The sequence below is a fragment of the Bradyrhizobium sp. MOS003 genome, from assembly GCF_003020125.1.
Lineage (GTDB): Bacteria > Pseudomonadota > Alphaproteobacteria > Rhizobiales > Xanthobacteraceae > Bradyrhizobium.
Genome location: NZ_PYFW01000012.1, coordinates 57,672 through 110,304 on the forward strand (window position 1 = coordinate 57,672; position 52,633 = coordinate 110,304).

The window sequence follows — 52,633 nt, forward strand, 5'->3', positions numbered from 1 at the left end:
TGCGCTCCGGAGTGATCGCACAAAAGGTCGGGATGACGCGGGTCTTTACAGAGGCCGGCGAACATATCCCCGTGACCGTGCTGAAGCTCGGCAATTGCCAGGTCGTAGGCCACCGCACTGAAGAGAAGAACGGTTACGTTGCGCTCCAGCTTGGTTCTGGTGCCCGCAAGACCGTTTACATGCCCAAGGCTGAGCGCGGCCAGTTCGCGGTCGCCAAGGTCGAGCCGAAGCGCCGGGTCGAGGAGTTCCGCGTCACTGCGGACGCCATGATCCCGGTCGGCGCCGAGATCCTTGCCGACCACTTCGTCGTCGGCCAGTTCGTCGACGTCACCGGCACCTCGGTCGGTAAGGGCTTCGCCGGCGGCATGAAGCGCTGGAACTTCGGCGGTCTGCGCGCCACCCACGGCGTGTCGGTCTCGCACCGCTCGATCGGTTCGACCGGTGGCCGTCAGGACCCCGGCAAGACCTGGAAGAACAAGAAGATGCCCGGCCACATGGGTGTCGACCGCATCACCACGCTCAACCTTCGCGTCGTTCAGCTCGATGTCGAGCGCGGCCTGATCCTCGTCGAAGGCGCCGTTCCCGGCTCCAAGGGCGGATGGATTCGCGTGCGCGACGCCGTCAAGAAGCCGTTGCCGAAGGAAGCTCCGAAGCCCGGCAAGTTCAAGGTTGCGGGCGGCGAAGCCGAGGCTGCGGCCCAGCAAGAGGGTGCGTGAGATGGAATTGAAGGTCACCACGCTCGAAGGTAAGGAAGCCGGCTCGGTCCAGCTCTCCGACACCATTTTCGGTCTCGAGCCGCGCCAGGACATCATTGCACGTTGCGTGCAGTGGCAGCTCAACAAGCGCCAGGCCGGTACCCACAAGGCCAAGGGTCGCGCCGAGATCTGGCGCACCGGCAAGAAGATGTACAAGCAGAAGGGCACCGGCGGTGCTCGTCACGGCTCGGCCCGCGTGCCGCAGTTCCGCGGCGGCGGCCGTGCCTTCGGTCCGGTGGTGCGTTCGCACGCCACCGACCTGCCGAAGAAGGTCCGCGCGCTGGCGCTGAAGCATGCGCTCTCGGCCAAGGCCAAGGACGGCGATCTCGTCGTGATCGACAAGGCCGCGCTTGAAGCCGCCAAGACCAAGGCGCTGCTCGGTCACTTCTCGGGCCTGGGTCTGACCAACGCGCTGATCATCGACGGCGCCGAGCTCAACAACGGCTTTGCCGCTGCGGCCCGCAACATCCCGAACATGGACGTGCTGCCGATCCAGGGCATCAACGTCTACGACATCCTGCGCCGTCAGAAGCTCGTTCTGACCAAGGCCGCCATCGATGCGCTGGAGGCGCGCTTCAAATGACGAAGAACATCGAGGCCCGCCACTACGACGTGATCCTGTCGCCGGTCGTGACCGAAAAGGCGACGATTGCCTCGGAGCACAACAAGGTGCTGTTCAAGGTGGCCGCCAAGGCAACCAAGCCGCAGATCAAGGAAGCGATCGAGAAGCTGTTCGACGTCAAGGTCAAGAGCGTCAACACGCTGGTCCGCAAGGGCAAGACCAAGATATTCCGCGGCAATCTCGGCTCGCAGTCGAACTCCAAGCGCGCGATCGTGACTCTCGAAGAGGGTCACCGGATCGACGTGACCACCGGTCTGTAAGGTCGCACGACGATGGCACTGAAGACATTCAATCCCACGACGCCGGGCCAGCGCCAGCTGGTCATGGTCGATCGTTCGGCCCTCTACAAGGGCAAGCCGGTCAAGGCGCTCACCGAAGGCAAGCATTCCTCGGGCGGCCGCAACAGCACCGGTCGCATCACCGTGCGCTTCCGCGGCGGTGGTCACAAGCGGACGCTGCGCACCGTCGATTTCAAGCGTGAGAAGATCGACGTTCCCGCGACCGTCGAGCGGCTGGAATACGATCCGAACCGCAGCGGTTTCATCGCGCTGATCAAGTATCAGGACGGCGAGCAGGCCTACATCCTGGCGCCGCAGCGCCTGGCCGTGGGTGATAACATCGTCGCCGGCAACTACGTCGACGTGAAGCCGGGCAACGTCATGCCGCTCGGCAACATGCCGGTCGGCACGATCATCCACAACATCGAGCTCAAGATCGGGAAGGGCGGCCAGCTCGCCCGTTCCGCGGGCACCTATGCCCAGCTCGTCGGTCGCGACCAGGACTACGTGATCATCCGCCTGAATTCGGGCGAGCAGCGCCTGGTGCACGGCCGTTGCCGCGGCACGATCGGCGCGGTGTCGAACCCGGATCACATGAACACCTCGATCGGCAAGGCCGGCCGCAACCGCTGGCTGGGCCGCAAGCCGCATAACCGCGGTGTTTCGATGAACCCGATCGACCATCCGCACGGCGGTGGTGAAGGTCGTACCTCGGGCGGACGCCACCCGGTCACCCCGTGGGGCAAGCCGACCAAGGGCAAGAAGACCCGCACCAACAAGTCGACCAACAAATTCATTCTCCTAAGCCGCCACAAGCGGAAGAAGTAAGGAACGCCGGACATGGTTCGTTCAGTCTGGAAAGGCCCGTTCGTCGAGGGTTCTCTGCTCAAGAAGGCAGATGCCGCCCGTGCGTCCGGCCGTCACGACGTCATCAAGATCTGGAGCCGTCGCTCGACGATTCTGCCACAGTTCGTCGGCCTGACCTTCGGCGTCTACAACGGTCAGAAGCACGTTCCGGTGGCGGTCAACGAGGAAATGGTCGGGCACAAATTCGGCGAGTTCTCGCCGACCCGGACCTTCCATGGCCACTCCGGCGACAAGAAAGCCAAGAAGGCTTGAGGATTAAACGATGAGCAAACCTAAGCGCGAACGGAGCCTCGCCGAGAACGAGGCCAAGGCGGTCGCCCGGATGCTGCGGGTGAGCCCGCAGAAGCTCAACCTGGTCGCCCAGCTCATTCGCGGCCGGAAGGCAGCTGCTGCGCTCGCCGACCTGCAGTTTTCGCGCAAGCGGATCGCAGTCGACGTGAAGAAGTGCCTGGAATCGGCTATCGCCAATGCCGAGAACAACCACGATCTCGACGTGGACGATCTCGTCGTTGCGCAGGCCTTCGTCGGCAACGGCCTCGTCATGAAGCGCTTCGCCGCCCGCGGCCGCGGCCGCTCGGGCCGTGTCTACAAACCATTTTCGCAGCTGACGATCATCGTTCGTCAGGTCGAAGCCGAAGCAGCCGCTTAAGGGCGCAGGAGAACACGATGGGTCAAAAGATCAATCCGATCGGTCTGCGTCTCGGCATCAACCGCACCTGGGATTCACGCTGGTTCGCCGGCAAGCAGGAATACGGCAAGCTGCTGCACGAGGACGTCAAGATCCGTGAGATCCTGCACAAGGAGCTCAAGCAGGCGGCCGTCGCCCGCATCGTGATCGAGCGTCCGCACAAGAAGTGCCGCGTCACCATCCACTCGGCTCGTCCGGGCGTGGTGATCGGCAAGAAGGGCGCCGACATCGACAAGCTGCGCAAGAGGGTCGCGGACATCACCTCGTCCGACGTCGTCATCAACATCGTCGAAATCCGCAAGCCGGAGCTCGACGCGACGCTGGTGGCCGAGTCGATCGCGCAGCAGCTCGAGCGCCGCGTCGCGTTCCGCCGTGCCATGAAGCGCGCCGTTCAGTCGGCGATGCGTCTCGGCGCTGAAGGCATCCGCATCAACTGCTCGGGTCGTCTGGGCGGTGCGGAAATCGCGCGCATGGAGTGGTACCGCGAAGGTCGCGTGCCGCTGCACACGCTGCGCGCCGACATCGACTACGGCGTTGCGACCGCGTTCACGACCTTCGGCACCTGCGGCGTCAAGGTCTGGATCTTCAAGGGCGAGATCCTCGAGCACGATCCGATGGCCCAGGACAAGAGAATGGCCGAAGGCGAGAGCAGCGGCGGTGGTGATCGCGGTGGCCGTGGGCGCCGCGACAACGCTGCGGCCTGATGCCAGCACAGAGAATTTGAGGGCTCAAAGCCATGATGCAACCTAAAAAGACGAAGTTCCGGAAAGCGCATAAGGGCCGTATCCACGGCGTTGCGTCTTCGGGTGCGACGTTGGCCTTCGGCCAGTTCGGCCTGAAGGCGACCGAGCCTGAGCGCGTCACTGCGCGTCAGATCGAAGCCGCCCGCCGCGCGCTCACCCGTCACATGAAGCGTGCCGGCCGCGTCTGGATCCGCGTATTCCCGGACGTTCCGGTGTCGAAGAAGCCGGCCGAAGTCCGCATGGGCTCCGGCAAGGGTTCGCCGGAATTGTGGGTGGCGCGCGTCAAGCCGGGCCGGGTGCTGTTCGAGATCGACGGCGTCAACACCCAGACGGCGCGCGAAGCGCTGACCCTGGCGGCCGCCAAGCTGCCGATCAAGACGCGCTTCGTCGAGCGCATTGCGGAGTAATGGCCATGGCCCAGATGAAGATCGAAGACATCCGTGCGATGAGCCCCGACCAGCAGGATGACGCCGTCCTGAACCTGAAGAAGGAGCGCTTCAACCTGCGCTTCCAGCGCGCCACCGGGCAGCTCGAGAACACCTCGCGCCTGCGCGAGGCACGTCGTGACATCGCCCGCATCAAGACCGTCGCCGCGCAGAAGCGCGCGAAGAAGAAGTAAGAGGCTTACGAAGATGCCGAAACGTACTTTGCAGGGCGTGGTCGTCAGCGACAAGCAAGCCAAGACCATCGTGGTGCGCGTTGATCGCCGCTTCACGCACCCGATCTACAAGAAGACGATCCGCCGTTCGAAGAACTACCACGCGCACGACGAGAGCAACGAGTTCAAGCCGGGCGACATGGTGTGGATCGAGGAATCGAAGCCGATTTCGAAGTTGAAGCGCTGGGTCGTGATCCGGGGCGAGCACAAGAAAAGCGCCTGATCTGTTGGCTTTGGCCGACTGACTTCAGGTAAATGTTGAGCGCCGGCTGGGCTGGCGCAAATAGAAGAGGACGAGGTGCATCAATGATTCAGATGCAGACCAACCTCGACGTGGCCGACAATTCTGGCGCACGCCGTGTCATGTGTATCAAGGTGCTCGGGGGCTCCAAGCGCCGCTACGCCACGATTGGCGACATCATCGTCGTTTCGATCAAGGAAGCAATTCCGCGTGGCAAGGTGAAGAAGGGCGACGTGATGAAGGCCGTCGTGGTGCGCGTCCGCAAGGACATTCGCCGTGCCGACGGTTCGGTCATCCGCTTCGACCGCAACGCCGCCGTCCTGATCAACAACCAGTCCGAGCCGGTCGGCACCCGTATCTTCGGGCCCGTGCCGCGCGAGCTGCGCGCGAAGAACCACATGAAGATCATCTCGCTCGCGCCGGAGGTGCTGTGATGGCTGCGAAGATCCGCAAGGGCGACAAGGTCGTCGTGCTGACCGGTCGCGACAAGGGTCGCACCGGCGAAGTGTTCGAAGTGCGTCCCGACGCCGGCACGGCGCTGGTGCGCGGCATCAACATGGTCAAGCGTCACCAGAAGCAGACGCAGGCCCAGGAGGGCGGCATCATCTCGAAGGAGTCGCCGATCCAACTGTCCAACATCGCGTATGTCGGCAAGGACGGGAAGCCGACCCGCGTCGGATTCAAGATTCTGGCGGACGGCAAGAAGGTCCGCATCGCCAAGAGCTCGGGAGCTGAGATCGATGGCTGAGGCCGCTTACACCCCGCGCCTGCGCGCGGAATACGATGCGAAGATCCGCACGGCCATGACCGAGAAGTTCGGTTATGAGAACGTGATGCAGGTTCCTCGCCTGGATAAGGTCGTGCTGAACATGGGCGTTGGCGATTCCGTCAACGATCGCAAGAAGGCCGAGACCGCCGCTGCCGAGCTGACCCAGATCGCCGGCCAGAAGGCGATCGTGACCTATTCGCGTATCGCGATCGCGACCTTCAAGCTGCGTGAAAACCAGCCCATCGGCTGCAAGGTCACGCTGCGCAAGGCCCACATGTACGAGTTCATCGATCGCCTGGTGACGGTCGCGCTGCCGCGCGTCCGCGACTTCCGCGGCCTGAACCCGAAGAGCTTCGACGGCCGCGGCAACTATTCGCTCGGCATCAAGGAGCACATCATTTTCCCCGAGATCGACTTCGACAAGGTCACGGAAGCCCGCGGCATGGACATCACCGTCTGCACCACGGCCAAGACCGACGAAGAGGCGAGGGCCTTGTTGACCGCTTTCAATTTCCCGTTCCGGCAGTGAGACGCTGACCTAAAGCCTCTCAAACGCGGATACCCAGGAGCCAAGCATGGCAAAGAAGAGTTCAATCGAGAAGAACAACCGGCGCAAGCGGATGGCGAAGAACGCCGCTCCCAAGCGCGCCCGGTTGAAGGCGATCATCGCCGACAAGACGCTGCCGATGGAGGAGCGGTTCGCCGCGACCCTGAAGCTTGCGGAAATGCCGCGCAATTCGTCGGCGACCCGCATCCGTCTGCGTTGCGAGCTGTCGGGCCGTCCGCGCTCGAACTACCGCAAGAACAAGCTGTCCCGTATCGCGCTGCGCGAACTTGGCTCCAAGGGCATGGTCCCGGGCCTCGTGAAGTCCAGCTGGTAAGGAGGGGCGTTTAGATGTCTACGCACGATCCAATCAGCGATCTGATCACCCGTATCCGCAACGCGCAGATGCGCTCCAAGTCCAAGGTCTCGACGCCTGGCTCGAGGATGCGCGAGAATGTGCTCGAGGTCCTCAAGAGCGAGGGCTACATCCGCGGTTACGCCACGCTCGAGCATTCCTCGGGCCGCAGCGAGATCGAGATCGAGCTGAAGTATTTCGACGGCGAGCCCGTCATCCGCGAGATCGAACGTGTTTCCAAGCCCGGGCGTCGAGTTTACGCCTCGGTGAAGAACCTGCCGCGGGTCAACAATGGGCTCGGCATTTCGGTGTTGTCGACGCCGAAGGGGATCATGGCCGACCACAGCGCGCGCGAAGCGAATGTGGGCGGTGAAGTCCTCTTCACGGTGTTCTGAGAAGGATTTTTGATCCATGTCACGTGTTGGCAAAAGGCCTGTGCCGGTTCCGTCGGGTGTTACCGCGACCGTCGATGGGCAGACCGTCAAGATGAAGGGCCCGAAGGGCCAGCTTCAGTTCGTCGTTCATGATGACGTCGAGGTGAAGCTCGAGAACGGCCAGGTCAAGGTGAACCCGCGGGTCGAGACCAATCGTGCGCGGGCACTGTACGGTACCGCTCGCGCCCAGGTCGCGAATCTGGTCGAAGGCGTCACCAAGGGCTTCGAGAAGAAGCTCGAGATCACCGGCGTCGGCTATCGCGCCGCGATGCAGGGCAAGAACCTGCAGCTCGCGCTCGGTTACAGCCACGACGTGGTCTATGCGATCCCGGAAGGGATCACGATCACGGTGCCGAAGCCGACCGAGATCACGGTGACCGGCAGCGACATCCAGCGCGTCGGCCAGGTCGCCGCCGAGATTCGCTCCTATCGTCCGCCGGAGCCCTACAAGGGCAAGGGCGTGAAGTATGTTGGCGAATTCATCTTCCGCAAGGAAGGCAAGAAGAAGTAACGGAGCCGGTCATGTCGAAAGCCAAGATTACGAATGCCCGGCGCAAGCGCAGTGTACGGCTGAAGCTGCGCCGCTCCGGTGGCGGCCGTCCGCGCCTGTCGGTGTTCCGCTCGTCCAAGCACATCTACGCCCAGGTCATCGACGACCTGAAAGGCGAGACGCTGGCCTCTGCCTCGTCGCTCGAGAAGTCGATGCGCGACGGCGGCAAGACCGGCGCCGACATCGATGCGGCGAAGGCGGTCGGCAAGCTGCTGGCCGAGCGCGCCGCCGAGAAGGGCGTCAAGGAAGTCGTGTTCGATCGCGGCAGCTACCTCTATCACGGGCGCGTCAAGGCTCTGGCCGATGCAGCGCGTGAGAGCGGGCTGAGCTTCTAACAGAATTTGAGGATTGAGGCGCAAGCCTCTGAAGGATTGGAAAAATGGCAGAACGCGAACAACGTGGTGGACGCGATCAACGCGGCGGCGGCGGACGTGAACGCAGGGAGCGCGAGGAGCGCGACAGCGAGTTCGTCGACAAGCTCGTCCACATCAACCGCGTTGCCAAGGTCGTCAAGGGCGGCAAGCGCTTCGGTTTCGCAGCGCTGGTCGTGATCGGTGACCAGAAGGGCCGCGCCGGCTTCGGTCACGGCAAGGCGCGCGAAGTGCCGGAAGCGATCCGCAAGGCCACCGAGTCCGCCAAGCGCAACCTGACCCGCGTGTCGCTGCGCGAGGGCCGTACGCTGCATCACGACATCGCCGGCCGTCATGGCGCTGGCCGTGTCTATCTGCGCGCGGCTCCCGCCGGTACCGGCATCATCGCCGGCGGCCCGATGCGCGCCGTGTTCGAGACGCTGGGCGTCCAGGACGTGGTCGCCAAGTCGATCGGCTCGTCGAACCCCTACAACATGGTTCGCGCGACCTTCGACGCGCTGAAGCATCAGGATTCGCCGCGTTCGGTCGCAGCCCGCCGCAACATCAAGGTGTCCACTCTGCAGTCGCGCCGTATCGGTGGCGATGCCGAGGCGGCTGCCGACTAACGGAAAGCTCTGGAGTAGATTCTCATGGCCAAGGACGCCGCTAAGTCCAGCAAGACGATCAAGCTCGAGCAGACCGGCAGCGCGATCCGCCGCCATCACTCGCAGCGTTCGACGCTGATCGGGCTCAAGCTCAACAAGATCGGTCGCACCAGCGAACTGCAGGACACTCCGGCAGTCCGTGGCATGATCGAGAAAGTTCATCATCTCGTTCGCATCGTCGACGAGAAGTAACAAGGAGAAGGGCGATGAAGCTCAGCGATATCGCCGACAACGCCGGCTCGCGCAAGAAGCGTATGCGCGTCGGCCGTGGCATTGGTTCGGGCAAGGGTAAGCAGTCCGGCCGCGGCGGCAAGGGCCAGACCGCACGCTCGGGCGTGCGCATCAAGGGTTTCGAAGGCGGCCAGATGCCGTTGCATCGCCGTTTGCCCAAGCGCGGCTTCAACAACATCTTCCGCGTGGAGTTCGCCGAGATCAATCTCGACCGGCTCCAGGAAGCGGTCGATGCCAAGAAGATCGACGCCGGCAGCGTCGTGACCATCGAGACCCTGGTGAAGGGCGGCGTGTTGCGCCGGCCCAAGGGTGGCCTGCGGCTGCTCGGCCGCGGCGAGCTCAAGTCCAAGCTCAACATCGAGGTTCACGGCGCCACCAAGACCGCGATCGCCGCGGTCGAGAAGGCCGGCGGCTCGGTGAAGATCCTCGCCCCTGCCAAGGAAGAAGGCGAGGCGGCGTAACAACTGCGTCATTGGCCCGCGGCTCGCGGGCCTTTACGCATGAGGGACGTGGACTTATCGAAGCCGAGCCCCAGATAATGTCCGGTGTCCGGTATAATGTAGCCCGGCCGCGGGCATGACGGCGCAATAGGCGGCGGGAGAAAGTCCAAGATGGCCTCTGCAGCGGAACAACTGGCAGCCAATCTCAATTTCGGTGCGTTCGCCAAGGCTGACGAACTGAAGAAGCGCATCTGGTTCACCCTGGGTGCGTTGCTCGTTTATCGGCTCGGGACCTACATCCCGCTTCCCGGCATCGATCCCAATATCTGGGAGCAGGTGTTCCGCTCCCAGGCGGGCGGCATCCTCGGCATGTTCAACATGTTCGCCGGCGGCGGCATCCACCGCATGGCGATCTTCGCGCTGAACATCATGCCGTATATCTCGGCCTCGATCATCATCCAGCTCCTCACCACCGTCTCGCCGCAACTCGAGGCGCTGAAGAAGGAAGGCGAGTCCGGCCGCAAGCTGCTGAACCAGTACACCCGCTATCTCACCGTGATCCTGGCCGCGTTCCAGTCCTACGGTATCGCGGTGGGCCTCGAGGGCGCCGGCAACGTCGTCAGCGACCCCGGCCTGTTCTTCCGCCTGTCGACTGCGATCACGCTGACCGGCGGCACCATGTTCCTGATGTGGCTGGGCGAGCAGATTACCTCGCGCGGCATCGGCAACGGCATCTCGCTGATCATTCTCGCCGGCATCGTCGCCGAACTGCCCGCCGCGCTCGCCAACATGCTCGAGCTAGGTCGTCAGGGCGCGATGTCGACCGGCCTGATCCTGGTCGTCATCATCATGGCGGTCGCCGTGATCGCCTTCATCGTGTTCATGGAGCGCGCCCAGCGGCGCCTGCTGATCCAATATCCGAAGCGCCAGGTCGGCAATAAGATGTTCGAGGGCCAGTCCTCGCATCTGCCGCTCAAGCTCAACACCTCCGGCGTGATCCCGCCGATCTTCGCGTCCTCGCTGCTCTTGCTGCCGACCACGGTGGCGAACTTCAACGCGGGCAGCGGGCCGGAATGGTTCCAGTGGATCACCACCCAGCTCGGCCACGGCCGCCCGTTGTTCCTGATCATGTATCTCGCGCTGATCGTGTTCTTCGCCTTCTTCTACACCGCGATCGTGTTCAACCCGACCGAGACCGCCGATAATCTGAAGAAGCACGGCGGCTTCATTCCGGGCATCCGCCCGGGCGAACGCACTGCGGAGTACATCGACTACGTGCTCTCGCGCATCACCGTGCTCGGTGCGGTCTATCTGGCGATCGTCTGCTTGATCCCGGAAATCCTGATCTCCTACGCCTCGGTGCCGTTCTACTTCGGCGGCACCTCGCTGCTGATCGTGGTCAGTGTCACCATGGACACGGTCGCTCAGGTGCAGGGCTATCTGCTGGCGCATCAGTATGAAGGCTTGATCCGCAAGTCGAAACTGCGCGGCCGCCGCCGCTAGAGGCCTCTCAAGGCGGCGCGTCTGCGCCGCCGATTCGCCTCGCACGAACTGCGCGCGGCGTGCGCCAAGCGCAGCACAGACCTCTCGATCGCATTGGCAGAGCACTCCGCACTGCGACGCAATCACTGATTTCAAAGCCCTTCTTGGCGTCCGCCCGTCTGCTCCCCTATGATATGGGTAGCGGTGCAGCGCCGATTATGGTTTGCACTGTTCTTGGACTTCAAACACAGGTGCGCGACGTATCGCTCACCAATCCGGGGGGCATACGCCGATGAGAATTATACTTCTTGGACCGCCGGGGTCGGGCAAGGGGACCCAGGCGCAGCTGCTGGTGGAGCGCTATGGCATCGTCCAGCTCTCGACAGGCGAGATGCTGCGTGCGGCCGTAGCGGCCGGGACGCCGGTCGGGCTGAAAGCCAAGGAGATCATGGCCAGCGGCGCTCTCGTGCCCGACGAGGTCGTGGTCGGAATCATCTCCGATCGGATCGACCAGCCGGACGCCCGCAACGGCTTCATCCTCGACGGTTTCCCGCGCACCGTGCCGCAGGCCGAGGCGCTGGACGACCTGCTCAAGCGCAAGCACCTCAAGCTGGACGCCGTGATCGAGCTCCGCGTCAACGAGAGCGCGCTGCTGCACCGTGTCGAAACCCGCGTCGCCCAGATGCGTGAGCGCGGGGAGGAGGTCCGACTCGACGACACTCCGGAGGTGCTGACCAAACGGCTAGCCAACTACCGCAACCAGACGGAACCGCTGATTCACTACTATTCCGAGCGGCGCAAGCTCTCGACCATCGACGGTATGATGGCCATCGACGAGGTCACTCGCGCCATCCATCGCCAGCTCCTGGCGTTGGGGGCAGTCGAAGCCAAGACCAACGCCAAAAGCGCTGCCAAGGCTGGCCCGGCCAAGAAGGCCAAGGCAAGCAAGAAGGCAAGCAAGAAAGCTGGGAAAGCAGCCAAAACGGGCAAAAAGCCCGCCAAATCGGCAAAAAAGGCCGCCAAGGCGACGGTGAGGGGCCCCAACAAGACGGCCAAGAAGGCCGGCAAGAAGGCCGCCGGGAAGACCGTCAAGAAAGCCGCGAAAAAGGCGTCCCCAAAGACCGCCAAAAAGGCTGTCAAAAAGGGTGCCAAAAAGGCTGCAAAAAAGGTCACGAAAAGGCGAGCCAAACGCTAGCAGCGGTTGACGAAAGCCCCTGGAATCCCCTAATAAGCCCCGCATCCAAGTCGGATAGTTTCAAACGATGCCGGGCCCCAGGAAGACCGGGGGTGGGCGTCGTGTTCGCGTTTGTGAACACCTGCCCGAGAAACCAAGCACTTAAAGACCGGTTCCTGACGAGGGATCGGTAACAGGAGAGAAGGCCGTGGCCCGTATTGCCGGCGTGAACATCCCGACCAACAAGCGCGTGCTGATCGCGCTCCAGTATATCCATGGCATCGGCCAGAAGATCGCTGGCGAGATTCTCGAAAAGGTGAAGATCCCCGAGGATCGTCGCGTCAATCAGCTGAGCGATGCCGAAGTGCTCCAGATCCGCGAAGTGATCGACCGCGACTATCTCGTCGAGGGCGACCTGCGTCGTGAGGTCGGCATCAACATCAAGCGTCTGATGGACCTCGGCTGCTATCGCGGCCTGCGTCATCGTCGCGGCCTGCCGGTGCGCGGTCAGCGCACCCACACCAATGCGCGCACGCGCAAGGGTCCGGCCAAGGCCATCGCCGGCAAGAAGAAGTAAGTTTTCGAATCCAAATCGCGGCGTGTGGCGAGCAGGGATAACCCGTTCGCCACACGCATTTCGTTCCACAGGTGTAGCCGCTGGCACTACGGCGGCGTTTGAGATCTTCAGGAAAGGTACTCTATGGGCAAGGAAGCCACCCGCGTTCGTCGTCGTGAGCGCAAGAACATCGCCTCCGGCGTCGCGCACGTGAACTCGTCGTTCAACAACACGACCATCACCATCACCGACGCGCAGGGCAACACGATTGCCTGGTCTTCCGCCGGCACGATGGGCTTCAAGGGCTCGCGCAAGTCGACCCCGTACGCCGCGCAGGTTGCTGCCGAAGACGTGTCCAAGAAGGCGCAGGAACACGGCATGCGCACGCTGGAAGTCGAAGTCGCGGGTCCCGGTTCGGGCCGCGAATCGGCGCTCCGCGCGCTTCAGGCCGCAGGCTTCACCGTCACCTCGATCCGTGACGTGACCACGATCCCGCACAACGGTTGCCGTCCCCGCAAGCGTCGGCGCGTTTGATACGAAATTGCGGGCGCATCGGCGCCCGCGATTGTTTTTTGCAAAGCCGCGGGAATGATCTGCGGCCTTTCTCCAACGCCAGTATCTGCAATCGCAGTATGACTGGCCTGTATGGGTGAAACAGTGACGATCCAGAAAAATTGGCAAGAACTGATTCGACCGAACAAGCTTCAGGTGCAGCCCGGCAGCGATCCCTCGCGTTTCGCGACCATCGTCGCCGAGCCGCTCGAGCGCGGCTTCGGCCAGACGCTCGGCAACGCGCTGCGCCGCATCCTGCTCTCGTCGCTCCAGGGCGCAGCGGTGCAGTCGGTGCACATCGACGGCGTGCTGCACGAGTTCTCCTCGATCGCGGGCGTTCGTGAGGACGTCACCGACATCGTGCTCAACATCAAGGACATCTCGATCAAGATGCAGGGCGAAGGCCCCAAGCGCATGGTCGTGAAGAAGTCCGGCCCGGGCGTCGTCACCGCCGGCGACATCCAGACCGTGGGCGACGTCGTGGTGCTCAACCCGGACCTGCAGATCTGCACCCTCGACGAGGGCGCCGAGATCCGCATGGAGTTCACGGTCGCCACCGGCAAGGGCTACGTGCCCGCCGAGCGCAACCGTCCCGAGGATGCGCCTATCGGCCTGATCCCGGTCGACAGCCTGTACTCGCCGGTCCGCAAGGTCTCCTACAAGGTCGAGAACACCCGTGAGGGCCAGATCCTCGACTACGACAAGCTGACCATGACGATCGAGACCAACGGCGCGCTGACGCCGGATGATTCGGTGGCCTATGCCGCTCGTATCCTCCAGGATCAGCTCAACGTGTTCGTCAACTTCGAAGAGCCGCGCAAGGAAGTCGCCCAGGAGATCATCCCGGACCTCGCCTTCAACCCGGCCTTCCTCAAGAAGGTGGACGAGCTCGAGCTGTCGGTGCGTTCGGCCAACTGCTTGAAGAACGACAACATCGTCTACATCGGCGACCTCGTGCAGAAGAGCGAAGCGGAAATGCTCCGCACCCCGAACTTCGGCCGCAAGTCGCTGAACGAGATCAAGGAAGTGCTGGCCCAGATGGGTCTGCATCTTGGCATGGAAGTGCCGGGCTGGCCGCCGGAGAACATCGACGAGCTCGCCAAGCGCTTCGAGGATCACTACTGATCCGAGCTACGACAGGCTAAAGCGCGAGTTCATCGCGCTTTAGCGGGCGAACGCAGGCAGCCCACCTGAGCAACATGTCCGACGAACCGTCGCGGCAGTTTTTACGTAAGGAATAGTCACATGCGTCACGGCAAGGTTCATCGGAAGCTCAATCGCACGGCCGAGCATCGCCGCGCGATGTTCGCCAACATGTGCGCTGCGCTGATCAAGCACGAGCAGATCGTCACCACGCTGCCGAAGGCGAAGGAATTGCGTCCGATCGTCGAAAAGCTCGTCACCCTCGGCAAGAAGGGTGGGCTGGCGATGCGCCGCCAGGCGATCTCCGAGATGCGCGACAAGGACCAGGTCAGGAAGCTGTTCGACGTGCTGGCGGCTCGCTACAAGGACCGTCAGGGCGGCTACACCCGCATCATCAAGGCCGGCTTCCGCTACGGCGACAACGCCCCGATGGCCGTGATCGAGTTCGTCGATCGCGACGTCGACGCCAAGGGCCAGGATTCCGGTCCGGTGCAGGAAAAGGAAGCCGAGGCGGCGTAAGCCGACCGGTATTTGAGTTTCAGAAGGCGGCGCCCCTTGGGCGCCGCCTTTTTTTATGGCGCGGCCGTTGTCCCCTGACCGCTGCCCGTTGCCTGCAAAGCGGGGGGACTTCGTGGTCGGCCTTGGCGCCAAGGGCAATCGCCAAACCGAACGTGCGATTGTGCAAGGCATCATGGGCTGCGGGGCAAGCTAAACTCGCCGTTGGTGTATGCTGCCATTCGAGCGCATCCCGCGTCGACAGGGTGGGGCGCTGCGCTTTGCCCGGCTTGCGGCGTGCTGTCATCGCGGCCGATCCTCACGCGTCAGTGAGGAACGATTGAAGCTGCTTGCGCAGCGCACGATATTCCCACCAACCCTCATGGAGCCACGCATGAACATCGACCTTTCCGGAAAGACCGCCCTCGTGACCGGCTCGACTGCCGGCATCGGCCACGCCATCGCCAAAGGCCTCGCGGCCTCCGGCGCCAGCGTCGTGATCAACGGCCGGGGCCAGGACAAGGTCGATGCCGCCGTGCGCAAGCTGGAAGGCACGGGCGCCAAGGTCCGCGGCATCGCTGCCGACGTCTCGACCGCCGCTGGCTGCAAGGCGCTGCTTGCAGCGCTGCCGGAGGTCGACATCCTCATCAACAACGCCGGCATCTTCGAGCCCAAGGATTTCTTCGAGATCCCGGACGAGGACTGGACGCGCTTCTTCGAGGTCAACGTGATGAGCGGCGTGCGACTGTCGCGCGCCTACATGCAAGGCATGCTCGAGCGCAATTGGGGGCGCATCGTCTTCATCTCTTCGGAGTCCGGGCTCAACATTCCCGTCGAGATGATCCACTATGGCATGAGCAAGACGGCCCAGCTCTCGGTCGCGCGCGGCCTGGCGCAGCTCACGCGCGGCACGGGTGTTACCGTCAATTCCGTGCTGCCCGGACCGACGATGTCGGAGGGCGTCGAGACCTTCGTGAAGGATCTCGCCAAGCAGAACGGGCAGTCGGTCGATGAGGCCGCCGCCAATTTCGTCAAGCAGCATCGCCCGAGTTCGCTGCTGCAACGCTTCGCCAGCGTCGACGAGATCGCCAACATGGTGGTCTATGTCACCTCGAAGCAGGCGTCCGCGACCAACGGTGCGGCGCTGCGCGCGGAAGGCGGCATCGTCAATACGATCGCCTGAGGAGGCGCTACAGCGGTGGCTGCTGTTTGTTGAGGGCGTTGTTCCAGTCTGGCTGGTTTGCCGGTCCGTGGGTTCAGTTCGGCGCGTAGTCGGCTAAGATCAGCTGTCATGCTATGGCCCCTGTCGACCCGCCATAAACGCCTCTTCAAGCTAACGTCCGCGCGGTGGCGGCGGCAGGCAATCTTCCTGCTCGGCGGTATCGCGGTTGGCGCGGCGGCGGTGGCGCTGGCTCAACTCGCCGATCTGGCGCAGCATGCCTTCGCGCTGCTGCTTGCGAAGTCGCGCTATGCCGTGCTGGCGCTGACGCCGCTCGGATTCATGCTGTCGGCCTATCTGACCATCCGGATGTTTCCGAATGCGCAGGGGAGCGGAATTCCGCAAGCCATCGCCGCGCGGCATCTGACCGATCAGAGCGCGCGTGAGAGCTTGGTCTCGATGCGGATCGCGATCGGAAAGGTGATCCTCACTCTGTTCGGTCTGTTGTGTGGCGGCTCTGTTGGCCGGGAAGGCCCGACAGTGCAGGTTGGTGCGTCCATCATGTTCGCGCTCGGCCGCGTCTCGCCGCGCCGCCAGCCCGGCTTGATTCTGGCCGGTGCCGCCGCAGGAGTTGCTGCAGCCTTCAATACGCCGCTGGCCGGAATCGTCTTCGGCATCGAGGAGATGAGCCGCGCCTTCGAGACCCGCACGTCCAGCCTCATCATTGCGGCCGTGATCGCGGCTGGCCTGACCTCGCTGGCGCTCGCGGGCAATTACGCCTATTTCGGCAGCAGCGCGACGTCGCTGGCGCATGGCACGGACTGGCTGGCGGTTCCGCTCTGTGGTGTGGCCGGCGGACTCGCGGGCGGCCTGTTCAGCCGCATCGTCATCACGATGGCGCGCGGGTTCAGGAATCCGCTCGGACGCGCGATCAAGGAGCATCCGCTCTGGTTTGCGTTCGCGTGCGGACTGGCCGTCGCGCTCTGCGGCCTCGTATCCGGCGACACGATCTACGGCACCGGCTATGACCAGGTGAAGACGGCGCTGGAGCACGGCGCGCCGCTGCCGCAGGATTTCGGCGTGCTCAAGCTCATGGCAACGACCTTTGCCGCGATCAGCGGCATACCCGGCGGCATTTTCTCGCCGTCACTCGCCGTCGGTGCCGGCATCGGCAGCAACATCGCCTCGTTCTTCCACGATGCGCCGCTCGGCGCGATCATGCTGCTCGGCATGGTCTCGTATTTCGCCGGCGTGGTTCAGGCGCCGATCACGGCTTTCGTGATCGTCACCGAGATGACCGACAATCACGGCATGGTCGTGCCGTTGATGGCGGCCGCGCTGATCGCGCACGTGACCTCGCGAATGATCTGCGAGGAGGGCATCTATCACGCCCTGGCGAAAGGCTTCGTCGAGCGGGCGACGCGTTCGCAGGATGCGAAAGCGCCGCCCGCTTCGAACTGACGCCTACCACCCCTCCAGCACGATCTTGCCGCGCGACTTGCCGCTTTCGAGCAGCGCATGCGCGCGCTTGAGGTTGGCGGCGTTGATCGTGCCGAAAGTCTGGTCGAGCGTGGTACGCAGCACGCCTTTGTCGATGAGGTCGGCTACGTCGTTCAGCAGATGATGCTGCGCGATCATGTCTGCCGTCTGGAACGAGGAGCGCGTGAACATCGATTCCCAGTGGACCGAGATCGCCTTGCCCTTGAACGTGCTCATGTTGAATTCCGGGGGATCGTCGATCAGGCCGAACCGGCCCTGCGGCGCCATCAACTCGGCGATCGCCTTGTAGTGCTGGTCGGTGAAGGTGAGGCTCGCCACCAGCGCGACCGGCGGCAGCTTCAATTTTTCGATCTGCTCCTTCATCGGCTTACCATGATCGATCACCGCATGCGCGCCGAGATCGAGACACCATTTCTGCGATTCCGGCCGCGTCGCGGTCGCGACCACCGTCAGACCGGTGAGGCGGCGGGCGAGTTGGATCAGGATCGACCCGACGCCGCCAGCGCCGCCCGTGATCAGCAGCGTGCGCGGATCGACGCTCTTGCCGGGCACCGCGCCGAGCCGATCGAACAGCAATTCCCAAGAGGTGATGGAGGTGAGGGGAAGGGCGGCCGCTTGCGCGAACGACAGGCTCTTCGGCTTATTGCCGACAATGCGCTCGTCGACCAGATGAAATTCGGAATTGGTGCCCTGGCGCAGGATCGAGCCTGCGTAGAACACTTCATCGCCCGGCTTGAACAGCGTGACCTCGGGCCCGACGGCATCGACCACGCCGGCCGCATCATAACCCAGGATCTTGGTCTCGCCCTCGGGCGGCGCTGCGCGCTTGCGCACCTTGTAGTCGACCGGATTGGCCGAAATCGCCTTCACGGCGACGCGGATGTCGCGTCCCTTGGGCTCGGGCTTGGCGGTCTCGAAATCGATCAGCGAATCCTGATCCTCGATCGGAAGCGATTTCTTGTAACCGACGGCTTTCATGACTTGTCTCCATCAGATGGCGCCAAGCTTTGGCATGGGCGCCTGACCTGCTAACTGTCGCGCTAGCTCCGATTTGGCAAGTACTGTAAATTCGGGGATATAGTCCCTGTTTGGATACTATTGGGAAAACACGCATGAAACGGCGCGATTTTGCCCGGCGCCCGGGCTGCTCGGTCGAGGCGACCTTGGATCTGATCGACGGCAAGTGGAAGGGCGTGATCCTCTATCACCTGCAGAGCGGCACCCAGCGCTTTGGCGAACTGCGCCGCCGGATGCCCGGCATCACCCAGCGCATGCTGACCAAGCAGCTTCGCGCGCTGGAGGAGGACAAGCTTGTCATCCGCAAGGTCTATGCCGAGGTGCCGCCGCGCGTGGAGTATTGTCTCTCCGAGTTGGGCGAGAGCCTCAAGCCGGTGATCGACATCCTGAAGGCCTGGGGCGAGAGCCACCAGCAGCGGCTCTCCTGCGCGCCGCCGCCGGTGGTGGTGAGAAAGCCGAAGCGCGCGGCGTAATTCCAGCATGGTCCCGGGCTCGCGCTTGCGCGCGCCCGGGGAATGACGGGAGATGTTAGAACGCGAACTGCGTGCGCATCGCGACCGCGTCGAACTTCGAGCCGACATCGGCGGTCGAGACCGGCGAAGACTGCCGCGACACCGTGCCGTGCAGATAGTCGAGCATGAAGCGGACGTTGCCGTTGACGTACCAGTTCAACGCTGCGGTGTAGACGGTCTGCCGCCCGCCGGCGATTCCGGTCGCTGTGCCCAGTTGATTGTTGAGGTCGACCGTCGAGAACCGTCCCGCGATTTCCCAGGCGCCCCAGCCGCCGCCGTCGAGCGAGAACGGATGCGCCGGCTTGACGCCGTTGTAGGCCGCGTTCGCCGCGTTGTAAGTCCGGCCTTCGCCGGTCAGCACGTAGCCGGCCTGCGCATAGCCGCCCTGGAATTTCAGGCTGGGTGCGCCAACTAGCGGGACGCCGGTGTTGGCGGTTCGATCGATATTGTACCAGAAGTACTCACCCTGGAGGATCAGCGGTCCGTAGGTGGCGGCGGCTTCGACGCTGTAGACCTGTGCGCCCGAGGCATTGGCAATCGCGCCGGTCGAGATCAGCGTGGTCGGGTCGAGACGCAATTCCGGCCGGTCGCTGAGCGTGACCGTCTGCGTGTTGGCGATGAGATTGCGCGGCGGTTGGATCAGCCATTGCGCATCGGCGCCGATATGCACCGAATAGTCCTTTCCGCTGATCGGGTTGCCGGCAACGCGCGCGACTGCGCCATATTGCTCGCTGGTGCCCGCCGGCGTTGCGCTCGAAGCCGAGTGGATCGCGCCGGTCGACGGCCCCGTGACATAGCCGCCGATCCAGAGTTGGTCGTTGTACCAGCGCGTACCGGCCGCGGAGCGGAAGTCGCCGGCGGCGATATTGGTCGCGATGATGCCGGCCGAGGCCCGCTCCATGAACATGATGTCGTTGGAGCTGGTGGCTTCATCCAGCGTGTAGGGCAGGTCCATGATGCCGGCTTCGACCGCCATCTTGCCGCCGAACGGCTTCAGGCCGGTGTAGCTGATGTAGGCGTTCTCGACGCCCGAGACACCGCCGCCCGGCAATGAGCCCGGCGCCGCGCCGCCAAAGCCGTCGGACGTGCCGCCGAAATCGTAGACCAGCGCGAAATTCCAGTCGTTGAAAAACTTGCCGGCAACGCCTATGCGCGCGCGGCGGACGTTCTGTCCGCTGTCGAGCTTTTGGGGCACGGTGGCCGCCGTGTTGGGACGATAATCATAGCCGCCGACGTCGTAGTGCAGGCGGCCGGTGATCGCGACGCAGTTTGCCTGATCGGCGGTGCAGATGGTCGGCCGGTTGTTCGGCATGGTCACGACGACGCCGGATGCGGGTGCCGGTCCCTTGAGCGGGATGGCCGCGTTGGCGTTGGCGACGACCGCCTTCGCCTCTGAGCGCGCTTCGGCCTTTGCTTCGGCCTTTGCCGCCACTCTGGCCTTTGCCGTGGCGGCCGTGTTCGCCGCGGTCTGGCTCTGGAGCTTGTCGAGCTTCTGCTCCAGCATCCTCAACTGTTGCTTGAGCAGCGCGATCTCCTGCTCGCTGCTGTTTGCCGATTGAGCCTGGGCCTGCGAGGCCGCCAGTGCGCCCGCGAGACCAATCGCCGTGGCTGCAATTATTATCTTGCTCACGTCACGCCTCCATCGTTTGACGAACTTCCCCAAGTCGCAACGGGAGAGCCTAGGTGCGATCGATGACTGCCCCGCGACGCTGCGCTCCGGTTGTTTGGTTCCCACTGGTGCAAATTCGCCGCAACCGAATCCACCTTCAAGTAGAATGCTGGATGATGCGCTTCATGCCAATCTGTCGCGACAGGAGGATTGCGATTTCGCACGGAGGCTTGCAGGCCGGACACACCGGGTATGGGCCGAATATTGCCGCCCGGCGCCCTTCTATTGGGGGGCGAACGCGCCTATATTCCGGCGTCTTTTCCAAGAGGTAGGAATGTTTCGATCGATCCGGACTGCCGTCGTGACGGCATTGTGCATAGGCTTTTCGGCCCACTTCAACCCGGCTGCGGCGCAGGACCGTCGGGTCCCGTCGTCGCCTGCCGAACTGCGGTTGTCCTATGCGCCGATCGTGCAGCGGGTGCAGCCGGCCGTGGTCAACGTCTATGCCGCCAAGGTGGTGCAGAACCGCAACCCGCTGCTGGACGATCCGATCTTCCGCCGCTTCTTCGGCGTGCCGGGCCAGCAGCCTGAGCAGATGCAGCGCTCGCTCGGCTCCGGCGTCATCGTCGATGCCTCCGGCCTCGTCGTCACCAACGTCCACGTCATCGAGGGCGCGGACCAGGTCAAGGTGTCGCTGTCGGACAAGCGAGAGTTCGAGGCGGAGATCCTGCTGAAGGATACGCGCACCGATCTTGCCGTTCTGCGCCTGAAGGACACCAAGGAGAAATTTCCGACCCTAGATTTCACCAATTCCGACGAGTTGCTGGTCGGCGACGTCGTGCTCGCGATCGGCAATCCCTTCGGCGTCGGCCAGACCGTGACTCACGGCATCATCTCGGCGCTGGCGCGCACGCAGGTCGGCATCACCGACTATCAGTTCTTCATCCAGACCGATGCGGCGATCAATCCCGGCAATTCCGGCGGTGCGCTGGTCGACATGAGCGGCAAGCTCGCCGGCATCAACACCGCGATCTATTCGCGCTCCGGCGGCTCGCAAGGCATCGGCTTTGCGATTCCATCCAACATGGTGCGTGTCGTCGTCGCCTCCGCCAAGAGCGGCGGCAAGGCGGTGAAGCGTCCCTGGCTCGGGGCGAAATTGCAGGCGGTGACGCCCGAGATCGCCGAGAGTCTCGGCCTGCGCTCGCCGACCGGCGCGCTGGTCGCGAGCGTGGTGTCGAACGGCCCCGCGGCGAAAGCCGGCCTGAAATCCTCCGATCTCATCATCGGGATCGACGGCCAGACCGTGGATGATCCCAACGCCTTCGACTATCGCTTCGCCACCCGTCCGCTGGGCGGCTCCGCGCAGATCGACGTGCAGCGCAGCGGCAAACCGCTCAAGCTGACGATCGCGCTGGAGACCGCGCCCGATGTGGGCCGCAACGAACTGGTCGTCACAGCACGCTCGCCGTTCCAGGGCGCCAAGGTCTCGACCATCACGCCCGCGGTCGCCGACGAGCTGCATCTGGACGCCGACACCGAAGGCGTCGTGATCACCGATCTCGGCGGCGACAGCGCAGCCGCGAATGTCGGCTTCCAGAAGGGCGACATTATCCTGGCCGTCAACAACCAGAAGATCAGCAAGACCGGCGACCTCGAAAAGGCCGCCGGCGAGCGCCCGCGGATCTGGCGTATCACGCTGGTGCGCGGCGGCCAGCAGATCAACGTCACGCTGGGCGGATGAGTCCGAAGCGACCACAAGCGCCAACTCTCTTTGCCGCGGCGGGGCTCGACCACGAGGCTCCGCATCCGCTGCCGGACCGGCTGCGCCCGCGCACGCTGTCGGAGGTCGTCGGCCAGGACCACATCCTCGGTCCCGACGGCGCGCTGACGCGCATGCTGGAGACGCGCACGCTGGGGTCGCTGGTGTTCTGGGGGCCGCCCGGCACCGGCAAGACCACGGTGGCGCGGCTGCTGGCGGATGCGACCGACCTGCATTTCGAGCAGATCTCCGCGGTGTTCTCCGGCGTCGCCGATCTCAAGAAGGCGTTCGACGCCGCGCGCGCCCGCCGCGAGATGGGCAAGGGTACGCTGCTGTTCGTCGACGAGGTGCACAGATTCAATCGCGCCCAGCAGGATTCGTTTCTGCCCGTGATGGAAGACGGCACCGTGGTGATGGTCGGCGCCACCACCGAGAACCCGTCCTTCGAGCTGAACGCGGCGCTTCTGTCGCGCGCGCGTGTCCTGGTGTTTCGCTCGCTCGGCGCCGCCGCGATCGAAAAACTGTTCGCGCATGCCGAGGCGGTCGAGGGTCGCAAACTGCCGCTCGACGAGGAAGCGCGCGCGGTGCTGGTGCGCATGGCCGATGGCGACGGAAGGGCGTCGCTGACGCTTGCCGAAGAGGTCTGGCGCTCGGCGCGGGCGGACGAGATTTTCAATGCCGCGCAGTTGCAGGAGATTTTGCAGCGCCGCGCGCCGATCTACGACAAATCGGCCGATGGCCATTACAATCTGATCTCGGCGCTGCATAAGTCGGTGCGCGGCTCCGATCCCGATGCCGCGCTGTATTATCTCTGCCGGATGCTGGATGCCGGCGAGGATCCGCTGTTCCTGGCCCGCCGTGTCGTGCGCATGGCGGTGGAGGATATAGGCCTTGCCGACCCGCAAGGACTCGTCATCGCCAATGCGGCCAAGGACGCCTTCGATTTCCTCGGCCATCCCGAGGGCGAACTCGCGATCGCGCAAGCGGTCGTCTATCTCGCCACCGCGCCGAAATCGAACGCGGTCTACACCGCCTTCAAGGCTGCGATGCAGACGGCCAAGCACGCCGGCTCGCTGCTGCCGCCCAAGCACATCCTCAATTCCCCGACCAAACTGATGAAGTCCGAAGGCTACGGCGCCGCGTACGAATACGACCACGACACGCCCGACGCCTTCTCCGGCCAGGACTATTTTCCGGAAGCCCTGGGCCGCCAGACCTTCTACGATCCGCCCGAGCGCGGTTTCGAGCGCGAGATCAGGAAGCGACTGGACTATTGGGCCAAGCTGCGCAAGGAGCGGGGCGGCTGAGGGTCCAAATCGCCATTTCGCAGTGACGCGAGGCCTCTTTTGGGCTAGGCAGGCAGCCATGAGCCGCCGCATCAAGAGAATGAACCCAAAGCCCCGTTCGCGGGACGAGCGCGATGATTCGCGTCCGTTCAAGGCGCGCACCGCGAAGGCTGCCGGACCACGGCCAGGCAGCAAGCCCGGGGCGAAGCCGCCGCGGTTTGCTGCAGAGCGCCCCGAGCGGCGCGTGGCCAAGGCTGCTCCACAAGAGCGGCCCGCCCCCGAGAAGCCCGTCGAGGCGCTGCTGCCGACCAAGGTGCAGACCGTCAAGGTGACCGCCGACGAGAACAACATGCGCGTGGATCGTTTCCTCGAGGCGCGCTTTCCCGGCTTGTCGTTCTCTCACATCCAGCGCGTCGTGCGCAAAGGCGAGTTGCGTGTCGACGGCAAGCGCGTCGATAGCAAGGACCGCCTGGAGGAGGGCCAGAGCGTCCGCATTCCGCCACTGAAGCTGGACACGCCGAAGGCTGCGAGCCCGCTCTCGGAAGCCGCGCAGAAGACGCTCGCCGCGCTCAAGGAGATGACGCTGTACGAGGACGACGACGTCCTCGTACTCAACAAGCCGTTCGGGCTTGCGGTGCAAGGCGGCTCCGGCACGACGCGGCACATCGACCAGATGCTGGAGGTGATGCGCGACTCCAAGGGGCAGAAGCCGCGGCTTGTGCACCGGATCGACAAAGACACCTCCGGCTGCCTTCTGATCGCGAAGACCCGTTTCGCTGCCTCGCATCTGACCGGCGCGTTCCGCTCGCGGTCGGCGCGAAAAACCTACTGGGCGCTGGTGCCGGGCCTGCCGAAACCGAAGCAGGGTCGCATCTCGACCTTCCTTGCCAAGGAAGAGAGCGAGGACGACACCATCATGCGCATCGCCCAGCATGGCGAAGAAGGCGCAAGCCACGCGGTGACCTATTACGCAGTGGTCGAGACCGCCGGCAACAAGCTGACCTGGGTTTCGCTGAAGCCGGTGACAGGGCGCACGCACCAACTGCGCGCCCACATGGAGCATATCGGCCATCCCATCGTCGGCGATCCCAAATATTTCAACATCGAGAATTGGAAACTGCCGGGCGGCCTGCAAAACCGGCTGCATCTCTTGGCGCGCCGCATCGTCATTCCGCATCCGCGCGGCGGCGTGATCGACGCCACCGCGCCGTTGCCGCAGCACATGCAGCAGTCGTGGAATCTGCTGGGGCTGGATGCGGCCCGGTTCGACCCGATCGAGAACGCGCCGGAGGAGTAGGGGCTGAGCTCCGCTGCTAATCCCGTCATTGCGAGGAGCCCTTGCGACAAAGCAAGCCAGACTGCCTCCGCCGAATGATTCTGGCTTGCTTCGCCACGCTCGCAATGACGCTGTGGAAGCAGTGATGTTCGCCGCCTCACTTCCGGAACTGCTCCAGAAACATCCGCAAGGAGTCATGCGGGCTCTCGATGTCCGTGATCAGCCAGCCCTCTGGGCCGTTGACCAGGACGAAGTTCAGCGCGACCTTGCGGCCGCGATTTTCGAAATTCGCCGCGACATAGGTCTTGTCGTATTGTTTGCGCACGACCGCGATCGTCACGGGGCCGAGCTGCCAGCTCGGGCTCTGCACCAGGAAATCGTAGGGCTCGACCCTCGGCGCGCTCCAGGCCTTGCGCAGGGGCGCATCGAAGAATTGCCGAGCGGTCGCCGCATCCCGCGGCAGGCCTTTGGACAGCTCCGGCGCGCCGTCGCCGTAATAGGCATAGACGTTGCGGACCAGCGATTCCGGGGTACGAAAGCCTGCCTCCGCCGCGGCCAGCCCTAGCCCGGCGAGCAGGGCCGCAATGCCCGCAAGTTCCCTCATGCCACCGCTCGCTTTATCCGCCGCAACTCTTGGCTTAAAACCGTCATGGCTTAAATGCCCAGTATTCAGCGGCGGAGACCGAAAACTCAAGATGCGCGAATTGTTCGATGAAGGTGCGGTGCAAGCCGCCCGCGATCCCAGGGAGTCGGCGCGCCAGTCCGCGCGCCCGCCGCAGCGCAAGCGCTTCTATAAAGAGGCCGGCGTCACCGAGGCTGAAGGTGGCTTCGCCATTACGCTTGACGGCAAGCCGATCCGCACGCCTTCCCGCCGCCAGGTGGTGATCCCCTCGCGCGAACTCGCCGATGCCGTGGCCGCGGAATGGGCGGCCCAAGGCGAAACGATTGACCCCATGACCATGCCGCTGACGCGGGTGGCCAACAGCGTGGTCGAGGGCGTGCTCGATCGCGTCGATCTGGTCAGCGACGACCTCGCGAAATATTTCGAGTCCGATTTGCTGTTCTATCGGGCCGGCCATCCTGAAGGGCTGGTCGCCCGCGAGGCCGCGCATTGGGATCCCGTGCTGTTCTGGGCCGCGGAGGCGCTGGGCGCGCATTTCATCCTGTCCGAGGGGGTCATGCACGTGAAGCAGCCCGACGAGGCGCTTCAGGCCGCGCGCGCCGCGCTGCCTGGCGACGCCTGGTCCGTCGCCGCACTCCACGTGGTGACGACCCTGACCGGCTCTGCGCTGCTGGCGCTGGCGCTTGCGCATGGCGCCCGCGACACCGGCCAGGTCTGGGCCGCCGCCCACGTCGATGAGGACTGGAACATCGAGCAGTGGGGCTTGGACGAGGAAGCGGCCAGCCGCCGGGCCACGCGCCTCCGGGATTTCGAGGCCGCCGTGGCGGTTCTGGCGGCGGTAAAGGCGTCCGGAGCCGAAGGTCCTTAACGAGAGGTTTACGACGGCGGCCTTAGGGTGGAGGCAGCGTTCCATGGGCCCCTGAGAATGCCGACGCCGGTCACTTCCATCCTTCCCGTCAGTGCCGCCAGCCCCGTGGCTGATGCGACGACGCCCGACCTGGTGCTGCAGGCCGGCAGCGTCGTCGATGCCAGGGTCGTCAGCGTGATGGCCGACAATCTGGTGCGGATCGCGATCGCCAACCTCTCGATGGACGTGATGTCAGAGGTGGCGCTGACGCCTGGCCAGAATCTCCAGCTGGCGGTGTCGCAGAACGACGGCACCATCCGGCTCGCCGTCATGAGCGGGGCAGGCGAGGCGACGCCCGATCAGGTCACGCTGACGCCGCGTGCGGCTTCGCTGGTGGAAAGCCCGCCGCTGGCGCCGTCCGCGACCCGCAACACGCTGACGCCGTTGGAGCAGGTCGCCGTCACCGCGGCCTCGACCGAGGCCGCCACGAAGCAGGGCAGCCAGGCGCCGCTGTTCGCCAATCTGGCATCCGTGGTCACCGGTAGCGATCTGCCTGCGGGCTTGAAGCAGGCGGTGCTGGACGTGCTGGCGCAGCAGACGCCGCTCAATCCCGGGCTCGACGGCGCCGATGTCGAATCCGCGTTCCAGAAATCCGGCTTGTTCTTCGAGGCTTCGCTGGCCGCGGGCGCGAGGCCGCCCGCCGGCACGACGCCCGACCTGAAGGCGGCGCTGCTGGTGCTGCGCCAGACGCTGACCACGCTGGAGACTGCCGCGCCACAGGCCGCCGCAATTCCGGCCGCGACCCCGGGGACACCGCAGGTCGCCACCGCGCCTGCCCAGGCCACAGGCGAGGCCGCCCAGTCGGCGTCCCCTTCCGGCCCCGAGATCGCGCAGACGCCGCGCAACGCCAATCTCGCGGCCGCGGTGCTCGCGGACGTTGCCGGCAACGCTCAGCAGGCCGCGATGCCGCGCACCATGTCCGTCGGCCTTGCCGCGAGCCTGCTGCAGGAGGCCATGCAAAACCTGCCGCGCCTGACCGGCAATGTTCCCGGCTCCAACAAGGCGGTGCCCGACGGCCATATCTTCGAAGCAGCCGCACGCGCAACGCCGCCGCCGTTCCGCGGTGCATTGCCCTCGCCGCAGGCGATCGCCGCGCCCTCGCTTGCGCCGGATACACCGCTCTCCGCAACCGTGCATCGCCTGCTCGACGACACCGATGCCGCGATCGCGCGGCAGACGTTGTTGCAGGTCGCTTCACTCCCCGATCGCACCGACGTCAGCGGCCATCGCATCGACCCGGCCGCGCCGCAGTGGAATTTCGAGATTCCCTTTGCAACGCCGCAGGGCACTGCGATGGCGCAGTTCGAAATCTCGCGCGATGGCAATGGCGAATCCGCCGATCCCGCCAAGCGGGCCTGGCGCGCGCGCTTCACCCTCAATGTCGAGCCGGCCGGCCCTGTGCACGCGCTGATCACGCTGAACGGCGACAAGACTTTCGTGCGGATGTGGGCGGAGCGGCCGGCGACGGTGCAGCAGCTCCGCGCCGGCATCGGTGAGCTCAACCAGGCCTTGACGCGGGCAGAGCTCAAGCCCGGCGACATCCTGGTCCGCGAGGGCACGCCACCGCAACCGGCGCCGGCCCGCGCCGGCCACTTTCTGGATCGGGCCACATGAGCGACCCATCCAAGCTCGCGATCGCGCTGCATTACGAAAAGGGTACGAACGCGCCCGTCGTCGTCGCCAAGGGTAAGGGCTCAATCGGCGAAAAGATCGTCGAGATCGCCAAGGCCCACGACATCCCGATCGAGGAGAACGAGGTTTTGGCCGGCGCGCTGTCCAAAGTCGAGCTCGGCGAAGAGATCCCGCCCGATCTCTACAAGGCGGTCGCCGAAGTGCTGGTGTTCGTGCTGCGGCTGTCGGGTCGGGGGCGTTGACGCCCCAGGGGGCGATGACGCCCGTCATCGTTTCACCACGATAACGGTCGCATGGTCGCGGCGAAGTTCATCCGACAACGGACATTTCGTTTGATCACCCGCCGCTCCACTCTCGGTCTTTTCGCCGCTGCCGCCACGTTTCCTTGGCGCGCGTTCGCCCATGTCGCACCGCCGCGCACCGAGATCCGTGACAGTCTCGCCAAGCGCTTCACCGACCTCGGCACGTCAGGCACGTTCGTCGGCTACAAGGTCGAGGACTACCTGATCGTCGCCAGCGACAAGGAGCGCTCCGGCGAGAGCAAGCTGCCGGCCTCGACCTTCAAGATCCCCAACTCGCTGATCGCGCTGGAGACCGGCGTCGTCACCGACCCCGACAAGGATGTGTTCCCGTGGGACGGCGTGAAGCGGCCGATTGAGGCCTGGAACAAGGATCACACGCTGCGCAGTGCGATCGCGGTCAGCGCGGTGCCAGTCTATCAGGAGATCGCGCGCCGGATCGGGCAGGAGCGCATGCAGAAATACGTCGACGAATTCGACTACGGCAATCGCGACATCGGCGGCGGCATCGACCAGTTCTGGCTCACGGGGGCCCTGCGCATCGATCCAGTCGAGCAGGTCGATTTCGTCGATCGGCTGCGCCGCCGATCATTGCCGGTTTCGAAGCGCAGCCAGGACCTCGTCGCTGACATCCTGCCGGTGACCAAGGTCGGCGACAGCGTCATTCGCACCAAGTCCGGCCTGCTGGGGGCCGAGCGCGGCGAGCCGTCACTCGGCTGGATGGTGGGCTGGGCCGAAAAGGGCGGGGCGCACACCGTGTTCGCGCTCAACATGGATTGCAAGGAGCCGCGCCTCGTCGGCGAGCGCATGCCGCTGACGCAAGCCTGCCTTGCCGAGATCGGCGCGATCTAGCGCTGTCGCCTTGGCGCTGCTCGACTAGCATCCTTCCGGCCAAGAATGAAAACCGGGAGGAACACAATGAACTCAACGCCACTGTGGCTGTCGTCGCTCACCTTTGCCGCAGCCGGCGGCTGGCTCGCCGCCACCATGTTCGCGGCCCCCGCCACCAGCAAGGAGCCGCGCTTTCCGCAGCTCACGATGGACCAGCTCGACGCCAAGCAGAAACCGCTCGGCGAGCAGATCATGAAGGTGTCGAGCGTCGGCATCGGCGGACCCTACAATCCGATGATCCGCAGCCCCGTGCTTGGCCAGCGCCTGTTCGATCTGTTCTACTATCTGCGTTGGGAGACCTCGGTCCCCACCAAGCTCAACGAGTTCGCGATCCTGATCATCGGGCGGCAGTGGCGCTCGCAGGTCGAGTGGTTCGCGCATGCGCCGCTCGCGGCCAAGGCCGGCCTGTCGGCGGATATCATCTCGGAGCTGAAGGCCAACAAGCGGCCGTCGAAAATGGCCGAGGACGAGGCGGTGGTCTACGATTTCGTCACCGAACTCACCACGACCAAAAAGGTTTCCGATGAGACTTACGCTCGGGCAAAGAAGGTCTTCAATGACCAGCAGATCGTCGATCTCACGGCGGTCGCCGGCAATTACGTGATGGTCGCGATGCTGTTGGCGATGGCCGAGGAGACGGTGCCGCCGGACAAGCAGGAGCCGTTCAAGCCCGGCGAGCCGTAGGGCGGACGAAACGGCCTCGTGCCCCGGACGCGGCGCAGCACGAAGTGGTGCGCTGCAGAGCCGGGGCCCACGCGGCAGAGAACTGCATGGAGAGGTGGGTGCCGGCTCTGCGCAGCAGCGCAAGCGTGCTGCAGCGTGTCCGGGACACGGAAGAGTACGCTTCAGGCGCTGTCGGTCTTCTTCGCCGTCAGCGCCTGGTCGATGGCGAAGCCGCCGATCTCGCTCATCGCCTGCGAGACCACGTCACCCTTGCGGGCAAAGCCGGCCGAGAGAACATCGAACTGCGTCCGCGCCAGCCGCAGCACCTCGATCGGCACCGAAACCGCGGTCGCGTTGAAGCTGTCGACGGAGGCGCGCAAGCCGTCCAGCTCGGTTGTGAGGTTGCCGATATGGCTCTCGGCACTCTGCATCAGGCCGATCAGCTTGTCGCGCTCGGCGTCGAATGCGGCGCGCTCGGCTGCGGCTGTCGCGGTGACCTCGTCAAGCTGCGTCCTCAACGCCTCGATCTGGCTGACCATGGCATCGGAGGCGAGCTCGGCGGCCTCCCGCAGCTCGGTGCTGCGCGCGTGCTCTTCCTGTTGCTGGTGAAACAGCCGCTCGGCCGTCATCGCCCGCTGCGCCAGCGACTCGATCAAAGCGGCGGCACGCAGCAGCATCTCGCCGTTCCGCCCCGACACCATGCTGGCCATGCGGCGCAGGAAGTCGGTGGTTTCAGACGATGAGTTCGGCGGCAGTGGGACGACCGTCGCGGACATGGGGATGATGCTGGAGCCAGGGCAGAATGGCAGCCGCCGTACCGACTGAGCTCACGCAACACTCGGCGCCTGATCGCACGCCCTGAGCAAGCCTGAATCGACCGGCCGGGTCAACCAAGCAGCACGCATAAAATCGACTTTCCGCCGCAAAGCGAGTGTCATGCGTCCTTCTGCCGCCCGATCCGCCCCAGATGGGTGAATCCGAACCCGGCAGAATATTTCAGGCCATAGCCCAGCGCCCGGTCGATCCCGATATGGGCGAGCCAGATCAAGGCGATGGACAGAGTGAGGGGCGAGGCGAGGCCGAAGCCCAGCGTCAGCAGCGTCACCGGTGCCATGTAGCTGTGGGCGGCGTTGTAGACCATCGCGCCGAATTTGGCGTCGGAGAGGTATGCCAGGAAGCTCAGATCGGGCGCGAAGAAGAGCAGGGCGAACACGAGCCAGGAGCCGTCCCAGGCCGCATAGAGCATCACCATGCCCGCGAACAGGGTGAGGCCCTCCAGCCGCAGCAGGATGTTGACGCCGCCGGTCGCAGCGCCGGTCTCAGCGCCGGTCTTGGCCGTTCCTTGGTCCATCGTCGCCTCCAGGCAAAACTTTGTAATTCCTTGCGCTTTGGCGCTGGCTCAACGCAGCCCTGCGGCGCCGAAAGCCGCTTCCCGGGCCGCAAAATGCCGTGTTAGAACCCCGCATCACTTAAGAACTGGCGGGAGCAAATGAAACACATCCTGGACGCCCTTGAAGATCGTCGCGCCGGCGCAAAGCTCGGCGGCGGGGAGAAGCGCATCGAGGCTCAGCACGCCCGCGGCAAGCTGACCGCGCGCGAGCGCATCGAGCTGCTGCTCGACAAGGGGTCGTTCGAGGAATTCGACATGTTCGTCGAGCACCGCTCCACCGAGTTCGGCATGGAGAAGAACAAGGTGCCCGGCGACGGCGTCGTTACGGGATGGGGCACCGTCAACGGCCGCAAGACGTTTGTCTTCGCCAAGGATTTCACCGTGTTCGGCGGCTCGCTCTCCGAGACCCACGCGCTGAAGATCACCAAGCTGCAGGACATGGCGATGAAGGCGCGGGCGCCCATCATCGGCCTCTATGACGCGGGCGGCGCCCGCATCCAGGAAGGCGTCGCCGCGCTCGCCGGCTACTCCTACGTGTTCCGTCGCAACGTGCTCGCCTCGGGCGTGATCCCGCAGATCTCCGTCATCATGGGCCCCTGCGCCGGCGGCGACGTCTATTCGCCCGCCATGACCGACTTCATCTTCATGGTGAAGAACACCAGCTACATGTTCGTCACCGGCCCCGACGTGGTGAAGACCGTCACCAACGAGGTCGTCACCGCCGAGGAGCTCGGCGGTGCCTCGGTGCACGCGACGCGCTCCTCGATCGCCGACGGCGCCTTCGACAACGACGTCGAGACGCTGTTGCAGATGCGTCGCCTGATCGACTTCCTGCCGTCCAACAACAGTGACGGCGTGCCGGAATGGCCGAGCTTCGACGATATCGAGCGGGTCGACATGTCCCTGGACACGTTGATCCCCGACAATCCGAACAAGCCCTACGACATGAAGGAGCTGATCCTCAAGGTCGTGGACGAGGGCGATTTCTTCGAGATCGCAGATGCGTTCGCCAAGAACATCGTCACCGGCTTCGGCCGCATCGCGGGACGTACTGTCGGCTTCGTCGCGAACCAGCCGATGGTGCTGGCCGGCGTGCTCGATTCTGATGCCTCCCGCAAGGCCGCGCGCTTCGTCCGCTTCTGCGATGCCTTCAACATCCCGATCGTCACCTTCGTCGACGTGCCGGGCTTCCTGCCGGGCACCGCGCAGGAATATGGCGGCCTGATCAAGCACGGCGCGAAGCTCTTGTTCGCCTATTCGCAGTGCACCGTGCCGCTGGTGACCATCATCACCCGCAAGGCCTATGGCGGCGCCTTCGACGTCATGGCCTCCAAGGAGATCGGCGCCGACATGAACTACGCCTGGCCGACCGCCCAGATCGCGGTGATGGGCGCCAAGGGCGCGGTCGAGATCATCTTCCGCTCCGACATCGGCGACCCCGACAAGATCGCCGCCCGCACCAAGGAATACGAGGATCGTTTCCTGTCGCCCTTCATTGCCGCCGAGCGCGGCTACATCGACGACGTCATCATGCCGCACTCGACGCGGAAGCGCATCGCACGGGCGCTGTCGATGCTGAAGGATAAGAAGGTGGAAACGCCGGCGAAGAAGCACGACAATTTGCCGTTGTGAGGGAAGGGCACGCCGGTGGCAATTTGGCGTCGTCGATCGAGATCATGGCGGCGCGCCATTGGATCGTGCGGCTTGATATTGGGCGTGTTGTCCGCAGTCCTGGCGATGGACAAATCATGCTTTGCCCAGGACGCCGAGATGACCGTCACCGCCCGCACGTCGGAAGAGACCGTTATCGAAGGCTACGCCGACGCCGACAATAAGTGTGCACCGGTCGAGCTTCCCCGGCTCTTGCTCCTGAAGTCACCGGAACATGGGGTCGTCTGTTATCGCATCGAGGATTTCGAGGTGGCGGGCGACTCGGGAGGGGATCAGGCATGTATCGGGCGCTGGGTCCGCGGCATAAGCGTGTTCTATCTGGCTCGATCTGGTTACAGCGGGCCGGATAGTCTCCGGTACGAAGCAGTCACGGATCGAAGGCGGGACAGGGTGGCTGTTCGCGTCACGGTATTGCCCGGCCTCGGAAACGATTCCGATGCGGCCAGCCTTGGTGCTTCTCCGCGCGAGTCCGCTATGTCGCCTGGGCCTATTCCTGCATGCGTTGTGCCGGTGTCTTAGGCGGTCGCGTGCTCTCTAATTAAAGTTCGTTTGTTCCCCGCACGGTTCGCTCGCAAATCTGATGGCCGAAAACGATCCGACCGACGAAATTTCCGACATCGAAGATCGCATCGAGCGGCTCGCCGAGATCGCCGAGCGGTGCCGGAAGTACATCCTGGCGTCCAAGATCGCGATCGGCGGTGGTGCGGCGCTGTTGTTGGTGACGATCCTCGGTGTGTTCAGCTTCGGTCAGACCGCAGCTCTCGGGTCGATTGCGTTGGTGCTCGGCGGGATTGTTTCGCTTGGCTCGAACGTCAGCACGTTGCGCCAAACGGACGATGCCATCAGGGTCGCGGAGGCGCGGCGCGCGGCGTTGATCGGGAGCATCGATCTGCGCGTCGTCGCCGATGCGCCGCTGAAGCTGGTGTGACGCGCCCGGCGCCGGCACGCATCACGCGGCGGTCTTGAGCGTCAGCTCCGACAATTCGGTGCGGCATTCGGCGGCAAAGGCTTGAAGCCGATCGGCGGTCTGCCGGTCGAGGATGGCTTTGGCCAGCCGCTCGGCGCGGGCGATCTGTCGCTTCAGATATTCGATGCGGATCATGGGTCACCTTTCGAACTGCGTCCTTTCGGTGGTGACTGTATGCCGGGCACGGAATTGACTATGTGAGGCGGATCACGTTTCACGCGCCTTATCCGCCGCGGCGAAATGCGCCATCTGGTCGGCATGGGCCTTGGCGAAAGCGGGGCGGCCGGTGGCGCGCGCGACGTAGGCGCGGCAGGCGGGGCTGTCCGCCAGTCCGTCGAAGCCATCGACGACGCGGAGCACGTCCGCCATCAGGATGTCGGCGACGGAGAAGGAGCCTGCCAGCCATTCGTGGCCGGCCAGCACAGGCTCGAGATGCTTGAGGCGCTGCTTGAGGAAGTCATCGACGAATTTCCACGCCGCCGTATCGGTCGGATGTCCCATGAACTTCGACATTCCCCAGGGCAGACTCGCCATCTCCACCGAATTGAGCGCTGCGAACACCCATTCCGTCGTCTCGGCGCGACCGCGCGGATCGGACGGCATCAGCTTCGCGCTGAGCCCGCCGAGATGCAGCAGGATCGCGCCGGTCTCGAAGATCGAGAGGTCGCCATCGGTCAGCCACGGCACCTGGCCAAACGGCTGGTGTGCGAAATGTGCGGCGCCGCGATCGTCGAACGGGGCGCTCGCGACGCGATAGGGCAAGGCGGCCTCTTCGAGCGCCCAGCGCACGCGGAGGTCGCGCACGAACCCGCGCGGCGCTTGGGGAACCCAATTGAAGGTGGTCAGGGTAAGGCCGGCCATTTGCTGTCTCCATGTCCTGATTCAAAAAATGTCCTGTTTCGAAACAAAGGACGAGCGAAGGGCGCCCGTTCCGACACCGGTGCCAACTCTTTTTTGCCGCCGGTCACTCGAGCGGCTAAGCTCGCCGCAAACAACAGGAGGAAATCCGATGCCGGCAGCTTTCTTCGTCGTCCGTGCCACCGTCGCCGATCCCGCCAGGCGCGCCGCGTTCGACAGATGGTACGAGACGGAACATGTGCCCGACGCGGTGAAGGCATTCGGCGTGAGCAAGGCGTGGCGGTTCTGGAGCCTCGATGATCCCGCGCTGCATCAGGCGATGTATCAGTTCGATGACGAGGCCAAGCTTGCGGCGATGCTGAAGGGCGATGCGCTCAATCAGCTCGTCGCCGATTTCAACCGCGACTGGCCCGACGTCAAGCGCTCGCGCGAGACGCTGGTGCTGGCGCAGGAGTTTTCCAAATAGGGCGCACCGAATGTTCGCCTCGCAACGAATCTGAACACGCGATTCAGCCTTGGTTCATGTCGTCACCGCGACACTTCCTCTGCATCACTTGCCAGATAGCCTAGAGGACATGTCATGGAGCGCCGGAACTTTTTGAAACTTGCATTGGGTGTGACGGCGGGCGCCGCCGTCTTTGCCGCGACCGCGCAGGCCGCGCCATTGTCGCCGCAGTCGGTCGGCGATCCCGCGCGCATGCCGCAAGGCAATCCCGACGCTCATCCTGCCGTCACCACCAGCGAGGAAGCCGGCAAGCTTGCGCCCGAACAGGTGCACTGGCATGGCCATCACCGCCACTGGGGCTGGCACCGCCGTCATTGGCGCCGGCATCACCGGCGCTGGCACCGTCGCCATTGGTAAGCAGCGGCAAGCCGCGAATTGGACGGGGATCGCAGCCGCGGTCCCCGTTTCGACTCGAGGCCGCTCAAATTCGAAGGCGGACGAATCGTCGGCAGCAAGCCTCAAACGAAAATGGCCGCGCAGGCTGAACCTGCGCGGCCATCTTGCGATGCAAGGAGATCAGAACGGGCGGCAGCGGCCGGCGTACCAGCGGAAGCCATAGGGGCACACGCGCGCGCGGGGCACGACGACGACCGGCGGGGCTACATAGACGGGGGCCGGGCGTACCACGACCGCGCCGCGCATCGGGCGGCAATGTCCATAGGGACCGCGATAGAACCCTCGGCCGCAGCCCTCGGCGGCGCTGGCGGCCTCGCTGAAACCGACGACCGCGCTGGCGAGCATGGCGGCGGCAAACAGGTATTTCATATGATCTTCCTTCTCGTCCTTGGAGCAAGTCTTTGGCGGCTTGGCGCGCGTGGCGCACAATGAATCAAAAGACACGATTCGACATGTTAAAATTCTGCAAGCATGCCGACCCGGCGCGATCCAACCTGCCAATCATGGCCTGAACGCGGCATGAACGTTGTCCGCGTACGGCTTCATGCGACGCGGATGGCGCTGGAGCCCGTCCGATGAATCGGAGCGGCTGCAGGTTCTTGTTTGACGCGAACGGCATCCACTTCGCTCGACAACGCTCTAGCGGCCGAGGAAGCCCAGCACCAACTCCTTGTACCTGTCCGGAGCCTCCAGGAAGACCAAATGGCCGGTGTCCGGAATGACCTCAGCTCGCGCATTTGGCATCTTCGCCGCAAATGCCTTCGCCAGCTCGGCGTTCTGACCCATTCTGGGCCGTAGTGCTTCCGGCGCGTTCGGCCGGCCCGGCGCGTTGTGGTCGTCGGCGCCCATGATGAACAGCGTGGGTTCGGTGACCAGGGGAATCTCATGCGCGACCGGCTCGCGATAGATCATCTGCCCGGAGCTGACGAAGGCGCGCAGCCAGCGCGGGTAGTCGGGGCTCCCCTTGATGTTGAAGCGGGCGTCGATATACGGCGTGATCGCATCAGGCGGCAGCTTGATTGCGTAGTTGGTTTGCAGCTGCTTGCGATAGCCGTCGGCGGTGAGCTTGTCCTCGGTCGCAATGATCGCCTCGGTCGGCGTCGGCGGCACGTAGAGGCGGTAGTCCTCCAGCCCGATCGGCGCAGTCAGCACGAGGTGGGCGACGCGATCAGGGTAGGCGCGGGCGATGCGCACACCCAGCATTCCCCCGAGTGAATGGGCGACGATGTCGGCCTTGTTGATCTGCAAGTGATCGAGCAGCGCGATGGTGTTGCGCGCCAGCGTGTCGAAATGCAGCTCGCCCGCAGGTTTGGAGGATTTGCCGAAGCCGATCTGGTCCGGGACCACGACGCGGTACCCGGCGTCGTTGAGCATCCTGATGACAGGGGCCCAATAGCTCGATGGAAAATTGCGCCCATGTAGCAGCACCACGGTGCGGCCGTTCGGTTGTGCAGGCGCGACGTCCATGTAGGCCATGCTGAGCTGCTCGCCGTCGTTGACGAGCGGCAATTGGTGCACGGGATAGGGATAGGCATAACCCTCGAGTGCGATGCCATAGGGCTCGCGTGGGTGCGTGTCTGCGGCGTGCGCGGTGGTGAGCAGGGAAGCAAGAAGAGCGGCGGCGAGGGCGGCCGGGACGATGCGGATCATGGTGGGTCTCTAACGGTCACGGAATGACCGTTCGCACAAGCGTGTGGATGGCCGGGTCAAGCCCGGCCACGACGAGAGTGGGAGTTCACACGCAAATGTGCGACGTCACGCGAATGGCGTGATCAGTCCTTCCCGTCGCCGAACAGCGCGGCAAACTGCTTCTCACCGGTGCGCATCCCGGGCATTGTTGTGCCGGTGGCGGGTGGAGGAAGCGTTTGGACGCATCATTCGATCTTCCGCGAGGTCTCGAAATTGCCGTCGGTATTCATCGTGTACAAATGCTTCAAGCGGCCGCCTTCGCCGAGCAGGTAGTAGTGATTGCCGATGACGCCGGTTTCGTTGCGCGCGCCGCGGAAGACGATGAGACGGCTGCTGGCACGGCTGACTACGGCGTCGAAATCGTCGCCGACCTCCCGCCAGCCGGACACCGTGAACAGCTCGGTGATGCGGCCGGTGCGGGCATCCAGCAATACGGGTGCGACGCAGGCCGAACCGCAGGGCAGCTTGACGACGTAATAGTGGCCGGCCGCGCTGATCTTGTCGTCACCGATGGCGTGATCAAACTGCTCGCGAACGTCGCGCAAATATTGGTTGTGCAGGCGCGGCCTCGCCGGTTTTCCGGTGAAGACCTTGGCCGGATAGTCGGCGAATTTGGGAACGATATCCGCATGGGCCGGCAGGATGTGCCCCGCAATGAGCAGGGCAGGAAGCAGAAATAGCAGGCGGTACATGGGGGTCTCGAAAGCGTCCTCGCCCCGATTGGTCGCCCGGCGGGGCGAATGGTTCAAGAGTTGCGAGGGTTAGCCAGCATCATTGCCGAACAGCGCGGCAAACTGCTTCTCACCGGTGCGGGTGAAGTTGACGACGCGGCTGCCGGGCGTGGCGTCGCGCGCCGCCCATTTCAGCTCCGCGAAGCGATGCATCATGGCGGCCCCCAGCGTGCCCGCGAGATGATGGCGCCGCTCGCTCCAGTCGAGGCAGGCCTTGCACACCGGGCGGCGCGGATGGGCCAGCATGTCGGGCGAGATCTGCAGATGTTTGGCCAGGAAGCGCTCGCCTTCGGGCGTCAGCTCGATGTCCTGCTTCTTCTGCCTGATCAGGTTTCGCGTGCGCAGGCTATCCAGCATCTGCACGCCGAGATCACCGGCCAGATGGTCGTAGCAGATCCGCGCGCGACGCAACGCCGGATCCTTCGGCCCGGTGCGCACTCGCATGTGGCCCGTGCGCGCTGCAAGCCCCGCAAGTCCCTCGAGCACGCCGGCGACATCGTCGTCGGTGAGGCGGTAGTAGCGGTGCCGGCCCTGCTTCTCCGGTTCGATCAGTCCGCCGGCCTCGAGTTTTGAAAGGTGCGAGCTCGCGGTCTGCGGCGTGATGCCGGCCTCCTGCGCCAGCTCGCTCGCGGTGAGCGCGCGGCCGTTCATCAGCGCGGTGAGCATGTTGGCGCGCGCTGGATCGCCGACCAGCGAGGCGACCAGGGCGATGTCAGGACCTGATTTCATGCTTCGATGGTAGCCGAAGCATTGTAGTCGGGCAAGGGCGTAGCGTGTTGCCACAAACTCGTCATTGCGAGCGAAGCGAAGCAATCCAGACTGCTTCAGCGGCGACGGTGTCGCTTTGTCCTTTATAACGACCAATCAGGAGCCGCGCATGTCCGTCACCGTCTTCATCCGCTACCAGATCGACCCGTTCAAGCGCGCGCAGTTCGAGGACTATGCGAAGCGCTGGCTCACCATCATCCCGAAATGCGGCGGCGACCTGATCGGCTATTTCATGCCGCATGAAGGCACCAACAACATCGCTTCCGCGCTGATCAGCTTCGAGAGTCTGGCCGCCTATGAAGCCTATCGCGCCCGGCTGCGGCAGGACGCGGAGGGCATGGCGAATTTCCATTTCGCCGAGGAACACAAATTCATCCTCGCCGAAGAACGCACATTCCTGCGCAAGGTGGTATTGTAAGCGAAGCAGCAGCAGGAGATGCCCATGATCGCCGTGATCTTCGAGGTCTGGCCGAAGCCGGAACACCGCCAGGACTATTTCGACCTCGCCGCCGATTTGAAGCCGATCCTGCAAACCATCGACGGCTTCATCTCGGTCGAGCGTTTCGAGAGCCTGACCGACAAGGGCAAGATCCTGTCGGTGTCGTTCTGGCGCGACGAGGCCGCAGTGCAGGCTTGGCGCAACACGATGGAGCACCGCCGGACGCAAGCGAAGGGCAGGGCGCAGATCTTCGCCGACTATCATTTGCGCATTGCCAGCGTCGTCAGGGACTACAGCATGACCGATCGCGAGCAGGCGCCGAAGGACAGCCGCGCCGTGCACGACGCGCACTAGCGCGTTGAGCAGCGTGCGCCTATGTCTGCGCGGCCAACAAGGGGAGAAGAAACATGCACGTCACGACTGCGGACAAGCGCGCGAGCTTCAGGAAAATGCACGAAGGCGGCTGCTTCATCCTGCCCAATCCGGTCGATATCGGCAGTGCCAAGGCGTTGCAGCATCTCGGTTTCAAGGCGCTCGCCTCATCGAGCGCGGGCTTTGCCTGGACCATCGGCAAGGCCGACAACCACGTCAGCGTCGAGGACGTCTGTCAGCATCTGGCAGCAGTGAGTTCGGCTGTCGACATTCCCGTCAATGCCGATTTCGAGGGCGGCTTTGCGGTCGAGCCTGACAGGGTCGCGGACAATGTCGAGCGCTGCGTTCGTACCGGCGTTGCCGGCCTGTCGATCGAGGATTCCACTGGCGACAAACACAATCCGATCTACGAGCGCGCGCTCGCGGTCGAGCGCATCAAGGCCTCGCGCAAGGCGATCGGCGACAGCGGCGTGCTGCTGGTCGGGCGCTGCGAGGCCTTCTTGTGGGGCGTGACCGACTTGAAGCTCGTCATCGACCGGCTCACCGCTTACGCGGACGCCGGAGCCGACTGCCTCTACGCGCCGGGCCTGAAGACCCGCGAGGACATCGCAGCCGTGGTGAAGGCTGTCGCACCGAAGCCCTTCAACCTCCTGATCGGCGCCTCCGGCCTGTCGTTGCAGGAAGCCGGGGATCTCGGCGTGCGCCGCATCAGCGTCGGCGGCTCGCTCGCCCGCGCCGCCTGGGGCGGCTTCATGCGCGCGGCCAAGGAGATGGCGGAGAAGGGCACGTTCACCGAACTCGGCAGCGGCTATCCCGGCGGCGAACTCAACAAGATGTTCAGCTAAACGAAAAGCGGCGGGACCTTTTGGGTCCCGCCGCTATCGGAAATCGCCAAGCGTTACTTCGCGCCGTCAGACGGCGTCTGCGTATCCGGCGCCGGCTTTGCCGCCGGCGTGTCCGGAGCAGGCGCAGCCGGCCGGCTCGGCGCCGCACCCGTGGTCACGCCCGGCTCGGTGTTGTTGCGCGGCGTCACGTCACGCATGCCGGGAGGTGCGGCCGGATTGGTCGCAGGCGCCTGCTGGGCCGTCTGAGTCGCCGGCGCTGTGCTTGCCTGGTTCGTCGTGCTGGAGTTGTTCAGGCCGTAGAACACGGCACCCAGCACAAGAGCGATCGCAACGGCGAACATCGCTACCTTGCCGCTGGAGGCGGGGCCTTCACCAAGCTCGGGATCGGCCTGAAGGCCGGCATCCCGACGCGCCGCGTTTGGATACGCATCGTCGGCGAGGTTCGGGCGGTACGGATCGTTGGGAAAACGGTCGTCAGCCATCGGTTGGGTCTCCTCGTTTATGACGTCAGGACAACCCGTAGATGCGAGATTCTGTTCCGCGCCTCCTCGTGCTTTCGTCGAATGTTGCCTCCGCACCGGGAATCGGGAACCTGTCAGGTTCCATTGAAGGAAGGGAACAAGGCGATGTGGAGCCTGCCGCCGAGCGATAGTGTGCTGCATTTCCTGTCGCTCGTCGCCGTCGCGGCGCAAGGCATGACCGCTGCGCTCGCTGCGGGGAGGCGCAGCATGGATTGGTTGGGAGTCTGCTTCCTCGGCTGCATCACCGCGCTTGGCGGCGGCACGCTGCGCGACCTCTTCCTGGGACACTACCCGCTGGCCTGGGTGCAGAGCCCGATCTATCTGGCGCTCGCCGGCGGCGCGGCCTTCCTCACCATTCTGACCGCGCGCCTCGTGCACCGGCTCAAGCTCGCCTTCATCGTGCTCGATGCCATCGGCCTCGTCGTCTTCACCATGACTGGCTGCGACATCGCCTGGCAGATGGATGCCACACTGCCGATCGTCATCGTCTCCGGGATGGTGACGGGCTGCGCCGGCGGCGTGCTGCGTGACGTGCTCTGCAACGACGTGCCGCTGTTGTTTCGTTCGGAACTCTATGCGACCGTTTCGGTGGCCACCGGCCTGTTCTACGCCACTGCGTTCGGTTTCAACCTCAACGCCGAGCTCTGGACCATCTTGACGTTTGTCCTCGGCATCAGCTTTCGCCTGTTGGCGGTGCGCTACAAATGGGAGATGCCGAAATTCGTTTTCACCGGGGATGAGGAGTAGCGCTTACTTCGCTGCGCTCGCAATGACGAAGAGGCGTCAATTCTCTTTCCGCGCCTTCGCCACTCGCGCCGGCGTTACCAGCAGGCCCGCATTGCCCCAGGAATTGCGGATGTAGTTGGTCACCGCCGCGATATCTTCGTCGGACAATTGTTTGGCATAGCTTGGCATCTCGCCAGTATTCGGCGCGCGCGGGGTCGTCACGGTGTGGGCGCCGTCCAGGATGATGCGCAAGGTGGAGGACGGATTGACCGATTGCAGCAGCGCATTGCCGGGCAGCGGCGGATAGATTCGCGGCGCGCCCGAGCCGTCAGCTTCATGGCAGGCGATGCAGAGCTTGGCGTAGACCGCCCGGCCGGCCTTCATTTCGGCCTCGTCAGGCGGCGTCACGACGGTCTCGCGCCGCGCTGGCGGCAGGCTCTTCAAGTAAACCGCGATCGCGCGCACATCGGCATCGCTCATCTTCGACGTTGAATTGACGATCACTTCGGCCATCGGCCCGCCGGCATGGCTCTTCCCATTGCGCCCGCTCTGCAGATATTCGGTGATGTCCGCCTCGCTCCACGATTTCAGTCCAGTGCGCGCTGCGCCATCGAGTCGGGGAGCAAACCAGCCCGCGAGCTGATTGCCTGACAGGGCCTGCGCGCTCTTGTCGGCGCCGAAATAGTTCTTCGGCGTGTGGCAGGCGCCGCAATGACCGAGCCCGGTGACGAGATAGCCGCCTCTGTTCCACGCCGCGCTCTTGCTCTGGTCCGGCTCGAACAGGCCGGGCTTGAAATACATCGCGTTCCAGACCCGCATCAGCCCGCGATAACCGAACGGCCAGCGCAGCTCCGGCGGCTTGTTGCGGTTGATGACGGGCGCGAGCGTGCCGAGATAGGCGCGGATCGCCAGCGTGTCGTCCTTCGTCATCCTGGTGAAGTAGGGATAAGGGAAGGCCGGGTAATAGTTCGAGCCGTCGGGCGCGATACCGGTGCGCACCGCGCGTACGAAATCGGCATCCTGCCAGGCGCCGATCCCGGTGTCGCGGTCCGGGGTCAGGTTCGGCGCGTAGATCGCGCCGAAGGGCGTGTCGATGCGCTTGCCGCCCGCGAACGGTTTTGCCGGATCGGCGGTGTGGCAGCCTGCGCAGTCGCCGGCCTCGACCAGCGTCTTGCCGTAGGCGATCAGCTCCGGCGACGGCTCGGCGGCGTGGGTTGCGCCCGCAACCGCACTGCACAACGCCAGACCGACAAGAGCGGAGCCTGCCAGAATCGTCCGCATCGAAAGTCTCTCCTGCGACCAATCGCCCAAATCCGGCGCGACGGGGGCATCAGTTCGTTTCGCCACAGTGGGGGTATGGTGACACAAATTGAAAACGGCACGCGTGTTTCAGGCCACGAAGTTGCGATTTTTACCCGACGCCCCCTTTGGTCCAGATTTGTGATGCGGATCGTGAAATATCCGACATAGAGTGGCGGGATTGGTCGGCGCGCCCTAACTAAAAATAATGGGACGGCAACGGCTTAGGTCAGCAAGACCTGAACAGGGCGTGGAAAGAGGACAGCATGGGCATCAACCAGGGTCCGATCAGTCTCGATCAAAAATACACCCAGGAAACAGGGCACGTCTTCACCACGGGCATCCAGGCCCTGGTTCGCCTGCCCATGGCCCAGATCCGGCGGGACCGCGCGGCCGGGCTCAACACCGCAGGCTTCATCTCCGGCTACCGTGGCTCACCGCTCGGCGGCTACGACCAGCAACTCTTCGCCGCCCGCAAGCATCTCGAGCAACACAACATCAAGTTCCAGCCCGGCGTGAACGAGGATCTGGCGGCCACCGCGGTCTGGGGCTCGCAGCAGCTCAACCTCTCGCCCGGCGCCAAATACGACGGCGTGGTCGGCATCTGGTACGGCAAGGGCCCCGGCGTCGATCGCTGCGGCGACGTGTTCCGCCACGGCAACGCCGCCGGTTCCGCCAAGAACGGCGGTGTGCTGTGCCTTGCCGGTGATGACCACGGCGCGAAATCCTCCACCGTCCCGCATCAGTCCGACCATGCCTTCATGTCGGCGCTGATGCCGTATCTCTATCCTTCGAGCATCCACGAGATGATCGAGATGGGCCTGCTCGGCATCGCCATGTCGCGCTATTCGGGCTGCTGGGTCGGCATGAAGGTGATCACGGAAACGGTGGAGACCACCGCCGAGATCGATCTCAGCGACGAGATGAAGCCGTTCATCATCCCGACCGATTTCGAGATGCCGCAAGGCGGCCTCAACCTGCGCTGGCCCGACGACCGCTTCGAACAGGACCGCCGTCTGCAGGACTACAAGGGCTTTGCCGCGATCGCCTTTGCGCGCGCCAACAAGGTCAACCGCATCACCATGGATTCGCCGAACGCCCGTTTCGGCATCATGGCCTCGGGCAAGAGCTACGAGGACGTCCGCCAGGCGCTGCGCGAACTCGGCATCACCGAAGAGGTCGCCGCGAAGATCGGCCTTCGCCTCTACAAGATCGGCATGCCCTGGCCGCTGGAGCCGGAAGGCGTGCGCCAGTTCGCGGTCGGGCTCGAAGAGATCTTCATTATCGAGGAACGCCGCGAGATCGTCGAGAACCAGGTCAAGCAGGAATTGTTCAACTGGCGCGACGACGTGCGCCCGCGCATCGTCGGCAAGATGGACGAGCACGACAAGCGATTCCTCACGTTCTCGGCCGAGCTCAGCGTCGCCTCGCTCGCGACTTCGCTCACCGAGCGACTTCTCAAGCTCGATCTTAACCCCGAGATCAAGGAGATGCTCCGCGCCAAGGCCGATTGGTTCAACGGCCGTCAGGCCACGCAAATGCAGGCGGTCGCGCCTGTCTCCCGCACCCCGTATTTCTGCTCCGGCTGTCCCCATAATACTTCGACCAAGGTCCCCGAAGGCAGCCGTGCGCTGGCCGGCATCGGCTGCCACTTCATGGCGCTATGGATGGACCGATCGACCGAGACCTTTACCCATATGGGCGGAGAGGGCGTGCCGTGGGTCGGCATCGCGCCCTTCACCAACGAGAACCACATCTTCGCCAATCTCGGCGACGGCACCTACTTCCACTCGGGCCTGCTCGCGATTCGGCAGGCGGTCGCGTCCAAGACCAACATCACCTACAAGATCCTCTACAACGACGCGGTCGCCATGACCGGTGGCCAGCGCCACGACGGCGATCTGTCGCCGCAGCAGATCACCTTCCAGCTCCACGCCGAAGGCATCCGCGAGATCTATCTGGTTTCCGAGACGCCCGATGCCTATCCCTCCGACAGCATCGCGCCCGGCGTGAAGCTCTATCATCGCGACGAGCTGCAGAACGTCATGAAGATGTGCCGGGAGCACCAGGGCACATCGGCAATCGTCTTCGTGCAGACGTGCGCCGCCGAGAAGCGCCGCCGCCGCAAGCGTGGCCTGATGGAGGATCCAGCGCGCCGCGTCATGATCAACCCGGCCGTCTGCGAGGGCTGCGGCGACTGTTCGGTGCAGTCGAACTGCATCTCGGTCGAGCCGCTGGAGACCGAGTTCGGCCGCAAGCGCGCCATCAACCAGTCGTCCTGCAACAAGGACTATTCCTGTGTGAAGGGCTTCTGCCCGTCCTTCGTCACCGTGGACGGCGGCAAGCCGCGCCACCGCGCGCCGGCTGAGCTGGCCGATATCGGCGCGCTGCCCGAGCCGGTCTCGCGCCCGACGCTCGACAAGCCCTACAATATCGCGGTCGGCGGCGTCGGCGGGACCGGCGTGCTCACCATCGGCGCGCTGCTCGGCATGGCCGCCCATATCGAGGGCAAGGCCTCAATGATCCTCGACATGTCGGGCCTCGCGCAAAAGGGCGGGGCGGTGCTCAGCCACGTCCGCCTGTCGGATCACCCGGCCGAGGTGACGTGCTCGCGCATCGTCACCGGCACGGCCGATCTCGTGCTCGCCGCGGACGAAGTGGTCGCCGTCGCCAAGGATACCATCTCGCTCTGCGACACCAGCCGTACCCGCGGCATCATCAACAGCCACGTCATTCCCACCGCCGACTTTGTCCTCAACCGCGACTTCAACTTCCAGACCCGCAAGCTGAATGGATTGCTCGAGACGGCGCTGCACAAGGACTCGGTGTTCTTCGATTTTACCAAGCCGGCCGAGCAACTGCTCGGCGATGCCATCGCCACCAACATGATGATGATGGGCTATGCCTATCAGAAGGGCCTGTTCCCACTGTCCGCGGAAGCGATCGAGCAGGCCATCGAGATCAATGGCGTTTCGATCAAGATGAACAAGGAAGCCTTCCGCCTCGGCCGCCTCGCGGTCGCAGATCCCAAGCGGCTCGCCGACATGCTGAAGGGCACGGACGAAGTCGTTGCCCCGAAGACGCTGGACGCCATGACGCTCGATGAAGTCATCGAGCATCGCACCAAGCATCTCACGGCCTACCAGAATGGCCGCTTGGCAAAACGTTACCGCAAGCTGGTCGACCAAGTTCGCGATGCGGCCAAGCAGGGCGGGTATGACGATGCATTGCCGCGCGCGGTCGCAGTGAACTACGCCAAGCTGCTGGCCTACAAGGACGAATACGAGGTCGCGCGTCTGTTCACCGACGGCGCCTTCGAAAAGCAGCTCCGCGACCAGTTCGAGGGCGACTACAAGTTCAACTTCAACCTCGCCCCGCCGATCCTCGGTGGCGGTCTCGACCCGCTCGGCCGTCCGAAGAAGCGCGCCTTCGGCCCGTGGATGCTCAACGTCTTCGGCGTGCTCGCGAAGCTCAAATTCCTGCGCGGCACGGCGCTCGACATCTTCGGCCGCAGCCCCGATCGCAAGCTCGAGCGCGATTTGATCGCTGGCTACGAGAAGGACGTCGCAACCGTGCTCGGCCTGCTGTCGCCGCTCACCATCGACACCGCGGTGGAATTGCTCTCGCTGCCCGACCGCATCCGCGGCTACGGCCCGGTGAAGGAGAAGGCGGTGGCGGACGCAAAGGTGCGTTACGCGCAGCTCGCCGCGGATTTGGCGAACCCGCCGCCTGCGCCGCGGCAGATCGCGGCGGAGTAGTCGGTCTCGTGGTCTCGCAAGCGCATTAGCGAAGCGTAATCCGCGGCGTTTGCAGGCGTAGAATTCTCATGTGAAATCAATCCCCATTCTACTGTGCATGGGGTTGTTTTCGCAAAATTGGGATCGCCGCACCCGGAGTGAGCTCCCACTTGCGCCCACCCGCTACCCTCTCGCGCGACGGAATATTTCCGCGCTTGCCAATCCGCCCGGTGCGGTTCAGAAAAACGGAGCAATAAGAAACGCCAGCGGAGACCTCTGTTTTGACCATCAAGGGCAAGGCCTACATTGCCGGGATCTACGAACACCCGACCCGGCATGCGCCGGACAAATCCACCGCCCAGCTTCATGCCGAGGTCGCCAAGGGCGCGATCGAGGATGCCGGGATCAGCAAGGACGATGTCGACGGCTATTTCTGCGCGGGCGACGCGCCCGGCGGCGCCTGGCCGATGGTCGACTATCTCGGTCTCAACACCAAAAAGCTCCGCCACGTCGATTCCACCGAGACCGGCGGCTGTTCCTATATCATCCATCTTGGCCACGCCGCCGAAGCGATTGCTGCGGGCAAGTGCTCGATCGCGCTGATCACGCTGGCCGGCAAGCCGCGCACCGGCGCGATGCCGCCGCGGGCGCAGGGCGCCGAAGCCGATTTCGAGACAGCCTACGGCGCGACCACGCACAATGCCTACGGCATGTGTGCCATGCGCCATATGCACGACTATGGCACCACCAGCGAACAGCTCGCCTGGATCAAGGTCGCAGCCTCGCATCATGCGCAATACAATCCGCATGCGATGCTCAAGGATGTCGTCACAGTCGAGGACGTCCTGAACTCGCCGATGATCTCCGATCCGCTGCATCGCATGGATTGCTGCGTCGTCTCCGACGGCGGCGGCGCGATGATCGTCACCACGCCCGAGATCGCGAAGAGCCTGAAGAAGCCGCTGGTCAAGCTGATCGGCCATGGCGAAGCCATGAAGGGCCCGCGCGGCGGCAAGGATCTCGATCTCACATACTCCGCCGGCATCTGGTCCGGCCCGCGCGCGTTCGAGGAAGCCGGCATCACGCCGAAGGACATCAAATACGCCTCGATCTACGACAGCTTCACCATCACGGTGCTGATGCAGCTCGAAGACCTCGGCTTCTGCAAGAAGGGCGAGGGCGGCAAGTTCGTCGCCGACGGCAATCTGATCTCGGGTGTCGGCAAGCTGCCGTTCAACACCGACGGCGGCGGGCTGTGCAGCAACCATCCCGTCAACCGCGGCGGCATGACCAAGATTCTCGAGGCGGTCCGCCAGCTGCGCGGCGAGGCGCATCCGAAGGTACAGGTCCCGAACTGCGATCTCGCGATTGCCCACGGCACCGGCGGCCTGCTCGGCGTCCGCCATGCCGCCTCGACCGCCATTCTGGAGCGCGTGTGATGAGCGAAGCCAAGAAGTATCCGGCCCCTGTGACGAACCCTGAGACCGCCGCGTTCTGGGACGCGGCCAAGCAGGGCAAGTTCATGATCAAGCGCTGCACCGCCTGCGGCGAAGCGCATTACTTCCCGCGCTCGATCTGCCCGTTTTGCTACTCCGACAAGACGGTGTGGGAGGAGGCGTCGGGCGAGGGCACCATCTACACCTGGAGCCTGATGCGGAAATCGCCGACCGGTCCTTACGCGATCGGTTACGTCACGCTGAAGGAGGGGCCGTCGGTGCAGACCAATTTTGTCGACTGCGATCTCGAGAAGCTCAAGATCGGCCAGAAGGTGAAAGTGGTGTTCAAGCCGACCGATGGTGCACCGCTGCCGTTCTTCACGGTGGCTTGACTTCTTCCCTTCTCCCCTGTGGGAGAAGGTGGCGCGAAGCGCCGGATGAGGGGTATCGTTCCGCGGAGACAACTTTCCGTGCGGAGCCAACCCCTCATCCCAGTGAGTTTGTTGCGAGCACCTCGTGGCCCTCTCCCACAAGGGGAGAGGGCACATCAACGGGCACTGCTGCTCGCGGAGAGAGCCGGGAGGAAACCAGAAAGATGTCCGCCAGATACGAAGAGCTCAAAGGCCTGAAAAGCCTTGGCCAGAAATACGCCTACACCGATCGCGAAGTGATGCTCTATGCCTACGGCATCGGCCTCGGCGCCGATCCGATGGATGAAAAAGAGCTCGCCTTCGTCAACGAGGGCACACTGACGCCGCGGCCGCTGAAGGTGGTGCCGACCTTCGCATCCGTCGCGGCCTGGGGCTCGGGTCCTGGCGAGATGAACCTCAACCGTGTGATGGTGGTCGACGGCGAGCGCGACATCACCTTCCACCAGCCGATGCCGGTGGCCGCGCACATCACCGCCGATTCCACCGTGGTCGAGGTCTACGACAAGGGCAAGGACAAGGGCGTCGTCATCGCGCACCAGACCGTGCTGAAGAACGAGAAGGGCGAGAAGCTGGCAACGCTGGTCGCCTCGCGCTTTGCCCGCGGCGACGGCGGCTTCGGCGGGCCGAGCCTGACCCAGCCCGATCCGCACAAGATCCCGTCGCGCGCACCCGACAAGACCATCGACATCGCCACGCGTCCCGACCAGGCGTTGGTCTATCGCCTGTGCGGCGACCGCAACCCGCTGCACTCCGATCCCGAGTTCGCCAAAAAAGCCGGCTTCCCGCGTCCGATCCTGCACGGCATGTGCACCTACGGCATCACCTGCCGCGGCGTGCTGCAGACCTATGCCGATTACGATGCGAGCGCCTTCCGCCAGCACGTCGCGCGGTTCTCCTCGCCGGTCTATCCCGGCGAGACCGTGACCATGGACCTCTGGAAGGACGGCAACGTGATCTCGTTCGAAGCCAAGGTGAAATCGCGCGAGGTTACGGTGATCAAGAACGGCAAGACCGTGCTGGGTTAGGCCAGTCTCGTGCCCCGGACGCAGCGCAGCGCTTCTTCAGCGGTGCGCTGCAGAGCCGGGGCCCAAGGGCCGTAGCAAAGAACTGGGTCCCGGCTCTGCGGAGCGGCACTTCGCGCCGCACCGCGTCCGGGACACGAGAGAACAAAAGCAATCAGGGAGAAGCCACCATGGGATTACTCGATGGCAAGGTTGCGCTGATCACCGGCGCAGGCGGCGGGCTCGGTGAGGCCTACGCAAAGCTGTTCGCGCGGGAAGGGGCTTCCGTTGTCGTCAACGATCTCGGTGGCCCCCGTGACGGCTCCGGCGCCGACAAATCGATGGCCCAGCAGGTCGTGGACGCGATCACGGCCGAGGGCGGCAAGGCGGTCGCCAACGGCGCCGACATCTCCACCATGGAGGGCGGCCAGTCGGTGTTCGACGACGCCATCAAGCATTTCGGCCGTGCCGACATCCTCGTCAACAATGCCGGCATTTTGCGTGACCAGACCTTCGCCAAGGCTAGCGAGGCCGATTGGGACAAGGTCATCAAGGTGCATCTGAAGGGCACCTTTTGTTGCACCATGCCGGTGTTTCGCTGGATGCGGGAAAATGGCGGCGGGGTCATCGTCAACACCTCCTCGACCTCGGGCCTGATCGGCAATTTCGGCCAGTCCAATTACGGCGCGGCCAAGGGCGGCATCTGGGGCCTGTCCAACGTGCTGGCGATCGAGGGCCGCAAGTACAACATCCGGATCTGGACCCTGGCCCCTGGCGCCCTGACCCGCATGACCGCAGACCTGCCCCGCTATAAGGAGAACCCCGGCGCGGCGCTGGGGCCGGACGGCATCGCGCCGGCCGTGCTATACATGGTCAGCGACTTGTCGGGCGACCAGACCGGCAAGGTGCTGGGCGTGTCCGGGCCCCGCGGCGTGCGCGAGATGCGGATGATGGAAATGGAAGGCTGGAAACCGCCGCACACGGGCTGGAACGCCCGGGACATCGCCGATCACGCCAAGGAGATCTTTTTCTCCGAGGAGCAGATCAAGATGGGCGCGCGGCGGTTTTAGCCATCGACAGAGAGAAACAAGGACCACGATGAAACTCACCGCCGACGCCAAGGGCACCTTCGCAATCGCGCCGACGCCGTTCCACGACGACGGCCGGATCGACGAGCGCTCGATCGACCGCCTGACCGATTTCTACGAAGAGGTGGGCTGCGACGGCGTCACGGTGCTGGGCATCCTCGGCGAGGCGCCGAAGCTCGATGCCACTGAAGCCGAGCAGGTCGCGGTCCGCTTCGTCAAGCGCGCGAAGAAAATGCAGGTGATCGTCGGCGTCTCCGCGCCGGGCTTTGCCACCATGCGCTCGCTGGCCAAGGCCTCGATGGACGCGGGTGCTGCCGGCGTGATGATCGCGCCGCCGCCAAGCCTGCGTACCGACGACCAGATCGTCGGCTATTTCAAGCAGGCGGCCGAGGCGATCGGCCCCGACATTCCCTGGGTGCTGCAGGATTACCCGCTGACGCTCACGGTGGTGTTCACCCCCGCCGTGATCCGCAAGATCGTCATGGACAATCCGAACTGCGTGATGCTCAAGCACGAGGATTGGCCGGGTCTGGAGAAGATCACGACCCTGCGCGGCTTCCAGAAGGACGGCTCGCTCCGTCCGCTCTCGATCCTCTGCGGCAATGGCGGCACGTTCCTGGACTTCGAGATGGAGCGCGGCGCCGACGGCGCCATGACCGGCTACGCCTTCCCGGAGCTTCTGATCGACGTCGTGAACCTCTCCAAGGCCGGCAAGCGGGACGCCGCGCATGATCTTTTCGACGCGCATCTGCCGCTGATCCGTTACGAGCAGCAGCCCGGTGTCGGCCTGACCATCCGCAAATACGTGCTGCAGAAGCGCGGTATCATCGCCTCCAGCGCCCAGCGCAAGCCGGGCGCGACCATCACGGCGACGGCGAAGGCGGAGGTCGAGTACCTGCTGTCGCGCGTTGCCCGGGTCGACAAGCGCGCCAATCTCGGCCCGCAATCCAGCGCCGCAGGTTAGTTGAATGGCCGAGACATCAGCATCACGCCCGGCCTCGACGATCCTACTGCTGCGCGACGGCGGCAAGGAGATTGAGGTCTTCATGATGGTCCGCCATCATCAGATCGAGTTCAACTCGGGCGCGCTGGTGTTTCCCGGCGGCAGCGTCGATGCCGGCGACAACGAGATCGTCGCGCGCGCCGACCTCTATTCGGGCGGCGAGGGCCTCAGCGAGGCGGATCGTGGTTTTCGCATCGCCGCGATTCGCGAGACCTTCGAGGAGAGCGGCATCCTGCTGGCGCGCGCGAAGGGGACGGGCACGCCTGTTGATGCCAGGCGTGCCGGCGAGCTTGCAGATCGCCATCGCATCGCGCTCAACGAGCACAAGATCAGCTTCCTGAAAATTCTCGATGACAACGGCCTCCAGCTCGCGCTCGATACACTCGTGCCCTACGCGCACTGGATCACGCCGGAAGGCATGCCCAAACGCTTCGACACCTGGTTCTTCCTCGCCGCGGCGCCGCCCGATCAGCTCGGCGCCCATGATGGCCGAGAGTCCACCGACTCGATCTGGGTCTCGCCGCGCGAGGCCGTGGAGGGCGGCGAGAGCGGCCGCTTCAAATTGCCGTTCCCGACCACGCGCAATCTGATCCGCCTTGCCAAGCAGGGGAGCGTGAGCGCCGCGCTGGACCATGCCAAGGGCCTGTCGATCGTCACGGTGATGCCCATCATGACCAAGACCGAAACCGGCCGCCAGCTGCGCATCCCCCGCGAGGCCGGCTATGACGGCGAGGTTTTCGAGGTCGGGGCTGTGGGTTAGGACACTTCGATACGCGACGAACTGTCTACGAGCACAGGCGCGCTAGGCTCGGTCCCTGAAACGGGACGGAGCGTGCGAAATGGACAGCCGGCAGAATACCAACATCGCCGTCGAGCTGGCGCTCCTCGCCGCCCTCGCAACGCTCTGGGGCGGCTCATACACCTTCATCAAGCTCGGCGTCGCCACCATTCCGCCGATCACGCTCATCGCGGCGCGGACGACGATCGCGGGCCTCCTGTTGCTCGTCGTGATGTGGGCGCGCGGCATCAGGATGCC

At 64.4% G+C, this 52,633-nt stretch carries 67 protein-coding genes (2 of these 67 only partly in view); 54 read left to right on the forward strand and 13 right to left on the reverse strand.

Annotated elements, in window-relative coordinates; translation table 11 throughout:
- From rplC to C7G42_RS31855, 28 genes are all read left to right on the forward strand, one after another.
- A protein-coding gene (gene rplC, locus C7G42_RS31720; protein ID WP_018322262.1) for a 50S ribosomal protein L3 crosses the window boundary here: on the forward strand, positions 1–716 show its 3' portion. 1 nt of this gene lie to the left of the window's left edge; only the last 716 of its 717 coding nucleotides appear in the window; its start codon straddles the left edge of the window (only 2 of its three bases are visible, at positions 1–2); it ends in the stop codon at positions 714–716.
- 1 nt (position 717) lies between these two features.
- Entirely contained in the window at positions 718–1,338 is a 621-nt protein-coding gene (gene rplD / locus C7G42_RS31725) for a 50S ribosomal protein L4 (protein WP_074116741.1), read from the forward strand.
- Positions 1,335–1,637: a 50S ribosomal protein L23 gene (locus C7G42_RS31730; protein WP_063195096.1), complete on the forward strand. Its 303-nt coding sequence runs from the start codon at positions 1,335–1,337 to the stop codon at positions 1,635–1,637. Before rplD ends, C7G42_RS31730 begins: the two co-directional genes overlap by 4 nt.
- Before the next feature lie 12 nt (positions 1,638–1,649).
- Complete coding sequence (gene rplB, locus C7G42_RS31735) at positions 1,650–2,483, forward strand: 50S ribosomal protein L2 (protein ID WP_106952799.1); 834 nt, start codon at positions 1,650–1,652, stop codon at positions 2,481–2,483.
- A 12-nt stretch (positions 2,484–2,495) separates the two neighbouring features.
- Positions 2,496–2,774 carry a 30S ribosomal protein S19 gene (rpsS, locus tag C7G42_RS31740; protein WP_008136357.1) on the forward strand — a complete coding sequence of 93 codons (279 nt, stop codon included), beginning with the start codon at positions 2,496–2,498 and terminating at the stop codon, positions 2,772–2,774.
- 10 nt (positions 2,775–2,784) lie between these two features.
- Positions 2,785–3,171: a 50S ribosomal protein L22 gene (rplV, locus tag C7G42_RS31745; RefSeq protein WP_008136353.1), complete on the forward strand. Its 387-nt coding sequence runs from the start codon at positions 2,785–2,787 to the stop codon at positions 3,169–3,171.
- A gap of 17 nt (positions 3,172–3,188) precedes the next feature.
- Positions 3,189–3,914 carry a 30S ribosomal protein S3 gene (gene rpsC, locus C7G42_RS31750; RefSeq protein WP_008136351.1) on the forward strand — a complete coding sequence of 242 codons (726 nt, stop codon included), beginning with the start codon at positions 3,189–3,191 and terminating at the stop codon, positions 3,912–3,914.
- Between the two features lie 32 nt (positions 3,915–3,946).
- The gene (gene rplP / locus C7G42_RS31755) at positions 3,947–4,360 is read left to right on the forward strand and encodes a 50S ribosomal protein L16 (RefSeq protein ID WP_008136349.1); all 414 of its coding nucleotides are present in this window, start codon (positions 3,947–3,949) and stop codon (positions 4,358–4,360) included.
- A 5-nt stretch (positions 4,361–4,365) separates the two neighbouring features.
- A complete protein-coding gene (rpmC, locus tag C7G42_RS31760) occupies positions 4,366–4,572 on the forward strand; it encodes a 50S ribosomal protein L29 (RefSeq protein ID WP_106952852.1) in 207 nt (68 codons plus the stop codon).
- 13 nt (positions 4,573–4,585) lie between these two features.
- Positions 4,586–4,834 (forward strand): 30S ribosomal protein S17, encoded by a 249-nt coding sequence (rpsQ, locus tag C7G42_RS31765; protein ID WP_007603028.1) that lies wholly within the window; start codon positions 4,586–4,588, stop codon positions 4,832–4,834.
- Between the two features lie 83 nt (positions 4,835–4,917).
- Positions 4,918–5,286, forward strand: a complete 369-nt coding sequence (gene rplN, locus C7G42_RS31770) for a 50S ribosomal protein L14 (protein WP_007603030.1) — start codon at positions 4,918–4,920, stop codon at positions 5,284–5,286.
- On the forward strand, positions 5,286–5,600 hold the full coding sequence (gene rplX / locus C7G42_RS31775; protein WP_007603031.1) for a 50S ribosomal protein L24: 315 nt from the start codon (positions 5,286–5,288) through the stop codon (positions 5,598–5,600). The genes rplN and rplX overlap by 1 nt, the downstream gene beginning before the upstream one ends.
- Positions 5,593–6,150: a 50S ribosomal protein L5 gene (gene rplE, locus C7G42_RS31780; RefSeq protein WP_018322267.1), complete on the forward strand. Its 558-nt coding sequence runs from the start codon at positions 5,593–5,595 to the stop codon at positions 6,148–6,150. The genes rplX and rplE overlap by 8 nt, the downstream gene beginning before the upstream one ends.
- A gap of 46 nt (positions 6,151–6,196) precedes the next feature.
- Positions 6,197–6,502, forward strand: a complete 306-nt coding sequence (gene rpsN / locus C7G42_RS31785) for a 30S ribosomal protein S14 (RefSeq protein ID WP_061026878.1) — start codon at positions 6,197–6,199, stop codon at positions 6,500–6,502.
- Between the two features lie 14 nt (positions 6,503–6,516).
- The gene (gene rpsH / locus C7G42_RS31790) at positions 6,517–6,915 is read left to right on the forward strand and encodes a 30S ribosomal protein S8 (RefSeq protein ID WP_094895380.1); all 399 of its coding nucleotides are present in this window, start codon (positions 6,517–6,519) and stop codon (positions 6,913–6,915) included.
- A gap of 16 nt (positions 6,916–6,931) precedes the next feature.
- On the forward strand, positions 6,932–7,465 hold the full coding sequence (gene rplF / locus C7G42_RS31795; protein WP_008136336.1) for a 50S ribosomal protein L6: 534 nt from the start codon (positions 6,932–6,934) through the stop codon (positions 7,463–7,465).
- Positions 7,466–7,476: 11 nt separating this feature from the next.
- Positions 7,477–7,839 carry a 50S ribosomal protein L18 gene (gene rplR / locus C7G42_RS31800; protein ID WP_106952800.1) on the forward strand — a complete coding sequence of 121 codons (363 nt, stop codon included), beginning with the start codon at positions 7,477–7,479 and terminating at the stop codon, positions 7,837–7,839.
- 44 nt (positions 7,840–7,883) lie between these two features.
- The gene (rpsE, locus tag C7G42_RS31805) at positions 7,884–8,480 is read left to right on the forward strand and encodes a 30S ribosomal protein S5 (RefSeq protein WP_018322271.1); all 597 of its coding nucleotides are present in this window, start codon (positions 7,884–7,886) and stop codon (positions 8,478–8,480) included.
- A gap of 24 nt (positions 8,481–8,504) precedes the next feature.
- Positions 8,505–8,711: a 50S ribosomal protein L30 gene (gene rpmD, locus C7G42_RS31810; RefSeq protein WP_094895379.1), complete on the forward strand. Its 207-nt coding sequence runs from the start codon at positions 8,505–8,507 to the stop codon at positions 8,709–8,711.
- 14 nt (positions 8,712–8,725) lie between these two features.
- Positions 8,726–9,211: a 50S ribosomal protein L15 gene (rplO, locus tag C7G42_RS31815; RefSeq protein ID WP_106952801.1), complete on the forward strand. Its 486-nt coding sequence runs from the start codon at positions 8,726–8,728 to the stop codon at positions 9,209–9,211.
- 150 nt (positions 9,212–9,361) lie between these two features.
- The gene (gene secY / locus C7G42_RS31820) at positions 9,362–10,693 is read left to right on the forward strand and encodes a preprotein translocase subunit SecY (protein WP_028141002.1); all 1,332 of its coding nucleotides are present in this window, start codon (positions 9,362–9,364) and stop codon (positions 10,691–10,693) included.
- 271 nt (positions 10,694–10,964) lie between these two features.
- The gene (locus C7G42_RS31825) at positions 10,965–11,867 is read left to right on the forward strand and encodes an adenylate kinase (protein ID WP_106952802.1); all 903 of its coding nucleotides are present in this window, start codon (positions 10,965–10,967) and stop codon (positions 11,865–11,867) included.
- A 187-nt stretch (positions 11,868–12,054) separates the two neighbouring features.
- Positions 12,055–12,423: a 30S ribosomal protein S13 gene (rpsM, locus tag C7G42_RS31830; protein WP_014494511.1), complete on the forward strand. Its 369-nt coding sequence runs from the start codon at positions 12,055–12,057 to the stop codon at positions 12,421–12,423.
- A gap of 123 nt (positions 12,424–12,546) precedes the next feature.
- Positions 12,547–12,936 (forward strand): 30S ribosomal protein S11, encoded by a 390-nt coding sequence (rpsK, locus tag C7G42_RS31835; protein ID WP_007603045.1) that lies wholly within the window; start codon positions 12,547–12,549, stop codon positions 12,934–12,936.
- A 111-nt stretch (positions 12,937–13,047) separates the two neighbouring features.
- Complete coding sequence (locus tag C7G42_RS31840) at positions 13,048–14,079, forward strand: DNA-directed RNA polymerase subunit alpha (RefSeq protein WP_094895375.1); 1,032 nt, start codon at positions 13,048–13,050, stop codon at positions 14,077–14,079.
- A gap of 120 nt (positions 14,080–14,199) precedes the next feature.
- The gene (rplQ, locus tag C7G42_RS31845; protein ID WP_094971994.1) at positions 14,200–14,616 is read left to right on the forward strand and encodes a 50S ribosomal protein L17; all 417 of its coding nucleotides are present in this window, start codon (positions 14,200–14,202) and stop codon (positions 14,614–14,616) included.
- 370 nt (positions 14,617–14,986) lie between these two features.
- Positions 14,987–15,775, forward strand: coding sequence for an SDR family NAD(P)-dependent oxidoreductase (locus C7G42_RS31850; protein WP_106952803.1), 789 nt, complete (start codon positions 14,987–14,989; stop codon positions 15,773–15,775).
- 108 nt (positions 15,776–15,883) lie between these two features.
- Complete coding sequence (locus C7G42_RS31855) at positions 15,884–17,212, forward strand: chloride channel protein (RefSeq protein WP_106952804.1); 1,329 nt, start codon at positions 15,884–15,886, stop codon at positions 17,210–17,212.
- A gap of 3 nt (positions 17,213–17,215) precedes the next feature.
- Here C7G42_RS31855 and C7G42_RS31860 read toward each other — a convergent pair whose 3' ends face one another.
- Positions 17,216–18,229, reverse strand: coding sequence for a zinc-binding alcohol dehydrogenase family protein (locus tag C7G42_RS31860; protein WP_106952805.1), 1,014 nt, complete (start codon positions 18,227–18,229; stop codon positions 17,216–17,218).
- Positions 18,230–18,363: 134 nt separating this feature from the next.
- Between C7G42_RS31860 and C7G42_RS31865 the strand changes: the two genes are divergently transcribed.
- Positions 18,364–18,741, forward strand: a complete 378-nt coding sequence (locus C7G42_RS31865; protein WP_063195085.1) for a winged helix-turn-helix transcriptional regulator — start codon at positions 18,364–18,366, stop codon at positions 18,739–18,741.
- A gap of 55 nt (positions 18,742–18,796) precedes the next feature.
- On the opposite strand, the gene C7G42_RS31870 is transcribed toward C7G42_RS31865, so the two are convergent.
- A complete protein-coding gene (locus C7G42_RS31870) occupies positions 18,797–20,410 on the reverse strand; it encodes an OprO/OprP family phosphate-selective porin (RefSeq protein WP_106952806.1) in 1,614 nt (537 codons plus the stop codon).
- A gap of 313 nt (positions 20,411–20,723) precedes the next feature.
- Here C7G42_RS31870 and C7G42_RS31875 point away from each other — a divergent pair, with 313 nt between their 5' ends.
- Genes C7G42_RS31875 through C7G42_RS31885 form a run of 3 tightly spaced genes read left to right on the forward strand, consistent with a single transcriptional unit; the run spans position 20,724 to position 24,731 of the window.
- Positions 20,724–22,130 (forward strand): DegQ family serine endoprotease, encoded by a 1,407-nt coding sequence (locus C7G42_RS31875; protein WP_199581241.1) that lies wholly within the window; start codon positions 20,724–20,726, stop codon positions 22,128–22,130.
- A complete protein-coding gene (locus C7G42_RS31880; protein WP_106952807.1) occupies positions 22,127–23,455 on the forward strand; it encodes a replication-associated recombination protein A in 1,329 nt (442 codons plus the stop codon). The genes C7G42_RS31875 and C7G42_RS31880 overlap by 4 nt, the downstream gene beginning before the upstream one ends.
- Positions 23,456–23,513: 58 nt before the next feature.
- Positions 23,514–24,731, forward strand: coding sequence for an RluA family pseudouridine synthase (locus tag C7G42_RS31885; protein WP_106952808.1), 1,218 nt, complete (start codon positions 23,514–23,516; stop codon positions 24,729–24,731).
- A 136-nt stretch (positions 24,732–24,867) separates the two neighbouring features.
- Here C7G42_RS31885 and C7G42_RS31890 read toward each other — a convergent pair whose 3' ends face one another.
- Positions 24,868–25,314 (reverse strand): hypothetical protein, encoded by a 447-nt coding sequence (locus C7G42_RS31890; RefSeq protein WP_106952809.1) that lies wholly within the window; start codon positions 25,312–25,314, stop codon positions 24,868–24,870.
- Positions 25,315–25,405: 91 nt separating this feature from the next.
- Between C7G42_RS31890 and C7G42_RS31895 the strand changes: the two genes are divergently transcribed.
- The 5 genes from C7G42_RS31895 to C7G42_RS31915 all read left to right on the forward strand — a co-directional run bounded on the left by C7G42_RS31895 (position 25,406) and on the right by C7G42_RS31915 (position 29,745).
- On the forward strand, positions 25,406–26,200 hold the full coding sequence (locus tag C7G42_RS31895) for an ATP12 family chaperone protein (protein WP_106952810.1): 795 nt from the start codon (positions 25,406–25,408) through the stop codon (positions 26,198–26,200).
- A 57-nt stretch (positions 26,201–26,257) separates the two neighbouring features.
- Complete coding sequence (gene fliK / locus C7G42_RS31900; protein WP_199581242.1) at positions 26,258–27,853, forward strand: flagellar hook-length control protein FliK; 1,596 nt, start codon at positions 26,258–26,260, stop codon at positions 27,851–27,853.
- The gene (locus C7G42_RS31905) at positions 27,850–28,113 is read left to right on the forward strand and encodes an EscU/YscU/HrcU family type III secretion system export apparatus switch protein (RefSeq protein WP_094971983.1); all 264 of its coding nucleotides are present in this window, start codon (positions 27,850–27,852) and stop codon (positions 28,111–28,113) included. Before fliK ends, C7G42_RS31905 begins: the two co-directional genes overlap by 4 nt.
- 51 nt (positions 28,114–28,164) lie before the next feature.
- Complete coding sequence (gene blaOXA / locus C7G42_RS31910) at positions 28,165–29,022, forward strand: class D beta-lactamase (protein WP_502694245.1); 858 nt, start codon at positions 28,165–28,167, stop codon at positions 29,020–29,022.
- A 66-nt stretch (positions 29,023–29,088) separates the two neighbouring features.
- Positions 29,089–29,745 (forward strand): carboxymuconolactone decarboxylase family protein, encoded by a 657-nt coding sequence (locus tag C7G42_RS31915; protein ID WP_106952811.1) that lies wholly within the window; start codon positions 29,089–29,091, stop codon positions 29,743–29,745.
- Positions 29,746–29,906: 161 nt separating this feature from the next.
- On the opposite strand, the gene C7G42_RS31920 is transcribed toward C7G42_RS31915, so the two are convergent.
- The gene (locus C7G42_RS31920) at positions 29,907–30,500 is read right to left on the reverse strand and encodes a hypothetical protein (protein WP_106952812.1); all 594 of its coding nucleotides are present in this window, start codon (positions 30,498–30,500) and stop codon (positions 29,907–29,909) included.
- Positions 30,501–30,658: 158 nt separating this feature from the next.
- A complete protein-coding gene (locus tag C7G42_RS31925; RefSeq protein ID WP_106952813.1) occupies positions 30,659–31,075 on the reverse strand; it encodes a DUF4260 domain-containing protein in 417 nt (138 codons plus the stop codon).
- A 138-nt stretch (positions 31,076–31,213) separates the two neighbouring features.
- Here C7G42_RS31925 and C7G42_RS31930 point away from each other — a divergent pair, with 138 nt between their 5' ends.
- From C7G42_RS31930 to C7G42_RS31940, 3 genes are all read left to right on the forward strand, one after another.
- Entirely contained in the window at positions 31,214–32,746 is a 1,533-nt protein-coding gene (locus C7G42_RS31930; RefSeq protein ID WP_106952814.1) for an acyl-CoA carboxylase subunit beta, read from the forward strand.
- A 138-nt stretch (positions 32,747–32,884) separates the two neighbouring features.
- A complete protein-coding gene (locus C7G42_RS31935; RefSeq protein WP_147250312.1) occupies positions 32,885–33,304 on the forward strand; it encodes a hypothetical protein in 420 nt (139 codons plus the stop codon).
- A 61-nt stretch (positions 33,305–33,365) separates the two neighbouring features.
- Positions 33,366–33,713, forward strand: coding sequence for a hypothetical protein (locus tag C7G42_RS31940; RefSeq protein ID WP_106952816.1), 348 nt, complete (start codon positions 33,366–33,368; stop codon positions 33,711–33,713).
- 21 nt (positions 33,714–33,734) lie between these two features.
- Here the strand turns inward: C7G42_RS31940 and C7G42_RS35560 are convergent, their stop codons facing one another.
- Both C7G42_RS35560 and C7G42_RS31945 read right to left on the reverse strand, forming a co-directional pair.
- Positions 33,735–33,887: a hypothetical protein gene (locus C7G42_RS35560; RefSeq protein WP_199581243.1), complete on the reverse strand. Its 153-nt coding sequence runs from the start codon at positions 33,885–33,887 to the stop codon at positions 33,735–33,737.
- Between the two features lie 72 nt (positions 33,888–33,959).
- Complete coding sequence (locus C7G42_RS31945; RefSeq protein WP_106952817.1) at positions 33,960–34,613, reverse strand: glutathione S-transferase family protein; 654 nt, start codon at positions 34,611–34,613, stop codon at positions 33,960–33,962.
- Positions 34,614–34,761: 148 nt separating this feature from the next.
- Here C7G42_RS31945 and C7G42_RS31950 point away from each other — a divergent pair, with 148 nt between their 5' ends.
- The gene (locus tag C7G42_RS31950; RefSeq protein ID WP_199581244.1) at positions 34,762–35,076 is read left to right on the forward strand and encodes a hypothetical protein; all 315 of its coding nucleotides are present in this window, start codon (positions 34,762–34,764) and stop codon (positions 35,074–35,076) included.
- Positions 35,077–35,190: 114 nt separating this feature from the next.
- Positions 35,191–35,472 carry a twin-arginine translocation signal domain-containing protein gene (locus C7G42_RS31955; protein WP_106952818.1) on the forward strand — a complete coding sequence of 94 codons (282 nt, stop codon included), beginning with the start codon at positions 35,191–35,193 and terminating at the stop codon, positions 35,470–35,472.
- Positions 35,473–35,631: 159 nt separating this feature from the next.
- Here C7G42_RS31955 and C7G42_RS31960 read toward each other — a convergent pair whose 3' ends face one another.
- The 4 genes from C7G42_RS31960 to C7G42_RS31975 form a co-directional block, all read right to left on the reverse strand.
- Entirely contained in the window at positions 35,632–35,880 is a 249-nt protein-coding gene (locus C7G42_RS31960) for a GCG_CRPN prefix-to-repeats domain-containing protein (protein WP_106952856.1), read from the reverse strand.
- 270 nt (positions 35,881–36,150) lie between these two features.
- Positions 36,151–37,161, reverse strand: coding sequence for an alpha/beta fold hydrolase (locus tag C7G42_RS31965; protein ID WP_106952819.1), 1,011 nt, complete (start codon positions 37,159–37,161; stop codon positions 36,151–36,153).
- 224 nt (positions 37,162–37,385) lie between these two features.
- Positions 37,386–37,892, reverse strand: a complete 507-nt coding sequence (locus C7G42_RS31970; RefSeq protein ID WP_147250313.1) for a hypothetical protein — start codon at positions 37,890–37,892, stop codon at positions 37,386–37,388.
- A gap of 69 nt (positions 37,893–37,961) precedes the next feature.
- A complete protein-coding gene (locus C7G42_RS31975; protein ID WP_199581245.1) occupies positions 37,962–38,660 on the reverse strand; it encodes a metalloregulator ArsR/SmtB family transcription factor in 699 nt (232 codons plus the stop codon).
- A gap of 148 nt (positions 38,661–38,808) precedes the next feature.
- Between C7G42_RS31975 and C7G42_RS31980 the strand changes: the two genes are divergently transcribed.
- Genes C7G42_RS31980 through C7G42_RS31990 form a run of 3 tightly spaced genes read left to right on the forward strand, consistent with a single transcriptional unit; the run spans position 38,809 to position 40,355 of the window.
- Positions 38,809–39,117 (forward strand): NIPSNAP family protein, encoded by a 309-nt coding sequence (locus C7G42_RS31980; protein ID WP_106952821.1) that lies wholly within the window; start codon positions 38,809–38,811, stop codon positions 39,115–39,117.
- Positions 39,118–39,141: 24 nt separating this feature from the next.
- Entirely contained in the window at positions 39,142–39,492 is a 351-nt protein-coding gene (locus C7G42_RS31985) for an antibiotic biosynthesis monooxygenase family protein (protein ID WP_015685445.1), read from the forward strand.
- Between the two features lie 53 nt (positions 39,493–39,545).
- Positions 39,546–40,355, forward strand: a complete 810-nt coding sequence (locus C7G42_RS31990; protein ID WP_106952822.1) for an isocitrate lyase/PEP mutase family protein — start codon at positions 39,546–39,548, stop codon at positions 40,353–40,355.
- A 53-nt stretch (positions 40,356–40,408) separates the two neighbouring features.
- Here the strand turns inward: C7G42_RS31990 and C7G42_RS31995 are convergent, their stop codons facing one another.
- Entirely contained in the window at positions 40,409–40,837 is a 429-nt protein-coding gene (locus tag C7G42_RS31995; RefSeq protein ID WP_106952823.1) for a hypothetical protein, read from the reverse strand.
- A 144-nt stretch (positions 40,838–40,981) separates the two neighbouring features.
- On the opposite strand from C7G42_RS31995, the gene C7G42_RS32000 reads away from it, so the two are divergent.
- Entirely contained in the window at positions 40,982–41,623 is a 642-nt protein-coding gene (locus tag C7G42_RS32000; RefSeq protein WP_106952824.1) for a trimeric intracellular cation channel family protein, read from the forward strand.
- A 36-nt stretch (positions 41,624–41,659) separates the two neighbouring features.
- Here C7G42_RS32000 and C7G42_RS32005 read toward each other — a convergent pair whose 3' ends face one another.
- A complete protein-coding gene (locus C7G42_RS32005; RefSeq protein ID WP_106952825.1) occupies positions 41,660–42,883 on the reverse strand; it encodes a c-type cytochrome in 1,224 nt (407 codons plus the stop codon).
- 284 nt (positions 42,884–43,167) lie between these two features.
- On the opposite strand from C7G42_RS32005, the gene C7G42_RS32010 reads away from it, so the two are divergent.
- From C7G42_RS32010 to C7G42_RS32045, 8 genes are all read left to right on the forward strand, one after another.
- Positions 43,168–46,659, forward strand: coding sequence for an indolepyruvate ferredoxin oxidoreductase family protein (locus tag C7G42_RS32010; protein ID WP_106952826.1), 3,492 nt, complete (start codon positions 43,168–43,170; stop codon positions 46,657–46,659).
- A 260-nt stretch (positions 46,660–46,919) separates the two neighbouring features.
- On the forward strand, positions 46,920–48,077 hold the full coding sequence (locus C7G42_RS32015) for a thiolase family protein (RefSeq protein ID WP_106952827.1): 1,158 nt from the start codon (positions 46,920–46,922) through the stop codon (positions 48,075–48,077).
- Positions 48,077–48,466, forward strand: a complete 390-nt coding sequence (locus tag C7G42_RS32020) for a Zn-ribbon domain-containing OB-fold protein (protein ID WP_015685453.1) — start codon at positions 48,077–48,079, stop codon at positions 48,464–48,466. The genes C7G42_RS32015 and C7G42_RS32020 overlap by 1 nt, the downstream gene beginning before the upstream one ends.
- Before the next feature lie 203 nt (positions 48,467–48,669).
- Positions 48,670–49,530: a MaoC family dehydratase gene (locus C7G42_RS32025; RefSeq protein WP_106952828.1), complete on the forward strand. Its 861-nt coding sequence runs from the start codon at positions 48,670–48,672 to the stop codon at positions 49,528–49,530.
- Positions 49,531–49,697: 167 nt separating this feature from the next.
- Complete coding sequence (locus C7G42_RS32030; RefSeq protein ID WP_106952829.1) at positions 49,698–50,576, forward strand: SDR family oxidoreductase; 879 nt, start codon at positions 49,698–49,700, stop codon at positions 50,574–50,576.
- Positions 50,577–50,604: 28 nt separating this feature from the next.
- Positions 50,605–51,558 carry a dihydrodipicolinate synthase family protein gene (locus C7G42_RS32035; RefSeq protein WP_106952830.1) on the forward strand — a complete coding sequence of 318 codons (954 nt, stop codon included), beginning with the start codon at positions 50,605–50,607 and terminating at the stop codon, positions 51,556–51,558.
- 4 nt (positions 51,559–51,562) lie between these two features.
- Entirely contained in the window at positions 51,563–52,357 is a 795-nt protein-coding gene (locus C7G42_RS32040) for an NUDIX hydrolase (protein WP_106952831.1), read from the forward strand.
- A 79-nt stretch (positions 52,358–52,436) separates the two neighbouring features.
- Positions 52,437–52,633 carry the beginning of a DMT family transporter gene (locus tag C7G42_RS32045; protein ID WP_106952832.1) on the forward strand. Its footprint extends 718 nt past the window's final position, so only the first 197 of its 915 coding nucleotides appear in the window; the start codon lies at positions 52,437–52,439; the stop codon falls past the right edge of the window.

What these genes read in the sequence shown, in the direction of transcription:
- rplD (WP_074116741.1), top strand. Translation starts at nt 718, where the DNA reads ATGGAATTGAAGGTCACCACGCTCGAAGGTAAGGAAGCCGGCTCGGTC.
- C7G42_RS31730 (WP_063195096.1), top strand. Translation starts at nt 1,335, where the DNA reads ATGACGAAGAACATCGAGGCCCGCCACTACGACGTGATCCTGTCGCCG.
- rplB (WP_106952799.1), top strand. Translation starts at nt 1,650, where the DNA reads ATGGCACTGAAGACATTCAATCCCACGACGCCGGGCCAGCGCCAGCTG.
- rpsS (WP_008136357.1), top strand. Translation starts at nt 2,496, where the DNA reads ATGGTTCGTTCAGTCTGGAAAGGCCCGTTCGTCGAGGGTTCTCTGCTC.
- rplV (WP_008136353.1), top strand. Translation starts at nt 2,785, where the DNA reads ATGAGCAAACCTAAGCGCGAACGGAGCCTCGCCGAGAACGAGGCCAAG.
- rpsC (WP_008136351.1), top strand. Translation starts at nt 3,189, where the DNA reads ATGGGTCAAAAGATCAATCCGATCGGTCTGCGTCTCGGCATCAACCGC.
- rplP (WP_008136349.1), top strand. Translation starts at nt 3,947, where the DNA reads ATGATGCAACCTAAAAAGACGAAGTTCCGGAAAGCGCATAAGGGCCGT.
- rpmC (WP_106952852.1), top strand. Translation starts at nt 4,366, where the DNA reads ATGGCCCAGATGAAGATCGAAGACATCCGTGCGATGAGCCCCGACCAG.
- rpsQ (WP_007603028.1), top strand. Translation starts at nt 4,586, where the DNA reads ATGCCGAAACGTACTTTGCAGGGCGTGGTCGTCAGCGACAAGCAAGCC.
- rplN (WP_007603030.1), top strand. Translation starts at nt 4,918, where the DNA reads ATGATTCAGATGCAGACCAACCTCGACGTGGCCGACAATTCTGGCGCA.
- rplX (WP_007603031.1), top strand. Translation starts at nt 5,286, where the DNA reads ATGGCTGCGAAGATCCGCAAGGGCGACAAGGTCGTCGTGCTGACCGGT.
- rplE (WP_018322267.1), top strand. Translation starts at nt 5,593, where the DNA reads ATGGCTGAGGCCGCTTACACCCCGCGCCTGCGCGCGGAATACGATGCG.
- rpsN (WP_061026878.1), top strand. Translation starts at nt 6,197, where the DNA reads ATGGCAAAGAAGAGTTCAATCGAGAAGAACAACCGGCGCAAGCGGATG.
- rpsH (WP_094895380.1), top strand. Translation starts at nt 6,517, where the DNA reads ATGTCTACGCACGATCCAATCAGCGATCTGATCACCCGTATCCGCAAC.
- rplF (WP_008136336.1), top strand. Translation starts at nt 6,932, where the DNA reads ATGTCACGTGTTGGCAAAAGGCCTGTGCCGGTTCCGTCGGGTGTTACC.
- rplR (WP_106952800.1), top strand. Translation starts at nt 7,477, where the DNA reads ATGTCGAAAGCCAAGATTACGAATGCCCGGCGCAAGCGCAGTGTACGG.
- rpsE (WP_018322271.1), top strand. Translation starts at nt 7,884, where the DNA reads ATGGCAGAACGCGAACAACGTGGTGGACGCGATCAACGCGGCGGCGGC.
- rpmD (WP_094895379.1), top strand. Translation starts at nt 8,505, where the DNA reads ATGGCCAAGGACGCCGCTAAGTCCAGCAAGACGATCAAGCTCGAGCAG.
- rplO (WP_106952801.1), top strand. Translation starts at nt 8,726, where the DNA reads ATGAAGCTCAGCGATATCGCCGACAACGCCGGCTCGCGCAAGAAGCGT.
- secY (WP_028141002.1), top strand. Translation starts at nt 9,362, where the DNA reads ATGGCCTCTGCAGCGGAACAACTGGCAGCCAATCTCAATTTCGGTGCG.
- C7G42_RS31825 (WP_106952802.1), top strand. Translation starts at nt 10,965, where the DNA reads ATGAGAATTATACTTCTTGGACCGCCGGGGTCGGGCAAGGGGACCCAG.
- rpsK (WP_007603045.1), top strand. Translation starts at nt 12,547, where the DNA reads ATGGGCAAGGAAGCCACCCGCGTTCGTCGTCGTGAGCGCAAGAACATC.
- C7G42_RS31840 (WP_094895375.1), top strand. Translation starts at nt 13,048, where the DNA reads ATGGGTGAAACAGTGACGATCCAGAAAAATTGGCAAGAACTGATTCGA.
- rplQ (WP_094971994.1), top strand. Translation starts at nt 14,200, where the DNA reads ATGCGTCACGGCAAGGTTCATCGGAAGCTCAATCGCACGGCCGAGCAT.
- C7G42_RS31850 (WP_106952803.1), top strand. Translation starts at nt 14,987, where the DNA reads ATGAACATCGACCTTTCCGGAAAGACCGCCCTCGTGACCGGCTCGACT.
- C7G42_RS31855 (WP_106952804.1), top strand. Translation starts at nt 15,884, where the DNA reads ATGCTATGGCCCCTGTCGACCCGCCATAAACGCCTCTTCAAGCTAACG.
- C7G42_RS31860 (WP_106952805.1), bottom strand. Translation starts at nt 18,229, where the DNA reads ATGAAAGCCGTCGGTTACAAGAAATCGCTTCCGATCGAGGATCAGGAT.
- C7G42_RS31865 (WP_063195085.1), top strand. Translation starts at nt 18,364, where the DNA reads ATGAAACGGCGCGATTTTGCCCGGCGCCCGGGCTGCTCGGTCGAGGCG.
- C7G42_RS31875 (WP_199581241.1), top strand. Translation starts at nt 20,724, where the DNA reads ATGTTTCGATCGATCCGGACTGCCGTCGTGACGGCATTGTGCATAGGC.
- C7G42_RS31880 (WP_106952807.1), top strand. Translation starts at nt 22,127, where the DNA reads ATGAGTCCGAAGCGACCACAAGCGCCAACTCTCTTTGCCGCGGCGGGG.
- C7G42_RS31885 (WP_106952808.1), top strand. Translation starts at nt 23,514, where the DNA reads ATGAGCCGCCGCATCAAGAGAATGAACCCAAAGCCCCGTTCGCGGGAC.
- C7G42_RS31890 (WP_106952809.1), bottom strand. Translation starts at nt 25,314, where the DNA reads ATGAGGGAACTTGCGGGCATTGCGGCCCTGCTCGCCGGGCTAGGGCTG.
- C7G42_RS31895 (WP_106952810.1), top strand. Translation starts at nt 25,406, where the DNA reads ATGCGCGAATTGTTCGATGAAGGTGCGGTGCAAGCCGCCCGCGATCCC.
- fliK (WP_199581242.1), top strand. Translation starts at nt 26,258, where the DNA reads ATGCCGACGCCGGTCACTTCCATCCTTCCCGTCAGTGCCGCCAGCCCC.
- C7G42_RS31905 (WP_094971983.1), top strand. Translation starts at nt 27,850, where the DNA reads ATGAGCGACCCATCCAAGCTCGCGATCGCGCTGCATTACGAAAAGGGT.
- blaOXA (WP_502694245.1), top strand. Translation starts at nt 28,165, where the DNA reads ATGGTCGCGGCGAAGTTCATCCGACAACGGACATTTCGTTTGATCACC.
- C7G42_RS31915 (WP_106952811.1), top strand. Translation starts at nt 29,089, where the DNA reads ATGAACTCAACGCCACTGTGGCTGTCGTCGCTCACCTTTGCCGCAGCC.
- C7G42_RS31920 (WP_106952812.1), bottom strand. Translation starts at nt 30,500, where the DNA reads ATGTCCGCGACGGTCGTCCCACTGCCGCCGAACTCATCGTCTGAAACC.
- C7G42_RS31925 (WP_106952813.1), bottom strand. Translation starts at nt 31,075, where the DNA reads ATGGACCAAGGAACGGCCAAGACCGGCGCTGAGACCGGCGCTGCGACC.
- C7G42_RS31930 (WP_106952814.1), top strand. Translation starts at nt 31,214, where the DNA reads ATGAAACACATCCTGGACGCCCTTGAAGATCGTCGCGCCGGCGCAAAG.
- C7G42_RS31935 (WP_147250312.1), top strand. Translation starts at nt 32,885, where the DNA reads ATGACCGTCACCGCCCGCACGTCGGAAGAGACCGTTATCGAAGGCTAC.
- C7G42_RS31940 (WP_106952816.1), top strand. Translation starts at nt 33,366, where the DNA reads ATGGCCGAAAACGATCCGACCGACGAAATTTCCGACATCGAAGATCGC.
- C7G42_RS35560 (WP_199581243.1), bottom strand. Translation starts at nt 33,887, where the DNA reads ATGATCCGCATCGAATATCTGAAGCGACAGATCGCCCGCGCCGAGCGG.
- C7G42_RS31945 (WP_106952817.1), bottom strand. Translation starts at nt 34,613, where the DNA reads ATGGCCGGCCTTACCCTGACCACCTTCAATTGGGTTCCCCAAGCGCCG.
- C7G42_RS31950 (WP_199581244.1), top strand. Translation starts at nt 34,762, where the DNA reads ATGCCGGCAGCTTTCTTCGTCGTCCGTGCCACCGTCGCCGATCCCGCC.
- C7G42_RS31955 (WP_106952818.1), top strand. Translation starts at nt 35,191, where the DNA reads ATGGAGCGCCGGAACTTTTTGAAACTTGCATTGGGTGTGACGGCGGGC.
- C7G42_RS31960 (WP_106952856.1), bottom strand. Translation starts at nt 35,880, where the DNA reads ATGAAATACCTGTTTGCCGCCGCCATGCTCGCCAGCGCGGTCGTCGGT.
- C7G42_RS31965 (WP_106952819.1), bottom strand. Translation starts at nt 37,161, where the DNA reads ATGATCCGCATCGTCCCGGCCGCCCTCGCCGCCGCTCTTCTTGCTTCC.
- C7G42_RS31970 (WP_147250313.1), bottom strand. Translation starts at nt 37,892, where the DNA reads ATGTACCGCCTGCTATTTCTGCTTCCTGCCCTGCTCATTGCGGGGCAC.
- C7G42_RS31975 (WP_199581245.1), bottom strand. Translation starts at nt 38,660, where the DNA reads ATGAAATCAGGTCCTGACATCGCCCTGGTCGCCTCGCTGGTCGGCGAT.
- C7G42_RS31980 (WP_106952821.1), top strand. Translation starts at nt 38,809, where the DNA reads ATGTCCGTCACCGTCTTCATCCGCTACCAGATCGACCCGTTCAAGCGC.
- C7G42_RS31985 (WP_015685445.1), top strand. Translation starts at nt 39,142, where the DNA reads ATGATCGCCGTGATCTTCGAGGTCTGGCCGAAGCCGGAACACCGCCAG.
- C7G42_RS31990 (WP_106952822.1), top strand. Translation starts at nt 39,546, where the DNA reads ATGCACGTCACGACTGCGGACAAGCGCGCGAGCTTCAGGAAAATGCAC.
- C7G42_RS31995 (WP_106952823.1), bottom strand. Translation starts at nt 40,837, where the DNA reads ATGGCTGACGACCGTTTTCCCAACGATCCGTACCGCCCGAACCTCGCC.
- C7G42_RS32000 (WP_106952824.1), top strand. Translation starts at nt 40,982, where the DNA reads ATGTGGAGCCTGCCGCCGAGCGATAGTGTGCTGCATTTCCTGTCGCTC.
- C7G42_RS32005 (WP_106952825.1), bottom strand. Translation starts at nt 42,883, where the DNA reads ATGCGGACGATTCTGGCAGGCTCCGCTCTTGTCGGTCTGGCGTTGTGC.
- C7G42_RS32010 (WP_106952826.1), top strand. Translation starts at nt 43,168, where the DNA reads ATGGGCATCAACCAGGGTCCGATCAGTCTCGATCAAAAATACACCCAG.
- C7G42_RS32020 (WP_015685453.1), top strand. Translation starts at nt 48,077, where the DNA reads ATGAGCGAAGCCAAGAAGTATCCGGCCCCTGTGACGAACCCTGAGACC.
- C7G42_RS32025 (WP_106952828.1), top strand. Translation starts at nt 48,670, where the DNA reads ATGTCCGCCAGATACGAAGAGCTCAAAGGCCTGAAAAGCCTTGGCCAG.
- C7G42_RS32030 (WP_106952829.1), top strand. Translation starts at nt 49,698, where the DNA reads ATGGGATTACTCGATGGCAAGGTTGCGCTGATCACCGGCGCAGGCGGC.
- C7G42_RS32035 (WP_106952830.1), top strand. Translation starts at nt 50,605, where the DNA reads ATGAAACTCACCGCCGACGCCAAGGGCACCTTCGCAATCGCGCCGACG.
- C7G42_RS32040 (WP_106952831.1), top strand. Translation starts at nt 51,563, where the DNA reads ATGGCCGAGACATCAGCATCACGCCCGGCCTCGACGATCCTACTGCTG.